We start from the raw sequence: 57,671 nt of genomic DNA, 5'->3' as shown, positions 1-57,671 counted from the left end.
GAAATAACGCTTGATCGCGATGCCAGTGTAGAACTTGTTAGCCGCTCTTACAGCGCATTTGCTGACAGCGATTTTACTTCGCTCGTAGAGCGTATCATTTTTAGTGTCGGAGAAAGTCGTAAAACAATTTACATTAATACTATTGAAGATAGTATTTCAGAACCTTCCGAGGAGTTTTCAATTAGCCTACGCCACGGAGATATTGTCGCTCCAAGTGAAAATTCAATCACTATTACTATCACTGAAAATATAGGTGAACTAAGTTATCAGTTTGCAGTAGCAAGCTTATCTATTCAACAAGGACAGAGTGTTATGTTAGAAATCACTCGTAATGGTGACTTATCAGAGGCTTCAGAAGTAAGACTAAACCACCAACTTGGCTGGTTACAAATTGATAATGAAACACTACTTTTTACCGAAGGTCAAAGTACTTTATCGGTAAATTTATCAATAAGCCCGTTAACCTCAAACAGTACTGGTAACATATATTTATCTTCACTTGATGACTCAAAAACTTATGACACTATAACGATTAATGCTGTTGTACCTGCCAAAGAAAAATCGTCTGGTGGAACATTTTTCCACTTATTATTTCTAATATTTACTATAAAATTTTATAGCAGACTAAACCATTTCGTTCTGGTTTTGAAAAATATTGAATATATCAATAATTTGAAAAAGAATATTTTATCATGCTATAAGAAATTAAACACACAGTCCTAAAACTGAATTTTTGACATTATTTATAATCAAACAATTAACATTAAATTATCATCAAGATTTAAAAAAGAGAAAGGAGTCAGGTTAGTTGCTTCATAACTATAATCGGAACATCAATAAAATCAACCAATAATACATATATTGACACGACCCACTTGAAGTTATGAACTGATTTCAACTTTAACCTTGTATGAAGTTCCTCCATTCAACAAAAACTAATGACTACCTTCTAATATATACCCAAGCCACTTCAAGGTGTGAGGTTCAGGACTGCTGAGAAATTCATGATCTAGGCGCATCTTTGCATTAATGGTTACTCCCTTAAAAAAAGATGGACCGGCAATATGCTCCTGCATTGCTCTAGTACCTACATCCATGCAGGCAACAACGAGCATGATTTGCTCAGAAGTCCCTGTAAGGTTGGTTTATAAATACTTTATGCAGCGTTATTGATTTTGAAAAGGGAATAACCATGTTCTTCAATCAATGCCTTGCCTAAAGCATTTCTAATTCCAACTGAATCCTGCATCTTGAAGTGGTTTGGGTATATTAACCTAATCAATTGTCTAATTAGGTCAATATTAAAACATATCAGCTCAAGTATAAGCTACTATTTTATTGCAGTCGGCAAGTTAAATCGTTTATATCTTCACGATAAAATAATGCTTGTTCACAGGTTTTTCTATGTGCATGAGTTAATGTCAGACCATTAGTCCAGCTACCTTGCTTTAGCGCTAACCTAAACTCATTACATATTGATTGAGGTAAGTTTAACGAGACTTGTTCAAACATATATTAAGCTACCTTTGATTCATCTGTTATTTCAGAAATATCGGCTTCAATGTTTGGTAAAGGGTTACGCGATCCAACAGCTTCCTCAATTGAATTAAAGCCATCTTGCTTTAATAAATTGACTAAACCTCGATTTATTTCACTAATATTTTGCGGACCATCAAAAATCATAGTAGTGATCATATGTAATAAACTTGCACCAGACGTAATTTTTTCATAAGCATCTTTAGCACTAAACACACCGCCAACCCCTATGATAGTTAATTTACCTCTAGTACGTCGATAAACATGGCGAATGACATTAGTAGATATACGCTGTAAAGGTAAACCACTCATAGCGCCTTTCCCCTCAGGTAATAAACCTAAATTAGATGGATATTCAGCTGCGATATGCTCTTGGTTACAACCCGGTTTTGCTAAATTAGTTAAAACAACTCCATCCATTTTATGTTCTATACAGCCATCAACAATCACATTAATTTCATCAAAAGATAAGTCCGCAGCTAATTTTACATATATAGGTTTCTTTGAAATAGTTCTTATTTTTTCATTTACCGCAATTAATAAGGCATCTAAATTATGTTTATCTACAAAAGGTTCGCCATCTTGCGTATTTGGACAACTAATATTGATTGTGAAATAGTCACCAATATCTTTAAATAAAGTTAAAGTTTTAATGTAATCACGTATTGATTCACTCAATACAAATTCAGGTGTTACATTAGATTTTGCTGCATTAATTCCTACACGTAATTTACCAAAATTTACACCATTGAGTCGTGATGATATTTTTTCAGCTCCCTGATTATTTAAACCATACCAAACCACTATCGCCTTCGACTTCACCATTCTAAATAAACGGCGACCAGGATTTCCAGGACACACTTCCCCCGTAAAAGAACCCAATTCTGCTAATCCAAAGCCTAAAGATGGATATATTTTAGTAAGCTCTCCATCTTTATCAAAACCAGCAGAGAGTCCAACCGGGTTTCTGTAACTGATACCATCCACAGTCGTATTCAATTTCTTATTTTTATAATTAAATAATAATGCAGTCAGCCATCTGCTTAATGGATTACTTCCTAATAAAACACCTATTTTTTTCAAACTATAATGGGCATTTTCTGGCTCCATTAAAAAAATAAGCGGACGCATAATTCGATATAATAAACTTAATAAAAAGTTACGTATTCCTACAACAAAATTCATTTCAATCTCCTAAAAGTAAACAATCATCACAATGTAATGATAATCGATCTCATTCGCATTAACAACGGTGTTTATCTATATTAAAATCAACAAACATAATGTATTAATTTTTTTCACACTAAATAGTGCCTATTTTTTGGTAAACTGAGCCAATAAAAATAAAAGTAATGATTACGCAAAGGAATTACAGGTGAAAATATCTACTCGAGAAAAGCTAAAATTTCAAGCTATGGAACTTTTTGCAACCCAAGGGTTTTCATCAACAACTGTAGGAGCAATAGAAAAAGCGGCAGGGTTAACAGCCCGTTCAGGAGGGTTTTATCGTCATTTCCCAACAAAAATATCTGTTCTAGAGGCGATTGTTGATGAAGCTGAAGTTGAAATACTGGCTGATTTTAAAAATAACTTATCTTTGCCTTTGGGTGATTTAAAAAAAGAATTGCTTACTATCGGTCGTATGATATTACATATAGGTGAGAAATACCGCCCATTACGTATTTTACTAAGATCTGAAGTCGGAACATTGCCAGAACTAAGAGATAAAATGAAAGTCATCAATACACGTTTAGCTGATGAACATTTGTTTCCTTGGATTTCATCTCAAATTAAAAATACGCCTTTTAGCCAGACCTGCCCTGATGAAATGATACAAATCGTATTTGGTAGCGTCTTTTATTACATGATTAGTTTAGATATAGGCGCTACACCTTACGGGATTGAGCAAAATAAATATTTAAAATCTTGGGCGGATGTTTGGACAACAAATTTATCTTAAATTAAATACGCTTAACGCAGCTTATTTAGCTTTATAAAAAAGCCCCGAAGGGCCCAGGGATCGGTTTGAAAATAGCTAATGAATTAGCATTATCTAAGGCCTAAAACAATATAATAAAAATTTAAGTAAGCACAGGGTTTGTTTTTCGAATTAATATACGATTATATTAAAATTCAAACTAGAGACTTTATAATGCTGTATATACCCAAACCACTTCAAGATGCAGGATTCAGTTGGAATTAGAAATGCTTTAGGCAAAGGCATTGATTGAAGAACATGGTTATTCCCTTTTCAAAATCAATAACGCTGCATAAAGTATTTATAAACCAACCTTACAGGGACTTCTGAGCAAATCATGCTCGTTGTTCCATCTTTTTTTAAGGGAGTAACCATTAATGCAAAGATACGCCTAGATCATGCATTGCTCAGCAGTCCTGAACCTCACATCTTGAAGTGGCTTGGGTATATCAATAAAATAGATTATCTCTTCTCATAAAATTAATCCGTTGTTTTATATAAACGATCTCCTGCATCACCTAAACCAGGTAATAAATGACCCTCATCATTTAAGTTTAGCTCTTTACTAATAGCAATAATTTTCACATCAGGGTGAAAGTGATGTAGCTTTTTAACCCCATCTTGCGATACTAAAACACAAATCATGGTAATTTTTCCTACGCCATACTGTTTTAGCCTATCTATACATGCAATTGCAGTATCTCCGGTTGCTAAAAGTGGATCAGCTAAAATCACTTTTTTTCCTGTTGAATTTTTTGGTAGTCTGAAATAATACTCAACTGTATTTTGAATAAATTTATCTCTATAAATACCAATGTGGCCAGCACTTGCAAACGGTAACATATTTAATAAACCATCAAGCATACCATTCCCTGCCCGCATAATTGATACAATAATGGGGGCACATGCCACTTCTTCGCCTTTCATCTTCTCTAATGGTGTTTCAATATCAACCGGTTTAAGTGCCAATTCTTTTGTAGATTCATAAGCCAACAACCCACTAATTTCATTCAAAAGCCTTCTAAATTCACAAGACTTTGTTTCTTTTTTTCTTAATAATGTAAGCTTATGCTGTAAAACGGGATGACTAATTATTGTTAATTTTTCCATTGTATTGTCCTATTCCTGTTTTATGTTTATTGATTAATGATTAATGATTAATGATCTAGTTTTAAAACACAGTACCATCACTGTGTAGTTTTAAAGGCGGTTCTCCTCTATGTCTTTTTTCTTGTGCTATTGTACGACCTGCCCACCAAGTCCCTCCTTCTAATACTTTTGCCAAAGGCAACTCTTCCTTCGACATATTTAACTTTTCACGAATGTTATCTGCTATTTTATCTAGCAGTACTATCGTTAATGCACGCCATTCGATTATCAAATCACTATTCGCTAAATGAGATTTAGTTAAGTTATTTTTATCTTTTAATTCAATTAATTGCTTATCTATTAACAGGCCTCCATTGCGGTATTCAGCTAAACCAGTCAGGTTTTCAACACCATTTACTTCAATTTCAGCTTCTAAAATAGGCTCTATGAGTGAATACGTTAACCATTGTGATAATTTATGAAAAGGGACTAAACATGATAGCGGATCAGTCGATTTTAATAATGAATATTGCCATACATCTCCCATATTCATATTGTTAATTGATATTCGACCAGGCCATATATCACTAAATCCATTCAACACTGCATTTAATATATCCTCAGCTTGAATATTCTGACCATAATTATCAATCAAAAAATCTAAAATATTACCAGGTCTATGATCTTTAAAAATATCATCTTTATTAACTAATGCCTTCCCTAATTCACATATTAAGCTGACACGACCCTCTAAACCTTCTAAAGGGTTATGTTGGGATACTTGAAATCCCAGCTCTAGCTTTTCGCGATTAAAAAACATTAAAGATTTAGCATCAACTTGGAGAGGATTTAATTTATCACTGGAAAATACGCCAGCCATATACATATCAAAACTTGCTATAGCTAGTCCTTCTGAACGTTTAAAAGTTTGACCGCTTTTTTTATCTAAATAGCACCAAGTATCACCCGCTCCAGCATCTAATAAAACGGATACCAAAACTAAATCAAGCTTGGCTCTTGCTTTATCATATAGTGATAAATTCGTTAATTTTCTATCTAATTCTTTTAACCTATCTATATTTCCGGCTTGAAAATGACTCCAGCGGGAATGGAAAGGAATGTCTAAATTAGGATAATTATTATTAATAACAACCAATACATAATCAGCGACTTCATCTAAGCGTTCTAAATTAATTTTAAATTGACCTGTGCCTGATAGACTCAGTTGAAAAACTTGCTGACTACGTTCCCTAATGGCTTTTGGTGATAACAAGTATCTTACATCTTCGGCTTTAACGCCCATATCAATCATGATAAATTCCGCCCTTTAATATTATCAAGTTCGTCATCTGTTAAGGCTTCATCATCAGTAAAATAACCGGCCGCTTTTTTAGCTTCTATTTCTACTTGAGCATCATCGGGCACTAAGTTTTTTGGGATCGAGACTCGATTTAAAACCTTAATACCCGATTTAACAATCGCGTTATATTTCATATTGCTCATGGACACTAAATGATCTATTTTTTTGATACCAAACCAATGCAAAACATCTGGCATAAATTCTTGAAAACGTGCATCTTGAATACCGGCTACACACTCGGTACGTTCAAAATAAGTTGCTGCACTGTCTCCTCCTTTTTGTCTTTTTCTTGCGTTATAAACAAGTAACTTAGTTACCTCGCCTAATGCTCTCCCCTCTTTTCTAAAATAAACAATTAAACCAACACCACCTTCTTGTGCTGTTTTTACGGCCTCTTCGATGCCATGCATTAAATAAGGTCTGCATGTACAAATATCTGAACCAAAAACATCCGAACCATTACATTCATCATGTACTCTGCAGGTCAATTCTTTTGAATCATCAGCTAGGCTATTTATATCGCCAAAAATATATGCTGTTGTACTACCTATCGGGGGTAACAAAATTTTAAGATCGGGTCGAGTAACGAGTTCCGGAAACATCCCGCCAGTTTCTTGAAATAAAATTTTTCTCAGTTCCCCCTCTTCAATACCAAACCGCTTTGCTATACCAGGTAAATACCAAACAGGCTCTATGGCTACTTTTGTTACAAATACATCTTTATTTTCTTTTAAAATTTCTCCATCAGGTTTTAACCTGCCTTTATCAACTGCATCATATATTTCAGGTAAAGTAAGATGTGCTTGAGTAACAGCTATTGATGGTTGAATATTGATACCTTGTTTTAAATCTTTACTAAATACTTCATCAACATTTGCTCCCCATGGATCTAAAGATATAATTTTTTCAGCATCAGACCAGGCTATTTTAGGCGTGACATTAACGGTTGGGCTGGTATTAGTAAGGTCGGGAATATGGTCTTGCGGAAATGTACCTGCGGCTATAGATAACGCGCGATATACAGTATAACTACCGCTATGGGAGCCAATTGCATTACGGTTTTCCTTAGTTGAAATGGTCGCTATTACGGGGCCTCGTTCACTTGGCAGTTGAGCGCCCCATTTTACAGGAGTCGACTCTTTAAACGCCTGATTTGAATGAGAAGTTAAAATAACATGATGCGATCTTGAATATGCCTTCATTAAACAACCTCTTAATATTTCACTTATTATGTGACTTTAGGAAACAAAGCTTACTTATCTTCAAAAAAACAATTACTTTATGTACCAAAATATCTATCACCAAAGTCTCCACAACCTGGAACAATATATTTATTATCATCTAAAATAGGATCGACTACTTCGGTATGTATATGTATTTCAGGGAATTCATTATGTAGCCTTTCAGCAGCTTCTAAAGCACAAAATATTGATATAATTTCAATATCTTTAAGATTATACCCTTGTTTTTTCATCATGCTTAAGCTGTAACACATAGTGCCTGCAGTGGCTATCATAGGCTCTAAAATAACAAATTTTGCATCGGGCGAAATTTCAGGTGGCACTTTAAATAAGTAAGGCTCTGGTTGTGCGGTTGCTTCATTTCTTTTGACGCCAATCGAGCATAATTTAGAGTTTTCTATTTTAGACATAAATACAGGAAGTAAGCTTAAACCTGCTCTAAAAATAGGCGTTAAAATTACTTCATGATTTTGAAGATGAGGGATCATTGCATCGGCAATCAATTCAAATAAATTATTAGCTGTTTTTCTAAACTCTTGATAGGGTAACTCTCTATCTCTAAGCCTAGTAAGATAAAAATGACGTTCACTTATTTCAGCATTTTTAGAACGTGAAAAACAGGTTACGTTAGGTGGTAAAGTAAAGTTATTGTCTTGTTCAAGCATATTGAGTCCTAAAAATCTAACTACTCCAATAAGAACTTAGAATGCAAATAAAACACTTAGGCTTAAAAATTAAAGTAATTAGTATCTAAATCAAATAAAGTATTCTTATTCAAAGACTAATAGACAGATGAGGTTTCAACAAGATTTTCAGAAATATAATTGAGGAGAATAAAAAGTAGCACTAAAAAAAGCTAAGAGAGTTAGAGTCACTTTGCCAAAAATAGCATAACCCCATCCATCATTTCTTTTTGAAGGAAAATCTAAAAATCAATTGTCTCTGGCATTAATGAAAAATTGTGAACTTGTGGAGATAGATGTATTTACAAAATTTAACGCAATTAAAATATCGCCCATATTCGTTTTAAAAGTGATCATAATTCATTTTCTGTACAACCAAGATGGTGCTATTTAAATAGACAAAGTAACGATTACATAATTCATTATGCAATTTTTGTTATATTTTTAATTTCATGATCAATGCAAATAACCATTTGCTTTTCAGTTAATGGCTTACTAAAAAAATATCCTTGATATTTATGGCAATATAAACTTTTCAATACATTAAGTTGTGCTTGTGTTTCAACTCCTTCTACAGTGATAGAAAGGTTAAACGATTCAGCAATTGCACAAATCGCTTTAACTAATTGTAATGCTCCATTATCTGTTTCAATATTTTCAATAAAGGAACGATCTATTTTAATGCCATCTATTGGCAAGTTTTTTATGCGACTAAGTGAGCTATAACCTGTACCAAAGTCATCAATATATATTCCAATGCCCAAATTATGTATATCATTTAACTGTGCTATTAATACTTCTTCTTTTGCGATCATAGCTGATTCTGTTAATTCAATTCTAATTTGGCGTCGATTTAAGTTCGATTGATTTACACGTTTGGTTAGCCAGTCCATAAAACTGTTTTGCTGTAATTGCAGAGGTGAAACATTGATATTAATAAATAAATTATGAGATTTATCACCTAATTTCTCCATAAATTTCAACGCACGATCAAAAACCCATAGTCCTAAAATAGACATCTTCCCGCATTCTTCAGCAATAGGAATAAATTCTTCAGGGCTAATTCTCCCTAGTTCTTTACTATCCCATCTAAGTAATGCCTCAAAGCCAATTAAACGCAGTCCTTGCTTACAATAAAGCGGTTGTAAATTAATTGAAAGCTCTGAATCTGGAATTAAGTCATGTAATAATGTTTCAATCTGAAGTCTGCGATTTATTTGCTGAGATAATTTTGAAGAAAAAATATAATAATCATTTTTCCCTTGCTGTTTTGCTTCATACATCGCAATATCTGCATCGTGTATTAATTTTTTTGCATCATAGTCTACACATGGAGAGGTAAACTTTCGCACGCCAATACTACCACTCACAGACAAGCAATGTTGTTTATACTTAAAAGGCTTTCGGATTTCTTCAAGTATATTAACCAATAAACAAATTAAGTTATCGCTCAAGTGGTTTTGTCGAATTAATACTGCAAATTCATCGCCGCCTAATCTAGCGATATCAGCAAATGAACCAAGCATATTTTGCATTCTAGATGAAAACTCAATCAATACTTTATCGCCAGCAATATGACCTAAAGTATCATTAATCAACTTAAATCGGTCTAAATCAATATAAAGTAAAACAAAACTACTTTGGGTGTTAAATCTTAATTTATCAATTAACTCTAAAAATGCTTGTCGGTTTAATAAGTTGGTTAAACTATCGTACTGTGCTCTATATTTTAGCTGTTCATTAAATAACTTTACTTGTGTAATATCAACTAATCGACCTTCATAGCTCGATACACCTTCATTTTCAACCCAATTTCCACTTTGCCTTACCCAGATACTTTTTCCATTTTGTTTTTTAGCTAACCATTCAAATTCCTGATGATTAATTTTATTTTCAACATCCTTTTGCCAGTTTATAATTTGTTCTTCACTATAAATAAAATCACTAAAAATAAAGTTTTTATTATCTGAACTTGGGTTCAATAATAAAGAGATAAATGCAGGATTACAGGTATTTATTCTGGTATCCTCATCTAAAACGAACAGTCCTTCATGTGAGTTTACAAATAGTTTTTTATATTGATTTTCTGATTTAATTTGCTTTTTTAGTGCTTGACTTTTTAATAAAGACTCTTTTTTAAGCTCTCTATTAGAATCGATTAAACTTGCAGTTCTTTGTATAACTATTCGATTAATTTCCTTATTGCGCCCCTTTAAAGTGAATATTTGAAATAATATTAAAGCACCGCAGATCCAAGACACCACTACCAAAGAAATAATCACGCATAAACGAACTGGGATTATCGCAGGAGTTAAAATTTCAGGGTTATATAACTCAATAGTTAACTCATGACTAAAAAAATGACTGGGAGTTATCACACTCGGTTCTATATAATCCAGTTCAAATGCATTTTTCCAATCCGTAGAAAAAATAACATCACCTTGATTTAAAATCCGTATATGTTCGCCTGTTTCAATATATAGGTTGTGGTAAATGTTCTCTAACAAACTAGATAATATTAACCTTAGCCCTAATGCTGAATGCACCTTACCACCAATTTTTTGAATTAAGACTAGACTCCATTGGTTATTATTTTGAGGCCAATTAAGTGCCACAACACCATGTTCTAAAGATAATTTTTTCAATTCACTTTCATTAAGTGCTATCACTTCGCCAATAATGTGACCATAATCGGAAACTGGGGCCGCTCTAACAACACCAAGTAAATTATCTTTAAGCTCATTAGGTAAATACAATCTAAAATCAAATTGCCCTTGCTGTATTTGTTGTTTTTGTATTTCTTCAATTTGATCCTGTTTAAATAAAACATACTGCTCTAAGCCAACCTCTATTTCTATTCCCTGCAATTGATATTGGGCCACTTTATAAAAACTCTTAGCACTAATATTCATACTTGATTGAAAATAGGCATCAAATGAATAAAGTAGGTTTTCAAGTTGTCTTAATTTATTTTGAAAAACTTGATTATATGATGCGATCTGTATGTTTAAATCTTGCGTAGACTGGGCTTCATAATGTTTTTCTAAACGGTAACCAGTAAAAGACATCACGATCACAAATATCGCATAACTCAATAAATGAATTCTTAATCCTCTTAATTTTAAGTTTAATTGCTTCATGCTCTAGACTTCTTAAAATTTACCAGTACCATAGTTACAAATGATAATAGTTTTTATTTATGTTTATGAAAAGTAATTTATTAGTATTTATTGCATTGTTTGCATCAAGCGTTGAAGTTTTAGCCAAATCTTTAGAACAATTAAACATTTATTCTTTTCGAAAACTTGAATTGATAGCACCTATCGTTTCATCATTCGAAAAAGAATCGGGAATAAAAGTTAATTTAGTACATGGTAAATCAAAATATTTATTAAAAAGGTTAGAAAATGATGGTGAAAAAAGTCAGGCCGATTTACTGCTAACATCTGACTTAAGCCAGTTAGCTAACAAAAAACACTTACTGCAATCATTTTCAAAATTTGAGAATTTAGAACATGTAAATAAAAATTTGGTAGATGATGAGCAATATTGGGTCAGTATTTCAATAAGAGCTCGTACCATTTTTAGTTCCGTAAACACGACTTTAGCTGTTCCTGAATTTTATAGTGATTTTAATAAAAAACGATACCAAGGACAATTTTGTATTAGGGATTTATCTCATAGTTATAATAAAGAGTTATTTGCTTCTTTATTATCGATAGGTGAAAAAGAAGATACTTATTGGCTACAAAATCCAAATAAGCTTTTAGTTAAGCGTCCAACTGGCAACGATAGAGATCAGCTTCGCGCTTTAGCTGAAGGAAAATGCCAATTTGCCATAGCCAACCATTATTATTTAGATATGTTAGCCAACTCAGAAAACAAAAAAGATCAGTTAATCGCTTCAAAGCTTAAACGTCATTGGCTAAAAACTCATAAAGGCACAACATTAATATCAACAACTACGGCTGCCATCACTAAATATGCACCAAACAAAAGTAATGCCCTTGTCTTTATGAATTATTTATTAGAAGACGATACACAAAAGATATATGCATCGCAGTTATTTGAATTCCCTGTGTATACAAAAAACAAACAAGATCAAACAACATTAGAAAATAACAATTTTAAAATGATTCCGGATGTAAAAGCAGTTAAAGCTAGTTTAAGTTTTTTAGTTAATCCCTCAATGCTATAAAGCATAATTTGAATAATTAACGACTTCACCTATTTCAACAAACATTGCCATAAAACCCATTAAGCGCATTGTATTACTTAGTGATAATATGGCATTTTTAATTTTAATAAAAGTTATGATTAATATCTTGAAAAATGACGACTCAAATTAAGTTGACGTGTGTGAAATGAACCCTATTTTGATTAAATTTAAGTATTCTGGGAAAATAATACTTCTCTTTTACCTTCAACTCCTTGATTAAATTCTAATTCAACTATTTTTAGACCTGTTGCAGTACTTAATGATTTAACCATTTCTCGATTAAAGTGACTATTATTGTTATCTGTTATATATGAATCTAAATCAACCCAACGGGCATCAGCAATTTCATCTATATCTTGAATTTCAATCTCATAGGTTAACGCTTCTAAGCGACAAATAAAATAAAGATTAGACTTACCAAATCGATAAGGATGTTTATTGGCAAAACCAACCACTTGTTGAAACTTTGCTGTTATACCTGTTTCTTCAAGTACTTCACGCTCTATTGCGATATGTATATCTTCATTGAGTTCAATATGACCACCTGGAAGCTTATAACCTGTACCAGTCGTTATTTTTTCCCGAATTACCAACACTTCATTATTTTCATTAATCACTAAAGCACCCGCTCCAATTGAGTGTGTAGGCACAAAAGGCGCATAAGCATCATTAACTAATCGTAAAATCAAAGTTACTTCTTGCTCAAGACAATTATGAAAAACAAAACCCAGCTCAGTGGCAATTGGTACAATGTTACTTCGCTCTATCGGTAAGGTTAACCAAATAAGGCGTTTATTCTGGGATATTGCATGAGCAATAGTCAGATCTAATGCAACTTGAAATAAGGTTTGTGTTGCAGGTAGATTATATTTATCAATAATAATGCCATTAAAGGCATCGGCTTTATACCCAAGCCACTTCAAGATGTGAGATTCAGGACTGCTGAGCAATTCATAATCTAGGCGCATCTTTGCATTAATGGTTACTCCCTTAAAAAAAGATGGAACAACGAGCATGATTTGCTCAGAAGTCCCTGTAAGGTTGGTTTATAAATACTTTACGCAGTGTTATTGATTTTGAAAAGGGAATAACCATGTTCTTCAATCAATGCCTTGCCTAAAGCATTTCTAATTCCAACTGAATCCTGCATCTTGAAGTGGTTTGGGTATATATACTAACAAATTAAATACCCATTTGTGATTAAACTTTTTATCATTATAAATTTGAAGAAAATCATAACACAATAAAAAATAAATCAGACAATATTAGCAAGCCAAATCACTTATCACCTAAAAAAGCCAAATATCACCGATATTGACCATTAAGCACAAATACACAAAACAATACTAAAAAGTCTATTATTATTCATCTCAAGCGAACTTAGCAGCATACAACTTTAAAACTAAACAATATATTAAGGATAAAATAAATGAACACTTTAAACTCATCAGAACTTTATAGCACTACAATTTTAGGCGTTTTTGTTATAGGTGGTTTAGCTTTAAATGGTATGGTTTCAGCTGTAGCTGTAGGTTCATTAATTGCTGCAGCAACGCTTGCCGCTACTTATATTTTTACAAATAAATAAGATATTAAAGGCTCAACCCAACTTGCCAACAAAAACCACAGCCAACCCTCTGTGGTTTTTTTATATCCACAAGAAACTCAATATATATACCCGTAGTACTTGGAAATGCAGGTTTCAGAGCTTGGGTAGGAGTCGAGTACAAGGCATGATATGTAATTCATAGTTATTCCCTGATGATGAATCATAACGCCGTAATCGTTTTCTACCCAAACTCCCTTAGGGGCAAGACGATAAGCGCTCAACTGCGTTGTTATAATATATTTTTTGAGAATGACTTAAGACACATCTTATGCCTCGCATTTGACACGCTTCTCGACTTGCTGAAATCACGCATTTCCATGTAGGGTGGGGATTTATCCAAACTACTTCAAGATACGAGTTTCAGTTGGAATAAAAAAGATGTAGGCAGGTATTAATAACAAAAAATGATCTACCTTTTGACTAACCTTAACTTCATTTACAATTATTTACAAAAAAAACATGGTTTTTTTGTAAATAGCATAACTTTAGATTCTTTGAATCTAGATTTATCTAAAAGTAAAAATAAAATCAAAAAAAACATCTCGTAGTTAAAGTGCTAAATAAATACATTCTATTGATTTTATTTCTATTTTTAAAAACTTCCTTTTTATGAAAAATTTAAAAATGATCAAAAAACGACTCTTTATTTTAATTATTTGTTAACGCGGTGTAACAATAAATAATCTGTATTTATTGAATTATTTCCTATCTAAATTTACTCGCTCATAAAAAACACAATTGACATCCCTCATTAAGGAACGTAGTTTGATTGGAATAAAGACTCTAAATAAAAATTTTAGAGAAAAATAAAAATCATAATACTTTATTTCAATTGAACATTTTTAGGGGAGCGGTATATGCTTTTTTCATTAGCTGATTTATTTAATAAAACAATAAGTGATCATTGGCGAGGACAAATAAACTTTTACCCGAGCAATGCCAATTTCGATTCCATTTTTTTACAACAGTTCTCCAATCAACAAAAACAATTAACAAATATTAAATTTGGAGAGCGGGTGTTAGTGACAGATGAACCAACTCCCGAAACAATTGCGAGTATTTTGTGGTTATGGTCACAAGGTGCTGTTGTTGTTCCTATAAGATTTAACATGAAACACATTGCAATCTTAGATATTGCCAAAGATTGTGATTCGCACTTACTTTTTAGAAATGGACAATCAGAGTTAATTGAAATAAACCATCCTGCTGATAAAAGTGAACACAACCACAAAATATTTGAACTTAATTCTAAAAGAAAAGTTTGTGGCTCTGATCTTGCCTTGATCATTTATACCTCTGGTAGTACAGGTAAACCCAAAGGCATTATGCTCAGTCATGCAAATGTGATCACTGCCATAAATTCAATTGGTACGTATCTTGAGCTTAACGTAAAAGAGCATATTTTATGTTTATCTCCGCTTTCATTTGATTATGGCTTATACCAATTACTATTTAGTCTTAAATTCGATTGCCAATTAACAGTTTTTCAAGATGAATTTCATCCAATAAAAGTCATAAAAGCACTAAATCAAAACAACATCTCATTACTACCAGTTGTGCCCGCTATGGCAAGTTCATTATGCAAAGTGATTCAAGTATTTAAAAGTGAATTACCCCAACTTACAAAAATTACCAATACCGGTGGTCATTTAGCTGAAGATACCATACGAAATTTATCCAATTTATTACCGCATACCAATATATACGCTATGTACGGTTTAACTGAATGTAAACGCGCTCTATATTTACCACCAAGCGATAGCATCAGAAAGCTTGGTTCTGTCGGTATTCCAATACCCGGATTAGAGGCCAAAATATTTAATAAAGTTAATAACATGTATTTTAAGGAAGTAAACCAAGGCGAAATCGGAGAGTTATTCATTCGAAGCAGTACTTTAATGCAAGGTTATTATGGTGATGCTAATGCAGGTGCAAGCATTCACACCGGTAAATATAGAGATGATAACTGGTTAGCAACCGGTGATTTATTTAGCCAAGATGATGAAGGATACTTTTACTTTAAAGGTCGTAATAAAGATTTAATAAAACAAGCTGGATATTGTTTATATCCAGCAGAATTAGAGGCACAAATAGAGCAATTTGAGCATGTACATTTAACAGCAATTATTCCTCACACTGATAAGTTAGGCGATGAGATTGCTTGCCTATATATACAATTAAACGATAACTCCCCCGCACAACAAACCCAATTTAAAACTTGGTTGAAATCATCAATTGATGCCTGTTACTGCCCCCGCGAAATTCGTTTTATTGAAAGCATGGCTTTAACTGCAAATAGCAAAGTGGATAAGCAGCATCTTATTTCACATTTATCTGAAATTTAAAGCTAACCATATTGTATAGGAGTTAAAAATGAAAGCAGTTACCAATTTACTCAATGAAAATCACCATCAAATTGAAACCCCATGTTACCTATATAGCGTTAGCCAAGTAGCCGAAAATTTTTCCCAGCTAAAATCAGCACTTGGCACTGAGTTAATTTACTCTATGAAAGCCAATAATAATATTGATTTGTTAATGCGCTGTGCTCATCACTTAACGGGCGGGATTGAAATCGCATCTATTGGCGAATTAAATTTAGTTGCTGGTGGCACCAGTGAAAAATACATTAATAATCCCTCGGCAGACAAAAAGTTTTTGCGCGCCGCTGTTGCATCACGCTCAACCATCATCATAGATAATTTAACTCAGTTAACATCATTAATTGAATTTGTAGGTAAGCGTCCATTAAAGCCGATTTTGTTACGATTAAATTCATGCGTTTTAAAACAGTTTAATCCTGAAATAAAAAAAATAAGAGCCGATCAATTTGGTATGGATTGGGATACAGCTTGCCAAGCAATTGATATCTGTAAATCACACAATACCCCCTTAGCAGGCTTTCATTTATTTAATGGTTCATATCAATTTACTAGCAATGCAGTTGAAACTGCAATGGCGGCAAAGTCAATTATTCAAGCGATTGAAACGCGCTATCAGCAAGCTTTAAGTTTTGTAAATTTAGGCGGTGGATTTAGTGAGAATTGGCAGCAGAGTAATTTTGATTTTTCAGCATATAGAGAAGTATTGGCAAGTTTTCAAAAGCATATCTCTTTAGCCCACGAAACAGGTCGCGGACTCATGGCATCTGCAGGATATTTTGCTACCCGAGTACGCTATTTAAAGAATATAGAACAACAGCAATACGCGATATGTGATGGTGGCATAAATCAAAACTTCTTATTAGCGCAAACAGAGAACAGTTTTAGAAAGTTCAAAACTCCAATGATTTGGAGCTCAAAACCACATACACAGCAGCAAAGTTGCATTTATGTTGGTAGCTCTTGTAGTAAAGATGATGTGATTGGTAAACAAGATCAGCATCACATTACACCAAAAGTAGGTGATATCTGTATTTATGATAACTGTGGTGCATATAACGCCAGCTATACCCTCTCTCCTTTCTTAAAACTGCCTAGTGCTAAAACTTACATTATTGAATAAGGCTAATTATGAGCGATTTAAAAATAATTTTTTCCAGCTTCATTACAGATCATTTGAATAGCCATCAAGCTTTACCAATAAAGTTTGAAAAAATTATCGAAAATGCTGTTTTTAACATATTAGATTCTGAGATTTTAATTGAAGATAATTTTTCAGCTAAACCTGTTTTAACTAAGCCAAAAGTCAGCCAAGCATTGCCAAAATTTGAGCAAACGTATGTGATTGACCAATTAACAGAACAAGTTAAATCAACCGGATTTGGACCTCACTTTCATCAAATTATTGGCCTCTTTGGTTCAATTATGTTGCAAATGACCGCAAACCAAGAGCAACAACAACAAGTGAATGAGTGGCTTGAACAAGGTCATTTTGGTCATTTTTTAATGACAGATTCCGGTGGCCCATCATTAAATAACTGGCAAACAAGTTTAAATACAACAGAAAATCAATGGCAACTTACCATAGATAAAAAATGGGGTATTGAGGCACATCAACTTGGTTTTTTAATGTTAGTTGTACGCCAACCGGGTAAACCATTTCCTTTAACCTTTTTAGTTGAACCCGAACAAGCAAAAACACTCAGTCAATCTAAGGTAGGCGCTAGTTATTTAGATAACGCAGTACAGTTAGGCAATGTAAAAGGCAAATTAAATATCAGTGCATCACAGCAACTAAAACTTGGAGGGCTCAGTAGCGTAAACCGATTCTTGACCTTAGTTCGTCCGCGCTTTGTTAAAGCCTTAATGAACCATTTGTTATGGTTAGCTGACAATAAACGCTTAACTTTAGACTCTCAATTAAATGAAAACATTAAATACTTGCAAGATGTTGCAGATAGTTGTTTAGCCCAAAATCAATTTTCTATACATTCAGTTGATCAAGTACTGGCTTTAAAATTTGCTTCAAATGAATTGCTATTAAATACAGTATCACAAGGAAAAGTAGCCAGTTTTGAAGATCAAAGAGACCTGTTAGGTTTTACCAAAATGGAAGGTAGCTCTTACCGATGTTTTCTTGAAATTTATGCAAAACAAAAAAGGTTTAGACAATGAGCGAATTAACTGTTAGAACGATCGCTTTTCAACCTTTAAAGCAACGCTTATTTAATCAAATACAAAGCAGTGAAATATCCTTTGAATGGTTAACACATTTATTAGCTGAGCAAACAAAAACGATAACAGCAACACTCACAGCTGATGAACAAATTAAAATTAAACGTCATTTTTTATGTTCAACCATGATAGATCTGCCTTTTACAACGGGAGACATTAGCTGGCCTAAAGTGGCCAATATGCTAAAAAAACAGGGCAATAATCAAGCGGATACTTTTATCAATGCCTATGAATGTGCCTCATGGGGGTTTTCATTAAGACATTACTTGCAACATGATAAACAAGATTCCCCTCGTTTGTTATTAGTCAGCATTATAGACGCGAATATTTTTGATCTTGAGTTTTGGCGCTATAACGAAAATTGGCATGAATCAGGTTTTGGCATTACCAGTATTTTACTTGAAATTGATGGTACCATAACCGACCAACTGATCACCCAATGTGCTAATACACATAATTCCATGGCTGAGTTTGCCACAGTCGTCAGACGTCACGCTACCAACAAAGAAAATATAACTTTGGCAATGCCATTTTTCCCTGAACATATTCAACAGATGTTCGACAAATTATTAGTTAAGCAAACGTGTCTTCCTGATTTACATCAAGATTGGGGCCATTGCTTTGGTGCTGATCCTTGGTTATCAATTTTAAGTCATTGTATGAAAAAACCTGTGATTGAAGATCAACAATATCTTGCATGTTCGCTCGCGCTAAATGGGTACTTTTCCATGGCGCAGGTCAAAGTGACCCCTCAAACTCAATTTATATTACAAGAGGTAACAGGCCATGAGTAATATAATTAAACATACCTATTTAGGACAACTGTTAAGTGTACCTTTTACAAATAAACCATCCGCCGCATTAGCAAGGTGTATGCCTTTATCAAATGAAAATGACTTTACAGTATTTGCTAATTTACCTTGCTCTAATGCACCTATTTTGATCAACTTTATTGAACATTATCACATTTTAAACGCATTAGTTTTACTCGCAAATGAACTGTGGCAACAAGAGCTCACTATTTTAATCCGTATTTCAATGCCAGGTGGCATGCGACTACCCGCATCATTGCTTGCGCATAATGTTTTATTAATGCAAGACATCAAACCTGAAGTTGAAAAATTATCGGGAACAGTTACGCATTTACTCACAATTGATGACCACTTTATTCGTTATCAGTTAGAGCAAGGTCACAATGAAATTTCAATTAACTTACATAGCTTAGACAAAAATCAACAAGTCAATTTTTCAAAATTTATAGCTAAGCTTGAACACTTTAATATTGGTGCTAAGTAATGCGCTGTAATGATCAAATGATCTTGTCTCAGTTTTGGGCTGAAAAGGTTGATTCTGTGACTCATGGATTAACACAGCTGCATGAAAAACTCGCTACATTGACTGAAAAGCCTGAGCAAGTGATTTTTGTCAGTGCAGGGGAAGTAAAGCCTTTATTAAACCCTGATATTTTAGCTTTTTGTGAAGACATAACTCGTAACTTTCAATGTAAAACCGACTTCATTAGTGCTGCATGTACCAGTTTACACGCCAGTATTTTTCACTTTAATAGTAGTCTTTCAAATAATTGTTTAGTAATTTTATTAGAATTAGATCAAAAATTACAACAAGGGTGTTTAAATGCACTCGGTGTTGGTAATTCAGAAAATCAAGATGGTTTAACCGTAAATGATTGTATTGGCTTTTGCTTTTTAGAAAAAAGAGCTGCTCTAATTCAAGAGATAGTCATTGAACAATGCCAAATATTCTCGCAACCTACGGGTATACCAGGTATGCCAAAATTACTAAATCAATTAGTAACACATATTGAAAATGTACAGTCTGATGGATTCTTTGTATCTTTCGATATTAGCTCTGTTTGGGGAGGAAAACTAAAAGCAGCATTAAAAAATCGATTGAAAAAATCAGAAAAAACAACATGTTGGCTATCGAGCATTGAAACGGATCACCGTCATTATTTAAGCTTAAAACCCATATTAGAATTAAACAATTATCGCCACCAGCTAAACAAAAAACCACTTACACTCTTTACATTAGGAGGCGGTGGCCGTGTTGGAAGCCTCAGGTTATCTATCAATACATGCAATAAAAGTCAAATTGATGATGCCTCATTTAATGAGTTTTGTTTAACAACAGATCGCGCTTTATATCAGCAATCGATTAATGTTAAACCACATTCATTACAGGCTTATCATGCGATTGTTAAAGCCACTTTAAAATATCCTCAGCTACAGTATCGCGGCATAAACAATCACTACTTTCGCTGGCCCCTAAATTCAATAAACCAAGCTGGAGTTAAATCATGAATCACTTAACAACACTAAATCAAAATTATGATGTTTTAATCATTGGCGCTGGTTGGGCCGGACTCACTTTAGCAAGACAGCTAAAGCTAGAAAATCCAGATTTAAACATTTTACAACTTGAAGCAAGTACTCAGTTTAAAGCTAAAGTAGGTGAAGCGACAGTTGAAATAGCGGGTCATTACTTTATACATCGATTAGGTTTAGTGAATTATCTTTACCGAAATCATTTACCTAAAAATGGACTTCGCTTTTTCTTTGATTCCCAAAATCATGATTTAGATTTAGATAAAATGAGTGAACATGGCACCACTAGCATACCACCGCATCCTGCATTTCAATTAGACCGAGCGCGTTTTGAAAAAGACTTAGTCGAAATGAATCGAGTACAAGGTATCAACTTATTATTAGGCGCAAAAGTAACAAAACTGGCAGTAGATGAAAAAGGTGATCATACAGTTAATTTTAATTATCAAGGACAAAGCCATAAAGTAAAAACAAAATGGTTAATTGATGCCAGTGGCAGGGCCAGTTTATTAGCAAAACAGCAAAAATTACACCATCGAAATGACGTGCCAAAAAACAGTGCTGCTTGGGCGCGTTTTAGCAATGTAACTGAAATTGACTCTTTAGGTAGTAAAAAATGGCAAAAAATGGTCAATGGTCGATTTTTATCTACCATACACTTCACCGGGCCAGGTTATTGGATTTGGGTGATCCCACTCAGTGGTGGCTTTACTAGTATAGGCATTGACTGCGATAAAAATGTAATGGCTAACCCACCTTTAAAGCAAGCCCAATTTGTTGCGTTTTTAAAACAACACAAAGGATTATGGCAGTTACTTGAAAATGCAAATTTAGAAGATTTTGAAGCTTGGGGCCAGTTAGCTTATCGCGGTAAAAAATATATCAGCGAACAACGCTGGGCCACAACGGGTTTTGCAGCCATGTTTTTAGATCCTTTATTTAGTGGTGGTGGTGATATGATTGCACTGACAAATGATGCGATCAGCAAAACAATTTGTGATGACTTTGCTTTTAGTTCAGTTGAGCATGCAAATCAATCATTAATGAAAAAAGTGCCCATACTAAACCAACAAGCCCATGAATTTTATCAAGGTTTATATACCTATGTAAATAATAGCAATCCAATTTTAGATTGTGCTCAATTATGTTCACCTATTATTGCTTATAACACCGCAATATATTTTTTAGAAGCTGCTTGGGATTATATGGCAGGTAACTTCATTGATTTAGAATATTGGCAAAAGAAAGATTACATTCGTCGTGGTTACTTAGCGTTAGAAAAAGTGCTCAATAAACAAACTTTAGCTACCGCAAAAATCCTCAAGGAACAAGGTCGTTACTTTGACCGTAACCATGAAGGTTTTTTTGAATCAGGTGCTGAGCTATATAAATATTTTGTATTTAATATGGGCCAAGCGGGTAAAGATGGTTGGCGCATCGACTTACATACTAAGTTATGGGTTGATATATATCTTAAAGTAACTGAAAGCCGATTAAACTTGCCAAAATTTGCCAGTCGTAGACTTGTACAAGAATGTTTAAATTTACCCAAAATATTATCAATGGATACTTTTTCTCAAGAAAATTTACCTGAGTTGTTCGCATTGATAAATCAAAAGCTCACTGAAGAATTACAACTCCTCACGGAACATACCGTATTGGTTGAAATTAGTGAACAATCATTTTCAACAGGTATGGTAATGGTACAAGTTGTTGATTGTACTTTAAGTGAAGCTGATATGAAAAAGCTAAAACTACAAGCAAACAACATTTTCAACAGTGAACAAGAATATATCGCCATGCCATTTATGGTGCCGTATTTTTTACAGTTTTGCCGAAAAACTGATGAAAATATCATGTCTAACCCAATATTATCACTTGAGACATGCTAATGGATAAAATGACTTATTTAGCACGTGATGGTGCCCTACTCGCTTATGATAAATTCCTAATAGCAGACGCTAAGGCAACTATCGTATTTTTACATGGCAGTACTTATAACAGTCGTCGTTATGCCAATATTGCAAAGGTATTAAATCAACAACATTACTCTGCTTGCCTCATTAATTGGCGTGGGCATGGCGCATCTGAAGGGCGTTCAGGCACTGTTGACTATATAGGCCAGCTAGAAGATGACTTAGCCGACTTTATTGCACATTACCAACAAATAAATGAGCAACCAATTGTATTAGCAGGTCATTCAGCAGGCGCTGTTATTTGCTTAAGATATATAGATAAATATGGCTGTAATGATATTGATGGGGTGAGCTTTATTGCACCTGCAATCAATGGCCCTCTAGAAACCGTAAGATATAAACACGCCTCGGCAAAATGGCAATATCAAGTGAGTTATTTTAGAACGGCTAAACCGACTGTAGCACCTCCTGAACATGCACTGACTTATGCACCGAGCTTAAAAACAGTACCCTTTATCATAGCTAAATGTGTGCCTTTAATGCGACACAAACCTATTTTAAGTTTTCCGGCAAACGAACGTATGGCAAGACTTGAAGGCAGAGTATTACATTATAGTTATAACCTAATGCTCTCTTGCGATATTAATAATTATCCTCGTGCTTTTAATAAAATCTCAGTACCCGTATTATTACTGTGTGGGCAAAACGATGAAGTTGTTCACCCAAACCTACTCGAAACAATTTTTCACTGGCATCTACGCCCAACATTAAATAAAAAAATGGTTGAGCTTAAAAAAGTAAATCATATTCAAGTTGTCACAGCATCTGCAAATATCTTACCTGATTGGTTAAATAGCATATTCGAACAATCAAGTAATTTAGTTTCAAATACAGATGGAGCATTAGCATGATTAATCTAAATGAATTTAGCTTTAATGGCCAAATCACAAATCGTAATAATGTGACTTCTCAATTAAAACTGCCTGAGAATGTATCTGATTTTGAATTAATTCAATCTGCTTACTTAAAATGGCAGCTAGCACTCAATTTATATTTAGCAGGCGACTATGTAATTGTTTTACCTTTAGAAAAAAACCAACAGGTCTTTTTATGTTTATCTGCTTTTTCGAGCCATCAATTATTTTATAAAAATGATGCAACCACACTGAGTATTAGCAAAACATTATCCGACTTTAGTCATCAAGCAAAGGTTGACCCTTTCGCTGTGAGTCAATTATTACATTGGCGTAATATCTGCTCACCCAATACCTTATTTAAAGATGTTTTTGCGCTTAACAATGGCCAAAGTGCAATATGGCAACATGAATCAAATCCAGAACTGATTTCACAAAAACAATTAACTTTATCTCAAAAATTAAATGCAGCTCAAAGCGAGACTCCAGAACATAAAGTTGGCAATATCACCAATAATGAATTGAGTTTTTTTAATATCTTTAATCAATTACCCCAGTTAAGCCAATTAATGACTCAACCAGTTTCGGCCTTGTGGCAAATTGAATTTCTATTATTAGTACAAATAAGTCACGATCATCAATTAATATGCGATCACAAACCCCAGCTTGAATTAGTACAAAACAAATCAAAAAATAGTTTCAATCACAATATATTCAGACGACGTTTAAACACACAAAACAGCCCATTAACAAAGCTTAAAAAATACTTATTTAAGCAATATAAACTTGAGATCGCATCTGGTGCTTTTGAATCAACTCCCAATTTTGAAGTTTGGATGTATCTCACTTTTGAATTACCCAATAAATGGGCACAACAAAGGTTAATTGCCCAAACTTATAACAAAGACATTCAGTTTAACTATTGCGATAGCAATAAGCTAAAACAGCTGTTAATTGAGCAAAGTAACCCAACTAAAACGACACAACCGCACAGCCAATTTTTTAGCTTTAACGATGAAAGCATCGTTAATATTTTTGATGCAATGCAAAGGTTAATGCACCATGGCTTTGACCCAGTGACCAATAAACTGTTTCATATTGTGCCCCCTATTTCAGCCAAATTACTTAAAAAACATAATAAAAATCCAACTCAAGTAGAAGAGTTTTGCTGCTTATCCTTAACCTTAGATCACTTAGCAAGGCATGCTAATTGGTCCGTAGATTAATTTAAAACAACATAATAGAGAGTAAATATGTCAGATAAATCACAATTAACTTCATTACAAACTGAAGTAGCCCAAATGCTAAATAAAGAACAAATTGATGCAGATACACCTTTAGGTGAATTAGGCATTGATTCATTAAATGTTGTTGAAGTTATTTTAATCTGTGAGCAGGTATATACCGATGTCAGTGATCCAGAAGCGCTTATTTTTGATGAATTTACAACATTACGTGATATGGATGCTCAGCTGTTAGAAGCATCAGATAATTTCGTATAACAAGAATAGGAGTTTAAAATGAAAAAAATCTTCAGCTTTATAATCACAAGTTTAGTTATTGGTAACATTATCTCTTGGGTAATGGGATCTTGGCCAATAGACTTTAAACGCCAAGCTTATAATGAGCAGCAATTCGCTAGCATCAAGTCATTAAAACAAGAATTAGTTAATAATGCTGAAGATATTTCATTACTGGTGGAATTAGGCTCAACCTATTCAATGCATAATGACATTGACTTAGCCGATAACTATTTAGCTCAAGCACATAATATTGCGCCAAATGATGCTTTAGTGATGGCATGGTATAACGCCAACTCAGCAAAAGTATCGGGGGCATCACTTGATTTCACTATGGGTTTTTACAAACTTTATACTTTAAATAAAGTATTAGGCAACATCAGTAAAGCGGTAGATTTAGCACCAAACGATCTGACTATAAGATTAATTCGTTTAGCTACTTTTGCCAATATTGGAAAAATAAACCCAAATTTTGATTTGGTATTTAATGATGAAGCTTGGTTCAATACATTATTAAAACGCGCACCCAAAGAGATCCCTGAGCAAGTAAAAGGGCAATTTTATATCGCAATGGCACAAGCATACTTTTTCAAAGCTGATACTTCATCAGCACAACAAGTACAAAATTACCTGAACTTGTATCAAGCTGTAAAAACTAAAGCACCATTAGATTTAACCCAATATCAAAATCTTGAAATACAGTTCTCTGAGCAAAATAGAGGTGAATTATGGTAGTTGTAGCGCTTAAAAATATTAACCGACATTTTATGCTCGGAAAAAACAAAGTGCATGCCTTAAAAGATATTAATTTAACCATTAGTAAAGGTGAGTTCTTAGTATTAAAAGGCGCAAGCGGTAGTGGTAAAAGTACGCTGTTAAACATTATTGGTGCAATGGATGAAGCAAACTCTGGTGACGTTCTCATTGCAAATAAAAGCTTAAATAAACTATCTGATGCTAAAAAATCACAGATCAGAAAGCAACATATTGGATTTATATTTCAATCATTCAATTTATTGCCTGTATTAACCGCACTTGAAAATGTGCAATACCCTTTGTCGTTACAAGGGGTTAAAAATACAAAAAATAAAGCTATTGCAGCATTAACTCGGGTTGGTTTAGCAGAGTTTATGCACCACAAACCTAACCAACTATCTGGTGGTCAAATGCAACGCGTTGCGATTGCCCGTGCCTTAGTAACTGAGCCTGATATTATATTAGCCGATGAGCCCACAGCTAATTTAGATTCAAATACAGCCGCTTCCATTATGGAACTAATGAAACAACTTAATAAGCAGGGGATCACCTTTATTTTTGCAACACATCATGATTTTGTTCTTTCGCAAGCGTCTCGCATTATTGAATTAAAAGATGGTGCCATTAGTAACGACAAACAAAAGGCTGCAGCATGAAACTAATACCACACACTCTATTGTTAAGCCTCTTAATAACTGGCTGCTCGGAATCTAATTCTGTGAATGAAATAATCGAGCAACCTATTATAAACCTAGTGAAAACTAGCAACACCGATGTGCAATATATATCACCGACTTTTATTGGCAGTAGTGTAAATGAACAAAAAAAATTACTGACACAATTATCAGCACAAGCTCAGTTATCAGATGAACAGCGACGACAAAAATCATTAATTGAATTAGCGCTGTTTTCGAACGACAAAAATCAATCACTATCAAAGTTAGAAGCGATCAGTAATAACCTTGATGCATTATCAAGCGACATGCCAAATGACGTTGAGATCATGGCAGCCTACGGCAGTGCTTTGAGTTATCAAGCTGTTTTTCTTCAACATAACCTTGGGAAAATGAATTTTGTATCGCGCAAAGGCATGCGACTAATGGACCGAGCGATAAAGCAAGCGCCCAATAACTTAGGTGTCAGATTATTACGGGGTGTCAGTTATGCTAATATGCCTCGCTTTTTAAATCGCGCTAAGTTTGCAATAACTGATTTATCACTTATTAAGCAACAGAGTAAATCTGAGACAAATAGTGACTTTTTAGCCTTTGTAAATTATTACTTAGCAATGGCATTAGCTAAAAATGAGCAACCACAGCAAGCAAAAGCAATTTGGCAATCGCTAAAAAATACGGCATCTCCCGCTTGGCAAACCAAAGCAATCGCGCGTTTAGAGGAAGCTGAATAATGGGGTTTAGGTATAAAATTGCATTACTCAATGTATTACGCAATCGCCGCAGAAGCATTATTACTTTACTATCAATTCAAGTAGCAGTGATAAGTTTAGTGCTGTTTGGTGGCTTTGTTGCCTCTATGTACGACGGCATGCGAGAGAATATGATCCGCTCACAACTGGGACATATTCAAATATATAAACAAGGTTTTAATCAATATGGTCATATTGAACCTGAAAAATACTTATTAACCCAGCAAGACGTTAAAAAAATAACCGAGTTAGTTGAATCTCAATCAGGTGTTGAACTTATTACGCCAAGACTCAATTTTTCTGGTTTATTAACCAATTCAAATCAATCAATCGCAGTTGTAGGCAATGGTATAAATCCGGATAAAGAATCTTTATTAAGCTCTGCCATTACCATCACCCAAGGTGAAGACTTATTTAGCCAAGATATTGATGGTGCTTTATTGGGCCAAGGCTTATTTAATGCACTTAATACCAAGGTGGGTGATTACCTTACTTTACTCGGTTCAACCACTGATGGCGCAGTAAATGCTGTAGATATTAAAGTGATAGGTGCTATTAATACAGGAATAAGAGATGTTGATAATCGCCTTATTCGCATCAACTTAACTCATGCGCAAGATTTACAGTTCACCCAAGGTGTCAGTCGTTTAGTTGTTTTACTTTCAGATACCGAGCAAACACAAATAGTGCTTGAACAATTAACGCAATTATTTAAGCAAAATGGGCTCATTGTTGAAACAAAAACATGGTTTGAACTTGCTGATTATTATCATGAAGTCATAAAGTTGTTTGATGGTGTTTTTGGTTTTATTCAAGTAATTGTTTTATTTATTGCCGCATTAAGTATTGCTAATACCATGATGATGGCAGTTATGGAGCGTACACCAGAAATCGGCTCTATTCGTGCGTTAGGTGCAACTAGATACGAAGTTATGATGCTGTTTATTACCGAAGCGTGTTACCTCGGATTAATCGGTAGTGTTTTAGGTATTTTATTGGCTATTTTACTCGCCAATGGCATAACCACGGCACAATTTATTATGCCAACACCACCTGGCAGCAGCCAAAGTTATCCAATCCGTATCTTTGTTTCTTGGCCAATATTATGGAAAACAGCAATAGCGGGTACTTTAGTGGCTATTCTTGCCAGTATATATCCTGCATTTAAAGCATCTCGCTTGCAAATAAACCAAGCCATGCGTGCTGCTTAAAAGGAATAATAATGAAAAAACAGTTACTCAAATATACCCTTTTATTTATGTTATTCATAAATACTTTTATTGTTAACAGTGAACAAATTAACGATAAAATATCAGAGATTACACCTAAAAATGCAACACAGCTCGTGAGTATTATTGACTCATACAGAGGCCTAAACACCGCAGGCTTTAGCTTTGATATAACCAATGTAAGCTATAAAGAAAACAGAGATAGCCGTACTAACCAACTATCAGTTGATGTGAAGCAGGATAACTCTTTAGTAAAGTTTCAGTCTCCGGCCAGACAACAAGGTCGCATATTATTAAAAAAACACAGTGATATGTGGCTATATATTCCAGGCACACGCAAGGTTATTAGAATTTCACCCGCGCAAAGACTATTAGGTGAAACCAGTAATGCCGATGTAACAGGCAGTAATTTCAGTCGAGATTATTCGGGCGAAATAATGCCTCAAGATAATCCTGAGCAAATAAAACTCATTCTGAGTGCTAAAGAAAATAATATGAGTTATCAAAAGGTCATATTCTGGTTGCAGAACCAAGCCCCTTTTAAACCGATTAAAAGTGAATATTATGCCCGTTCAGGTAAATTACTTAAAACGGCGCAATATAAAGCTTTTAAAGAGTTTAATGGTGAACTAAAAGTACACAAAATGCTGCTCTCAGATCCATTAATTGCCGGCAGCTATACTTGGATGTTATTTGATAACTATCGCAGTAGCCAGTTACCTGATGCGTTATTTAACAAAGAAGCGATTGTAAGCCTATGAACAAAAATAGTTTATCCTTTTGTTATTACTTCATTACTGTAAGTACTTTAAGCGCTCAAACATGGGCGCAAACCTATATTCCTGACGACCCTTTTACAGATAGTCAAAAAACAGCACCAAAGCAATATGAGCATAAAACAGTAATACAAACTTATGTTCAAAATAACAAAACCAATGATAAACAAAGCTTTAACCCAGGATTAATTGAGTTTAACCAAAACAAACAACTCGCAGTGATTGATTGGCAAGTTAAAACGCAATGGCAAAGTAACTTTCAAGCCAGAGCACGTACCATAGCGCAATACCAGCATACTGATAGTCTAAGTGAAACTGATACCACAGTATTAGAGGCCTATATTAATTGGACCAGTGATGATTATGCATTGCAATGGCAATTCGGACGTATAAAAACTCAATGGAGTACCGGTTTTAATTGGAATTTAACTAATTTACTAAAACCCTATAGAGACCGACCTTACATTGATTTAGACGACATTAATCAACAAAAAGGTTGGGATATGGCGACTATAAAATACAGTAAAAACAATTGGTTTTATCATTTAGTGGTTGCAGACTATGTGACAACTGAAGATAAAAATCATAAACAACAATATATTGCCCGTTTAGGTTTTCAAGGTAGCCATGATTTTTCGATGTTATTTCATAAACAACCCAATCAAAATCTCAATTACGCTGCCAGTTACAATAAATTAATAAATGATGATATCACCGTACGCTTTGAATGGAGTTTATTGCATCAAAGAGAGCAACAAGCACAGGTATTACTTGATGATACAGGGCTAATTCAAGATAAGTCAGAACAAAGACAAAAATACTTAGTAGGTGCAGGATACACATTAACTTCGGGTCATAATTTCAGATTAGAATACTTAAATACCAAACACGGTTTTACCCGTGATGAATGGACTGAAATATCAAATAAAAGTACAACTGCTTATCAAGCAGTGATTAATAACCAAGCAAATACACAAGATTATAATTATTTATCGGCAGCATTAAATAGCTTAAATCAGGGGCAGCTTAGGCAGAACTACTTATATTTAATGTTTGCCACCCCACTTTCAAATTCACTTTGGCAATATAGACAAAGCATGCAGCTTAATCTAGATGATAACAGCCAATTACATCGACTGGAGTTACTTAAATCATGGAATAACCACCTTACCAGTCGATTGCAATTTGAATTATTCAATGGCTGTAGTAATTGCGAATATGGTCTAAACCCTAATCAACACAGTATACGACTGGTATTTAACTGGGCATTTTAAAACAATAATAAAGAGTTAAACATGACATCAAATAATGCTTATCGCGTTGATTTACGCGACCACATGTTTTTATTGTGGCAACAATTTAAAGTGCAAGACAACATTCTTGACTCAGAGATCTATCCTGAATTTGATCAAAGTTTTTGTAACCACTTAATAGATCACGCCCACAAATTTTGTTATCAAAAATTAGGCCCATTATATCAATCATCTGACAGAGATGGCTGTAAGCTAATGCCTGACGGTAAAATACAACTACCGCAAGGATTTGAAGCATTGTGGGATGATTTTATATCTGCCCAATGGGGTCGTTTAGGTGCACCCGAACAATATAATGGTTTAGGTGCGCCCTACATTTTAGCGCAAGTGATTAATGAATTATTTATGGGTGCCAACCCGGCATTTATGATTTATTCAGGCTTTTGCAGCCCAGCCTTATATTTAATTGATAAATTTGGTACCCAACAACTTAAAGATTTATTTTGTCAAAAACTTGCAGCTAATGAATGGGGAGCCTGTTTATGCATGACCGAACCCGATGCTGGCAGCGATGTCGGCAATTGTCGTACAAAAGCCATAAAACAAACTGATGGTCGCTACCAAATAACCGGAGAAAAAATATTCATCTCCGCTGGCATGCACCAATTAACTGAAAATATCACTTATATTGTGCTTGCCCGCGTTGAAGGTGCACGTTCTGGTACGGTTGGTTTATCATGTTTTGTGGTGCCAAAATTAGACTTTGATCAACAAGATAATGGCGTAAAGTGCTTACGATTAGAAAACAAAATGGGCCTCAATGGCTGTGCCACTAGCCACTTAACTTTTGGTGCTGACTCACCTTGTTATGGTTATTTATTAGGAGAACGTGAAAACGTGGGTTTGCGCCAATTAATGACCATGATGAACCTAGCCCGAATCGCGACAGGTATATATGCGTTAGGCATGGCATCAAGTGCATATTTAAATGCTGCTGAATATGCCAAAGAGCGCATTCAAGGTACCGATTTTAAACAGTCTTTTAATCCAAAAGCGAAACGAGTGCCGATTATTGCTCACGTTGATGTAAAACGTATGCTGCTTGAAATGAAAAGTAAGGTTGAAGGTTGCCGTGCACTGATAGTAAAGCTGTGTTTTCATCAAAGCATGACCACCAATATCGAAATTAAACGTCAAAATGACCTGATCACCGCTGAACAAAGTGAAGCCCAATTATATCAGCACCAATCATTAGTAAACTTACTGACACCCATTGTTAAAGCCTATACCTCAGATCAAGCATTTCGAATTACCGAACTGGCTATTCAAGTTTATGGCGGCCATGGGTATGTTAAAGATCATCCTGTTGAACAATACGCCAGAGATATTAAAGTGCTCTCTTTATGGGAAGGCACTAACTTTGTGCAATCGGCCGATTTATTCAGAGATAAACTCGCTATGGGTCGCCACTCAAAATTATTAGCTTTATTTGAGCAAAACGTAATGACATTTATCGAACAAAACAAACATGACTCTAAGTTTGAGAAATCAATAATCATGTTAGAAAAAGCACTAACAAGTTTAACGCAAACTCATCAATTAATGGGCAGCTGGATAAAAGTACAAAAAATGGAACTGAGCTTTGCCGTAGCAACCCGTTTTTTACAAATGATGGCAGAAGTCACCGTATCTTGGTTATTAATTGATGGCGCTATTGTTGCCAATAGAGAAATGGAAACAATAGTAGCCATGAAAACTGATACAAACCAAAGTGAATTAGACTTCTACCAAGGAAAAATCACCTCGGCACAGTTTTATATTAATAATATTTTGCCAAATGTATTTAGCACAGCAGACATCATCGCCCTAGCAGATGAAAGTGCGGTAGATGCAGATATCACAACATTTTTACCTTAAACGTTTTATGACATTAGTGGAGTTAACCTTCACTAATGTCATTTTTTAAACTGATTTTTCATCCACTTACCTCTCATTGCCTTACATCAATCATCTTCACAATGAAGTTACAATGTTTTCAATATCCTTTTAAGTTACGTTATTTAAAAGCAATTAAATTTGTTTTTACATCCCCATAGAGCTTTGCTCTAAACGATTATAAAAAGGAAAGTATAATGAAAAATAGGCCTAAGTTAGAACGTGCACCTGGATGGGTCGGTGGATTTGAACAATCAAGCCCTGTATTTGCCTACCCAGATCCTGATCTAACATCATTACCGATGCCTGATAACATGTTCAATATTGATAGACTCCAACGTCAGCAAGCAGTTAAGTGGCCTGAGTTTAGTTGGGAAACACAAATGGGCAACGCCGATCCTAAACGCTGTTATCAAATGTTTGCACCTGACATTTCAAGACTTGGCTACACAGATACAGGCAGAGTATATTCAATTATATGCCCTCAACAAGGTGTAACCTCTCCTACTTTAGGAACTTTGAATGTAGAAGTGACAGTTACTGGCACCAGAGGTTGGGTTAACGAAGACAATCGCGAACTCGCAGCAGAGATGGGCGTTGTTGGTAAAGTATGGTTCAGCCCAAGTGCTAAACAAAACTTCATCGTTAAAAAGTTATGGGAAAAATTTGAAAATAGCGGCCGTCCTTTCCCTTCAAAAAAATCGCAAGCCATCACTATCACAACAAGTTTAGTTAAAGAGCCAGAGCAACCTATATTTCCGCTAGTCAAAGGGCAAAGCAAAGATTTTGATATTCCTGATTTTGCTAAGCATGAAGACGAAGCATGGTCTGTTGGCCACTTAAAAGTACAAATTGGCTCGATTATCAAAACTGGTTATCCCGAGGTCGATAAATTTAATCAACTTATTATGGATATTTTCAACTTGGGATCTGGCAACATGTTACAAAAGGAAAATGTACTTTCATGGAATGTATGGTTCACAGCCCCTCAGCTGGTAGATCAAGAAGAATGGGCTAGACACGCTTGGCTATGGCGCGAATCAATCGATGCAGATCATGGTTCACCTGAAGGTGAAGGCACAAGTGCAAAATACTTTGATGGCACACCTTTTAAACCAGACTTTGATGCAATAAAAAAACAAGAAGAAAGTAAAATTTTTGATTTATTGAAGCAAGAAGAAGGCAAAGAGAAAGATGCCATACTGTCATTTATTAAAAATAAAATTTAGTAATACCAATACGAGTAAGTTAGTGATCAAATTTTAATAAGGATAAATTTTCAACTACAAGGCGCTTGATTGAGCAATAGCAAGCTATTAGGATTGAAAGCAACGATGTTACTGGAATCTTTAGTTCATTTAAATTGAGTAATTATTTATTCGTATTAGCATAATTAGACGAATGAATTAAATCAAGTCGTAATCTTGATTAGACTACGATTTGGTTAGTTCTACAATACGAATTGCATTGAGTTTATTCCCTATACTTTTATTTAAATTAATTTTTAATTGACTACATTCTGAGTACCGGCGTTATGATTGATCATCAGGAAATAATCTATGAATTACAAATCATGCCTTGTACTCGCATCCTACCCAAGCTCTGAGCCTGCATTTACAAGTAACACGGATATATATTAAAGAGTATCTGACTACTCGACTCAAGCAACACAAATTCCATACCTAGGCAAAATATCGTCGATAATAGCAAGTCGGTGTTTTTTGGCGGCATCGTGGAAATATTTCCAGTTTGAGTTCATAAAATCAGGTGTTAAGATATACTCATCATCTCCTATCGCGCGAGTGGTGCCTAAAGCTTGGTGTTTCCATGATCCTTCTCCCTTTGGAATATAAGTAGCAACGCCTGTCCCTAAACCAAAAAAATCATCTGCGATGGCACTTAACCAACCTTGATGTCTTTGTTCACAGTTGGCGTTTTCAAATTGGCGAAAACAGGCAGAGATTGCTTCTCTAAGCGGGTTACTTAAACCATGGACTTCGGCTGCTGTGTCGTGTGCTATAAAGCGCTGATACACTTTACAAAGTTCATCAGCTGCGCTAACAAAATCCACAGGATTATTTCTTTTTACAACTTCACCTAGGCCATTAACATAGCTCCACGATTCATAAGGTAACGCAGAGTTTGACAGTGCTTGGACATGGCCTTGAGATAACGTACATCCTTGTGACAAATCACTAAAAAATCCCGATATCTCTGCAATCAAACTTTCAATAGGATGATCGTTCATACTTTTAAGATCATTAGCATCATTTATGTGGTGTTTCACACCCGCAAACCCTTGATGGCCCCATGTATCTACAAAAACATGAGATGTAATACCTAAACGGTGCAATGCATGAGGTCGGTGCTTATCGTTAATACATTCTGCGACCATGTCATGGGCAATATAAGAACCAGGTGTACATACTAGCTTTTGAATAAAACTGCCTTTGGGATTTTGTCCTGCAGGTAGCCCACCATTGCCTGGTAAAAAGTGAAAAGGCAACCACACCTGCATATTTTTTAGTTCTTCTACATTTTTATAGTCTAGCCTGCCGTGAGCTGTTGAAGCTCTTTCGTATGAAGCACCATTGGTAAATTTAATATGACCCGAATTGATTGCATCGTCAACATATTGACTGGCATACGCGATTATATTTGCATCATTGGCATTAAAGCCTGCGGCTCTAGCAACAACCCATGTAGTCGCATAATGAAAATCTATTTGCATGGTGAAAATCCTAATCTTTTAGAAAGCTTATTGGGTTGCTATTAAACATATATGTGGCTTTAAGTATCGCTATGGTTATACCAATTCAAATAAATACATGATCATTTAATTAATACAATTGGTATTATTACCCTTTTAGTTAAGTGAAAACACTCAAAAAAAGAATAATCTCAATCGATCTGTCAGCCTTGGTTCAAATATTTCACAATTAGCAGCAAAAGAACATTACACGGTATTACAATCGGTTTGATATTGATAATATTACTGAATTTTTAAATCTCGATTTTATACTAAAAATGACATTTAGTTACAAAAAATCAATGTACTCCCTTATTTAAAACAAGATTTAAAACAAGCCAATAAAGTTTTCAAATAACTGTTTTAAAAGAGTTATTTAAATAAACTAAAATTGAGAAACACACGTTAAAGATAAGTTTAAAGTAGGCTGTAATTGATTGTCATGGTTTGAGGTAAGCCAAACCTTTAAATTCCTGTTCGATTTGAAAGTGAACTCACTGGGAGTATCACAGTAATTGAACAGGACAAATAATGAACACCTATTTAAAGGTTTTATCTTTATCAATCGCTTTAACTGGCAGTGTGTATTTACCTAGTGTAAATGCAGCTAATTCAACAGAGATGTTAATTACAATTGCAGAATCTAATCCTGTATTAGTGGAACAATTAAATGACATTGCTCTTAATGATGCCGCATTATTAAATCAGTTATTAAAAATGGCTGATTCAAAACCTGATCAACTTGAACGATTATTAAATTTAGCAGAATCAGATCCAGAAACTTTTGAGCGATTAATCATTATTTATAATGCTGAAGCCACTCTAGAAGAAGGTGGCGTCTTGACTCAGGGCATAATTGATGATGATGGTGGAATAATTCAAACTTAGTAAATTTACTCAAACTTATCAATGAAACTATAATTATGTAGCTTCAATTGACGCATCGAGATGTATTTTCAAATTTTTCCATTAACTGTTTAAATTGATGGCTTGTGCATAATGAATCAAACCAAGGAAGGTTAAACCAAGCAACACCTACATTATTATTTAAAGCAGTTTTAACATGATAAATAGCTGAAGATTTCTCTTTCAACAAACTATAAATTAACGCTGAAGTATACGAAACTTCACCATTTTTTGGCACAAGTTCCTGAGCTTTTTTTAATGTATCAATTGCCAATCCTTCTTTATTCAACTGGGCGTATGCTTGTGCTAATCCAAGTAAGTATTTAACCTCATTTTCATTTTCTAAAATAGAAATAACTTTTTGATAATAAGCGTTTGCTAAATTATTATTTCCAGATATCTTTTCACTATCAGCTAGGTTTAATAACTTAAAAGGATGTTTTGGATTGCGTTCTAAAGCTTTTCTTGCTAGTTCTAGGGATTTTTCATATTGCTTATTTAATGCATAAGCTAAACTTAAATTTGTTAAATCTTTTCCACTATTTAACTTAGTTACTATTTCTTCATATGCAGAAATTGCTAAAGTTAACTTTCCTTGAAGTTGCCAAATATTTGCCTGTAACCGTTTGGCTTGTATGTTAGTTGGAACAATTTTAAGCATTTGATTTAAGGCGCTTTCAGCTTTGAGTAAATCACCCATACGCCAATAACTGAATGCAATATTATTTAATAATGTCGTGCTCGGTCGAAGTATAAAAGCGCCAGAATATGATTCTACTGCATTCTTATAGTCTCCTAAAACAAAAAACATATAGGCTTTAAGCTCTAATAAAATTAAATCATTAGCTCCTCTATTTTCAGCTTCAATAATTTGCTGTTTCGCTAATTCCATTTTACCTTTGTATGAAACTAACCAGAAACGCTCTATCGCTTCATAAACACTGTAACGATATGCAGGTGGAGATCTTTGTAAAATCAACTCAAATTGATTTAAATAAAATGTGTCGTGTGAATCTTTAAATAATTTTGAAGCGGTTTCACGATACAAACCATAAGCCGCATATAAATAGGGTGAACGTGTTAATAAATCTTCTAATTTTGACAAACTCTCTGTACTATAATTACCTTCCCCTCTAATCTCATTGAAAAGCGCTATGTAATCACGATAATCATCTTCATTAATCGGTCGCTGTACTAAACCGGCTTGATTTACTGCTGAATGCTCAGGAAACAACGAAGCAAACTGGCTTTGGCTAGTACTATAAATAGCATTAAATTTTTCTATGGGTACAACCCAATTTTTCTCTGATTTTACCGATAATGTTTCACTATTATTAGGATTCGAAACTAAACGTGAAAAGCTCACTTTACAACGGTTATTATCACATTCAAGTGTTGTTGAAATAATGTCTGACGCGCCTACTGCTCGCTTTAGTTTTTTCATATTATCGGGATATGCTTTGCCAATGGCGTTAACTTCTCGTTGCGATACTAAATACATATTTTTGGTATTTATCACACTTTGGCGTAGTGCATCTTCAATGGCTGAAATAACTAAATCTTGCTGCATAGCAGCCATTGATGGGCTATCAGCTAATGTAGGCTTTAAGATAACAACTTGCTTTGTTTGTGGTACTTGTTGTGAGTAGAAAAAAATAAAAAATGTGACCAAAAAACATAAAAAAAACAGACTCAAGATACGATAAAAACCTTTCGACTCTCGCTTTATCTGAGCTTGAGCTGACACGTTATTTGGTAATTCTTTATTAGGTAATAATACGGTTACTTGTTCACTGAGTTCCATTTGAATTAAAGCTTTTTTAATATGCTTTAATCGGTTTTCTATTACTGTTGCGGTTAGCGTGCGTTGCTCAATAGGTTTAACTAACATTTCCATTAATAAGTCAGTTAACACAGTTGGTGCATTAAGCATTAAATTTTTAGCATGCTCAGGCGTGTATTCACATATTCTATCGGCAGCCTCACAATCAATTCCATTATTAGCAAAAGGATGACTACCGACAATAAGTTGATAAGCAATAATACCTAATGAAAATATGTCACTACGATAATCAACCTTTTGCTGTTTAATTTGTTCAGGTGACATAAAAAGCAAACAGCCGTAATGTTTTAATTCATCATGTTTAGTTGATTCATCTTCTAATTTTTTTATCACTTTGTTATGGTTTTCATTCGATGCCAAACACGCTATACCAAAGTCTGTAATTTTCAACTCACCTTGGTTATTAATTAATATATTGCTCGGTTTCAAATCACAATGAATAACACCATTTTTATGGGCCGCAGCAAGCCCTGCTGACAATTGACTTAACAGCGCTAGTTTTTGTATTAATGTGCAATGTGTTTCATTTTGAAATTGCGTAAGCGTTTTGCTTTTGAAATACTCCATGACTAAAGAGATTTGATTTTTTTCATCATGAATATTATAAATTTGAATAATATTTGAATGGTTAATACGTGCTAATAAACGTGCTTCTTGTAATGCATTATTAACTATTTCGCTTTTGGCTTGACTGCTTGTTTGGTAAGTTAATTCTTTAATTGCAACATGGCGTTGTAAATGGTTATCTTTGGCTAAGTAAACTTTACCCATGCCGCCTTCGCCCAATAGTTTTTCGCGGGTGTATTGGGGTAGTTTGTTATCCATGTAATACCGTAAGTGCTACTTTATCTTGACCACGATTAACAATCAGTTCTCGGCCTTTATAAATACGATAATAAGTACCCGAAAAACGTATGTTTTTACCTTTTCTTTCAATTAATATATCACCATCACAAGCGCCACCAAGCATTTCTCTAAACTGCTTTTTAGCACGGCAAACATGGGTATTAAAAAGCGTAATTTCACAGCCTAACTCTTTTGCTAGCATTTCAGGCAATCGCCAACCTTGATCATATTCATCGATGCCTTTTTTAGCATCATCATCACGGTGCCTAGCCAAACTTAACGTTAAATAATGATGCGCTTTATTAGATAAACATAATTTTTTATCATCCACTATGATGTTTAACTCTGTATTTTCTTCATCTTGACTTAGATTAAAACGATATTTAATTTGATGCGCTAACAATTTAGGTTTTACGAGTTTAATGGTATTTTCACTCAAATTATTTAATTTAAGTTGCCAATCACGGTTAGCAAAATGAAGTCTCTCTAGATTTGCAACTGGGTAAGCTCTGCCCTCAACATCATTTATAAACTCTTTATACCACTGATTTTTACTTTGAACATAAAACAACGCTATTTCAGGTTGCTGCTCGCTAGGGAGTAAGTTGTTATCAGATAACATTATTGCGTTTTCACTTATGATAATGCCTGATTGGTCAACAGCAAGTAACATATTTTTTGGCGGACTGAGTTCTTGCACAATGAAACCGTAATAACCCTGCTGTGCGAAGGATATTTCGTCACCAATTCGAATTTTATGTTGTTGCTCTTTTATTAACTTTTCATTGTTAATCCAAGTGCCATTACTGCTAATATCTCGAATAATCCAGTGTTCATCCGTCCATTGTATAATAGCATGCATTCGTGATATTTCAGGTGCTCTGATCACACTATCTACATTTGTATCCGAACGTCCAATACAATGATAGGCACTTAAATAGCTTAACTTTTGTTGATTATTAAGCTCTAGAATAGTTGCCACGTTAAAATCCTTACTAACACACTATCGTCTTGCAGTGAAATGCAATACTAAAAGGCTAATTGTATATAAATGCAAGTTACTCTACTAGTAAATACGACAAAGAGTCTGTCTTGCTATAGTAGTAAAGTTGGATCAAGACTATTTTTTGAATCTAAAAATCATGCTGCTGAATATATAATGATATAAAAAATGCAGCATTTACATTATACCCCCCGTTACTTAAAAAAATCTTTTAAAACTAAGACTCCAATTCACAATTAAATTCAATGACATAATGAAAAAATTATTTTCGAAAAAAAACAATTACCGATAAAGCAACCGCGAATGTAAATAAATACGATTTAGATTTCAACTGTAATCACGTAAGGATGTAGTAAATGAAGTTATCATTAGTGGCCAGTGCAATAAATGCTGCCTTAATATTTTCAACCACGGTCAGTGCAAATACTGATACTCAACATACAGTAGATGAAGAGCCTCAAATTGAAAAAATCATTGTAACCGGTCAAAAAATTGCCAGGACTTTGCAAGAAACAACAACAAGTGTTGCTGTTATCAGCAGTAAGCAATTTGAACAACAAAATATATCTAGTTTTTCAGATGCACTTACCTTTACTGCAAATGCCTATGCAACACCAACAAATGACTTTAGTATTCGAGGTATAAATGGGAAAAATGTGTCTGGTGGTAATAGCTACCTAGCCAGTGTTTATGTTGATGGCGCTGTATTATCCAGAGAAATGATCAGTGGTGGCGGTTTTTCAACTTGGGATGCACAACAAGTTGAAATTTTACGCGGTCCACAATCTACACTACAAGGTAGAAATGCTTTAGCGGGTGCTGTAATTTTAAACACAAAAAAGCCAACTGATGAGTGGCAAGGTATATACAAAATAAAAAGCGGTGAATATGGTGAAAAAGAAGTTGCTGTTGGTGGAGGGTTAATAGAAGATCAACTGACTTTTCGTATTAGTGGTGAACATAAAGAGATTGACGGCTTTAATACCAATATTACACGAAATGAATCGAGTGATTTTAATGAAGATGACCTTATTCGAGTAAAGTTTTTACTGACACCTGATGCAATTCCTGATCTTGAAATGCAATTAAGCTATACCCATGCCAAAAACACGCGAGGTACTTTCGGTATTTTTGAGCCTGATTCTGGTAGCCCATATAACCAACGTTTTACCAATAACAATGATAAACAAGAGCAGTTTTTTGATGCCGATCTCTTAACATTAGCTACAGAATATCAATTAAACGACAAATGGAGTATGACGGCAGTTACTGCACATTCAGACGTCGACTCTGGGTATGACTGGGACGGTGATAACGGCCCTGAAGATAAAGGGACCCGCCTTTATAATGCTGATATTGAAACAATCAGCCAAGAGATCCGCTTTAATTTTGACTATGAAAATTTACAAGGGATTGTCGGTGGCTATTATTCAAATGAAAAAATGCAGGTACTACCCAGCTAGCTCTATTAAATAGTCATTTAATGCCCGATCCCGCGAGTTACCAAGGTACTCCGTATCAGGGTATTATTCCTTTAGTCACAGGTATCAATGACTTTATTCACAGCTCAATACAAAATGCGAGTAAAAACAAACCATTAGTTGATGCTGATTTTAATACAGTATTACCTAAAATAGGCGTTAGCTACCATTGGTCAGAAGATTTAACCACGAGCTTTACTTTTCAACAAGGCTATCGTTCTGGAGGTGTAGGTACAAATGATTCCAATGGAAAATCATTTCAGTACGATCCAGAATATACCGATAATTATGAACTATCGTTACGTTCTAGTTGGTTAGATGGGGCTTTAATTGCGAATGCCAATGTTTTTTATGTTGATTGGACAGATCAACAAGTTATAGCACAATTATCAACAAATACTTTTGATACAGAAACAGGTAATGCAGCTAAATCAACTTTAAAAGGGTTTGAATTAGAAATGAATTATCAGCTAAGTCATCAACTTAAACTCTATTCAGCACTAGGATTAGCAAAAAGTGAGTTTACTGACTATATCTTACCAATCCCAGGAGCTGACGATATTGACCTTTCAGGTCGCAGTTTTGCTGACTCACCTAAATGGACAGCTACTTTAGGTGGAACCTATGTTGCTGACAATGGTTTTTTTGCCGACATAAATGCAAATTATGCCAGTGAGTCACCTGCAGAAGTTAACCCATACGCTCAAGGTATTTCTGAAAATGATCCCGATTTTGATCAAAATAATGACAATCGTACTTTAGTAAATATGCAACTAGGTTATGAATGGAAAAATATAGGTGTTTACCTTATCGCACGCAATATTTTAGATGAAGAATATATAGCACAAAGAAGCACTCGATATATTACTTTAGGTAAACCTAGACAAATTGGCTTAAGTGTTAGAGGTAGCTTTTAATTAACGATATCAGTTAACTATAAAGTAACTTAATATAAAGACGCTATATTGCGTCTTTTTTTATGATGACTGATTAAATTATGCTCTTTACTCAGACAACCACACTTTTAAATAGCGCTATTATTACGAAACCTAAAACTACTTATGGCATATTTTATGTTTCGATAATTCGAAAAAAATATATCTGTATGACTAAAACGGCGTACCAAAAAGTCCATTAAACTGTGTAGGAAAATCAAACATATTGATAGCTTGATTGTCTAAACGAATTTTTAATATTGCTTTTAAATCTTTTACTGTACGGCAGTTTGCTATGCGATCACTTATTTCATTACATTCAAACTTAAGCGCTGTTATTTGATTTTCCATATTAGCAGTTATAATTGCTTTACTTCGGCCATTAAATTGTTGCCAAACTAATGTTTCAGGCGTTCTACTTTGTTTTAAATCACTAAGCTCTTGATTTAATTGTGCCAGCTTAGCTTGTAATAAAGGTGTTAAGTTTTCCATTGTTTTACTATCAAACTCAATATCATCATTAAAATGCTGTAAATAAAGCTGTAATAGCGTGAAGCCATCTTTATTTTTTCGAGCTATAGAAAGTTGCTGCATTAGCTCGTGTTTGTGTGCTTTTTTGATAGCATCGAGCTCTTTATCTGGATGTAATTTAGAAGCTAAACGCTTATACATTTTATTTAATTGGCTGCCTTTAAATAACCGATCTAACTCTTGTTGTTGCTGTTTAACTTTTTCATCATATTGTGAAAAATATTCATTTTTTTGTTTAAATAAATCATCAAAAAAACTACTTTCATCGTCATCATCTGAAAAATTATTTTGATAAAAATCATCATCATCAGGTGTTTCATTATCACTAAATTCAGCTTCTAATTTATCAATATGCTTTTGTAATTGATTTGGATCAGCGGCAATTTCACGTAGTTCTGCATCAGTAAGTTCAATTGCACCATCAAACGACGTTTCAATTATGCCACGTAAATCATCTAAAGCATCGTCACTTAATTTTGAAACTTTGTGTGTATTGATATCATTTATTTTTTTCTCTAAAACGTGTTCTAATTCTGCGACATTTAAATCGCCAGTAAAAGGGCTATTATTTAAATAATGTAAATCTTCATAGATCCAATCTAACAATTCATTACGCTCATAATCAGCTAACGTTTTACGACTAACAAACTGTGTAAAGTGCTCAATTTGTAATGCGATGTTATAGGCTTGTTTATGCTCTATGGGTTCAACTTTTTGTTGGAATTCGCTAAAAATTTTATCCCGTTTTTTTTCAAAATTAAGGTTTCGCTTTTGATGTTTTTCTATTTTTGTCCATAGGGTTTGTAATTCATTTTGTTCTGAAGCTTTGGATTTTTTTTCTTTTAGCATACTTAGAAAGTGGCTTTTACTCATTGAAAGTGCCTTCATATATCTTATTTTTTAGAACTGATATTGATATTAAATCGAATTAAAAAAATAATCGAATTAAATATTTTAAACATTATTAGCGTTTAATCAGAAACCGTATCCCAGCTTTATTGTAAAACATTACCATCTAGCATATATTGGTAGGTGACACCTCATTAATGACAATAAAATTGCGAGTTAAATGACACCATAAAACACTGTCAACTTCAGTTAAAAGTTTTCATTTATTTAATTACTTTGCCAAGCTTGCTTTAAAAATTTCTAAGCTGTCTGTAAGGCAGTGAACACAAAGTTTATCAATGCGAATAAAAGAGAAAAGGAGTCAAACCAGCTCTCGAGATACCATAAATATCAGCCACTACGCTTCTAAGGGACCATGGCATACATAAACCATATTTTAATTTTTCCGCATTTAAACATAGTAACCAAAGTATTATGAAGCAAGTCATTTAACCCCTTTTACTTTATTTTTCGTCTCCTGTTTCGATACCCTTAAGTAAAATATAAATTTTATTTTTTCTTTCTAAAGTCATAGGCAGATCCTCGCTATTTTATATAAACTAACTCTTAAAAATCAGGGTATTTAAAAGCAATGCCTTCGAGAGGATCTATTCCTGAGATCCCAAGACTAGGTTTTGTTTGGCTAATTTTTGGCACTCCGGTACTCTTATCGAGAAAAACATGAATATCCCAAAAACGGCCATGATATAATCCAAATGGTCCATAAGGTTGGATCGGGGAACCTGCAGAAGCGCCAACCCATGGCTCTGAGGGAGGTGTTTCAAAAAAGCTCCAATCAGAAAATGGATGTACTCCTTGTTCATGAAAAAACCAGTCTTTACGAGAGAGGCATAACCCAGGTACGACAGGTCTATTTAATGGTTTGTACGCACTAGAATAGGCCCAACCTACCAAAGTCATGGGATAGTCAAAGTGAAAAGGATCGGTTGTATCTGTGGCTGAATTTGGTTTATAGATTAATAAGGTCGGGCTCCCACTATAACGTATGGTGCCAAGAGCACCTGAAGGTTTTGCGATTGCGACACCCAAATCTGCAAAACTTACCGCTTGATGTGTTGGAATATGGTAACCACGGAAAAAAGAAAGCAGCATGCGCTCAAAGTCATTATTCAGGGTTTTAAATCCCCCAACCATAGCCAAAACCCGCTTTTGATCTAGGATTAGAGATTGTCGCCGTTTTATTTTTGAAGTGCAATTAGATGAGCCGGCTGGAAGGTAAGGAGGCACATAGTTGAAACTTTGACTTATTGAATTTTTATTTTTTAGATCAAGTTGTGTCCCATGCGCGTTAACGTATGCTGAGGTTATTGTTAACGTTAATGCTGAAATAAAAATTAATTAAAACAATTTTATTGCCTGATAGAAAAAATCGAAAATAGATTTAAATAAGATTAGCAGGCAAGGTTAATATAAATAGAATCAAAAAAGAAAAAAGACAAAAAGAGGTCAAGTATTATGAAGTAAGTGATTTGACCCCTTTTCTCTATGGGAGCTTAAGTACCTCTTATTTTAAATATCGATTTTCGTGAACTAAGGATTTATAATTTTTTTCATTTATACCAACTCTATTATTACGAGTAAGTTAATGAGCAAGTTTTTATAATGATAAATTTTCAAGAACAAGGCGCTTGATTGAGTAAGCTGGCTATTAGGATTGAAAGCAACGAGGATATTGGAATATTTAGTTCATTTTGCGCTAAGTTGATGTTTATTTGAATCAATGAGCTGTCGAATAAACAAAAATTTTGAATGTGGAATAATAGTAAATTTATAAATAAATTAAGTGGCGAGAGTGACCGTCGACACCAATGCGTAATAAACTAATTTAATTCAACTTAATTAAAAGTTAAAACTAAAAATGTTACATGTAATGTTACTAAAGTAAAATATCACTCTAATAATTCTCTCTTTTGGTAAGAATTTATTGAACCAGTATACACTTAGCATATCTCAATATTTGGGAATAGATTACACGGAGGCAACTAATTACTTTGTATAATTTTACTGCCTTGATTTTATCCAATAACTTTCAGTTAATGACGACATTTTAATGCACCATTATTAGTACAATAAATCGGGCAAACAAGCTTCGTGCTTTCGTTGAATTTTTGCTATATCTTTCGTTATTATTTCATTACCCGTTAAAATTGCTGCCATCATGACAAGCCATTTGAGGTTTTGATAAGTTGTATTAGTAGTGGTACGGGATAACCAAAAGCATGCCTTTGATGGGTGTGAACGCCACCATGAACAAATGAATTAAGCTCTTTCCAGGAGATATCTCTAAAGTTATTTAGCATTGTTATAGCTCGAGCTGGCACTTTACCTTCGATTGCTTTGAGCATTTCACTATTATTTGGTTTTTGCTCTGCACTATGCGATAGCTCTCGTAGATTTTTAGTGGTATTTGCTATCTTTGCATCACTAGCAGCATAAAATAACCAAACAGCCCGAGTTAGAGACTCAAACTCTAGCCTGAGCACTCCTATGGCCGTTGTATAGTTACCAGATACCATTAATTGCCTAGTACTGTCATTATATGGACCATAATCAAATATTTGATGTACCTCGGCTGTAAAATCTGCTTATTTTTTAAGTCAGTCTTCCATGAATTTAATCCTAAATATTAAAATTTAATACCTTCAAGTTTTTTAAATTATTTGTATTAAAAAACTCCGTTTGCTGCCAAAACGACAGCACTTTTAACACATGTTGTTTATTAAAATCCATCTTATGCTTTCTGTTACCTTTATTTATTCATCATTTATTTTAACCATGGCTGCTTTGACTTGCGCTATGTGTTCTATAGAAACCAAACATACACATTAACCAACTAGCTATAAACACGCTAGCTTTGTCTTAATCTTCTTGTTTGAACGGTAATTACCGCCAACGGCCCTAAATCAACATATTCATATCAAAACTTGAAATAGTAACTTGATGAGAGCCGTGCTCGTGGATATTTACAACGGCTTCAAGTAAATTACCTTGTGTATAATGGATCATCAGAAATATTACACTAAATTTTTAAATTGATTTTTCAGAATGAATTTTAAGAAGCCATAGTCTTTCAAATTTTTGTCCGCGATTTCAGCGCGCATTTTAGGTATGTTTTTATTCATAAATGCATCAATAAAGACATCAAATTTCACAAAGTGGCTATGTAGTAGATTAATTCGTAACGTTTTAACATTGGCATTACTATGCGCATTTAGTTCACACTCCCCCAAACTGAAAAGTTTAATTGTTGTTAGCGCTTTTTCATAACGGTAGCCCTGCTCATGCTTCGGCGACAGCTCTAACACTTTACGTCCACTTAAGTCGTGCCGAACAACGAGTTCGAAAAGATCAAAGAGGTCATCATTTATAGGATTAACAATGAGTGGTTGTTCATTACTAATCTCGGCAGGATTTGTAGCACGAACAGGATTATCTCCAAACAACGGAAACTCGCACCCTTTATAAATGTTATTGCACTCAGAACACATTAAAATATAATTTTCATGGGTCAGCGCTAAAAATGTATAATATTTTTGAGGACGATAGTGATCAACCGTACTTTCAATGATGCACTGTTTGGTTTTCCCTCTACTTGGTCGAGATAACAACTCACCAACTTTTAAAGAACATTCGCAAATGGGACACTTATGATTAGTGACACTAAGGTGAACCTCTTGAAATTTAGCCCATTTATTACTATTGTTAAAATTAACTAACGCTGCAGGATAATCCGCATGGTCGTACAAAACCGACATATCAATCATTAAATATGTCCCCAAACTCACTTAAAAACTGCTCCATTTCAGCATCGGTTGCTTTCTCATATTCTTCAAGCCCAACATTTCTATTTTCTTTTAAAAAGGTTAAAAATTCGAAGTATTTTTTGTTGTAAACAATATCGCCAGCTAAGCTGTTTTCTAATAAGCTAGCTATTCTTGCTAGTTCTAATTTCTCATCATCGGTTAGATTACCTTCATCTAATTTTAATTCAGTGAATCTTTTAATATCATTTTGCATTTGACTACCAATGAGGGATGATAGGTTAAAATGTTCAAGCAGAATCGAAGATATATCTAGATATTTAGTGCCCGTAGCACTATTTTTAACATGTTCATTATTTGCTTCTATGATACCAATTTCATCCTGCTCTCTATTTAATAAAATCAGCGGGTTATGGGTCGCTATTATAATTTGCACATTTGGGTTTAATTCTTTTATTTTATCAATAAAAGTGGCCTGCCATTCAACATGTAAGGATGTTTCAGGCTCGTCCATTAATAATATAAATGATTCATCTCTCTGTAGAACAACCGTTAAGAATATAATTAATAATTGTTTTTCACCGGATGACAGCTCGGTAACCTTAATATGCTTTGGTATATCATTGTTAATTAATTGCACCATCATAGGTGCAGTTTCATGGTTAATATCTAAAGATTTATTAGTGCCAGAAAAGAATTCATTAATGATTTTTGAAAAAGAGACAAGTGGGCCGTTAATATCACTGGTGACTAAATTAATGTCTGTTGTTAATGTCTGCAAGTGTGTAATTTCATGTGTATAACCTAACGCTAAATCGCTAATAATTTTATCTCTAAGCTTTATTTTATTACCGATATTTTTATTAACTTCTTGTGTTAACCCTCGCTGGAGATCGCCAAACTTAGCCATTAATTTAAGCAGTTGATTATCAAGTTCAAAAAATTCTTTCTGCTCAATGTCTAATTTATTATCAAAGGTATTCACCATTACTAAGTTAATGTTAGTTTGTGACTTACCTTGAGTAATGACTGATTGTTGTGTCTCACCATTATCAAAGGTTTTTAGAATTGTTAACTCAACATAAGGAGAGTTAAATCTCTCTAACGTTTCGTTATCATTATGAATACAGGCATCAATAAGCTTTAAAATGGTTGATTTTCCGCAACCATTTTTACCAATGAGTATGCTAACATCATCTCCTAGTGACCATTCAACATTATTAACACCAAATATTTTTTTAATAGACACATGGGTAATTTCTGTCTTTATCGCTGTTTTAAGCTCAAGCGCACCGGATTTTAGTAACAATGCTTTGATATCGTTCTTAAATACATTAAATGCTTCTTCATTGCTTCTTTTTGGCAAAAACATATTTAAGATCTGGCCAAAAATAAAGTCCTTACGTTCTTGATTTGAGCCTCTGCCATTTTTATCATAGGCTTGTTTCCACAAATATTGCTTATCAACAATAAAATTAATGTTTATATAATCAATTAGTTGTTTGGAAAAATCTTGTTTTATAATATTCTGACTATCTAAAACTTCCGACGAAAGATCATCTTTTTGTAAAAAAAGATTAATTTCACGCATAACAAACATCAAAATCCAACTGACTGGTTTTAAATGTTTATATTCAACGCCAAAATCTAAAAGACGTCGCGACAGGGCTTTTATCACAGCCCAATGTTCATTTTCAATTCTACCTTGCACAACGTCTATTAGTGCATCACTGTTGAAGCTAGAGAACAATAAGTCAAAGTCATATTCCAGCGGCGTTAAATTCTTTTCTTCTGCTTCAAAGATACTTTTAAGCAAGTTTTGGATTGATTTCTTAGACTCATAATTAATATTTTTATCAAGCGCACTTAATTTATAGGTGTCTTTATTTTCAACGGAGAAAATGATTTGTTCTTTTTTAAGGGCATTTCTTAAATTATTAAGATTACGCCTAAAATAGGCAGCTTGATCGACTTGCTCTAGCTTGTCTGTTTTTGAAAAAACCAGTCTAAATTTATTTTGATAACCATTTAAAAACAGCCCTTCTATCGCACCATGTCCACCGGCAGCAAAAGGGGAATTGGCGTCATCAACCAAGACAATATTATTACAGTAATTAAAGTAATCGTAATGGCGTGCTGATAAGGTATCAACCTTTTCACCCAAAGAATGTCCTATGCCTTCACCATCAAGCAATAAAAATTCTAAAGTTGGCTCTAACCATTCGGCTAACAAGTTGCCTTCTATGCGAACATATTCTGCCAATATCGAAATAGATCCCGAATCATGACTTAATAGTTTTTGGGTTTTAATGAGAAACTCTTCTTTATCCTCAATATTTTCGATAACAATCGGATCATCACTAAATAACTTATGTTCGTTACCACACGCTTGGCGAAAGTTGCCCTCTATTTCGTCAAGAATATTATCTACAATGTTTTTTATGGTGCCGATAATTGTGGGATTAGTAAGTAATGTTTCATCATTAATATTTTTATAGTTAATAGACGGCAATACTGTATTGATAATTTGTTCAGCAATTTTAACAAATGTTACATTGGTGACCATTTGATTAAGTTTAAATCTTGCATCAGGTGATTGCTCTAACTCAAAAACAACATCATCAACGACACTATTATCTTGTTTCGCTTTTAAAATAGCCCCTTGAATTAACTCTTCTATTTCAAACTTTACATCTTTTTCTTTTTTGAGGATGATAGTGGTTTTAAATGCTTTGTTTTTTCCGATTAAATACTCAGTTGGCGCAATAGTCGTTCTGTTCTGTGACGTAACAGGAAATTTATACTTTTTAGAACCAATGATGTGTTGTACTAGTGATGTTTTACCTGCACCAGTACAGCCAATCAAATAGATTTTTTTAACTTCAGGTGGCGTTCCTAAAATGTCTTGTATTTGTTTAAACGTTCTCATGACGACCTTTCTTAATATGTTCTAATTAATATGTTATTCATTGTCTATGTTAGCTATTCTCAAATGAGCAATAAGCTAATTATTTCATTTACTTTATCAAAATCACCTGTGTCATGCCAAATAGGTTTTATATTACAAACCATTAGTTTCTGTTTTAATGCATTGTATTCTTCAGTTGATTCAGGTTTTTCAATAATAGCGAAATGATCTGCCACTTTATTAGCACCTTCCTGTTCAACTATTAATTCAAATGTTTTAACTGTACGGTCTGTAATCAAACTACAACCGATAAATAAAAATGAATGACTACGATATAAGCGACTTAATAGCTGTGGTAATGGATAATCCATATTCACCATCTGCTGATCACTTTCACTATATGAAACGCGATACTCAGATTTAGTAAATACTCTATGTTCCGGCTTGTCGATATTGCCATGAAGTTTTAATAAGTAATGATCACCTCGAGTCATTGCTTTAATAAAAGTATGCGGATTATTTAAACCAACCTCTTTTTCAGTGAATGACAATGACTGACTGCTATAACAGTCTTCAATTACACGATCAAAATTTGTCGTAATAACACATGCTTTAAATACGTCTGGTAATAACCAGACGTATGACAATTCAGGATCAGCATGATCAAAATCTTGTTGAAAATAAAATTCAAACTCACCAATTCCAGGTTCCTTTGTTACTAGTTCAAGTAAATCTTCATATTTATACTCTGCTAGATATTTATTTACAATAGAGTCTTCAATACCCACTTCTTTCGCTTTAGTTACAAGGTAATTCCGCCAGCTCATACAACCTGCGCTAATAGATGCTCCCGCACCAATAAAAGGGGTGATTTTATTAGCACGTTGCGCTTTTAATAATTCATTAAAATTTTGTTTATTCCGAGGGAACTGACTGGTATTAAGCACTTCCTCTAGACGATTCAAACGTATACGTTCACTCTCCTGATTATAAAGATGTGGGTCGCCATGAAATAAAGCCAAGCTTGATTTAGCTAAAGCGACGGGAGCATCATCACCTTTTTGAAAGTAAACTGAAAACCCAGACTCATCATCATCTAATATTTCATTCTCAGATTTAAAATCATGATATTTTTCTAACGCATCTAATAATGGTTTTATTTCTTCTTTAATTTTTATTGCATTAGCCATTATTTAATCCTTAATTAATAGCATTTTCTACCACAGCATCGACGAGGTGCAGTTGCGTGGTTTGGGAGTCAGTTAGGCGGGCTTTGAGTTGCTTACACAAAGCCATCAGTTCATCGACTTTAGCAACGATACGCTGTTGTTCGTTTGACGAGCAAAGTGGGAATGGCATCATTTCTAGTTGCTTTGTAGATATATGAGGAACACCGTTACTTCTACCAGGATCAATTGAATTCATAAATAGATCCGACTCTAACCATCTTGATAAGAAAGCAGGTGTAACTATATCGGCTAAACTATGGAATTTTGCCACTCGTTGAAGTAATAAGCATGGCAAGTCAGTTGTTTGTATAACGGCATACTTTAAGCCAGTATTGATAATTGGACGATCTAAGGAAATAACAATATCACCTGCCTCTAACTCAAACCGACTATACTCATCAGCCATTGTTTTAGGTATACATGCTGTTTCAAGCCACTTGGTTTCACCATGAGCAATGTTAATATTTCTTAATAATTTAGTTCCTTGCTCTTGAAACCATTCGCTTTTGAATGCAAAACCATTAAGAAATCTATAAACATCTCCCAACCTTACCCAATCCCAATTGCGAGGTAGTCCAAACGGCTTTTCCTCATCTGTGATCTCAGGCAACTGTTTTTGTTTTTTTATCTTCTTATCCGCGATAAGTTGGGCTTTTTCTTTGGCTATTTTTTCAAGTAATACACTTGCTGATTCATCGTTAGAATTTTGTGGTACGAGCTTGCCCATGACCGCTAGTTGTAAGATGGTTTGTTTTAGTTGCTCAATGCTGTGTTCGGTGGTGAACAGTACGTCAAAGTGCTCAACGATACGTTGCCAGCTTGCTTGAAAGTCATTTACGCCTTTACTTTCTGTAGCAGAGCCTTCAGCGCTTTTTGAGGGAGAAAGCAATAAAGAGCCAAGCAGCACTTCAACCAAAGTTTGCTGTGCAGACAGGCTTTGTTCGGTTTGTTGCTCTAATTGGTCACACAAGGCCATCAGTTCATCAACTTTAGCGACGATGCGATGTTGTTCGGCTAATGGTGGTATTGTTACAACAACTAAATTTGCTTCATTTCTATTTAAACCAGGCTTAATACCTTTACCAAGTGTATCTAAACCAAAGGTATGGAACTGTAAAAAAGCAAAATTTAAATTAATTACTGATGGCGGTACAACGCTGTATGCAACATCAGTCACCCAACAGCCGTTTTCATTACATAAGTTTAGCGCACCAGCAGATCCCTTTCTACCAATAACAATACAAGGTTTTTGCACTGATGGATGATTATGCGAACCCACGACACCATTAGAGCCGTACACATTGTATTCACCAGAGTTTGAACGTTTGGGTTTAGGCAAGTTATCACCATATTCCAGAACATATACGTTACCAAAGCGGGTTTTCTCCCAACCATAAGGCAGTTCAAACAATTCTTCTTCATCAGTTATTTCAGGTAATACTTTAGTTTTCTTGATCTTTTTATCAGCAATTAGCTGCGCTTTTTCTTCAGCAATCCTTTCAAGCAATACACTAGCAGGTTCATCACTGGCATCTTGCGGTACTAACTTACCGCGCACGGCTAGCTCTAAAATAAGCTCACGTAGCTTTTTAATACCACTTAGCTCTATCTTTTTACTTGAACCACGACCTGTGGCATTGCGCTTTTTAATGGCACTTGTCCAAACATCAATGTTGTCGGTGATCAATTGTTGAGCATCTACCATTACTTAACTGCTCCATCATTTTCGTCACCACCAGTAAGTGCCGCAGATAAAATACCTTTAAGCTGCTCGCGTAGTGCTTGAATATCGTCTTGCTGCTTGGCGTAATCGTTTAAAAGCTCTTGTGGGTCATGACTGATAACTTCACCCACATGTGGGTTTTTAATATCAAGGTTAAAGTTACGGGCAATAATTTCGTCAATACTGACTTGCCAAGCTTGTTCGGTTTCAACACGTGATGCAAAGCCATCGGTCTCATCGCCCCACCAGTCAATTTCTGTTTGAAACTCTTCAAACTTCATTGGTTTAGTTTTGTTGTAGTTTTTAACACCCTCTGGATACGGATGCTCGTAATACCACACTTTTTGTGTTGGTTTACCCTTAGTGAAGAATAATATATTAGTTTTAATACTGGTATACGGGGCAAATACGCCATTAGGTAAACGCACAATAGTGTGTAAGTTACATTCTTCGGTTAATAGCTTTTTAATTTTGGTTTTAACACCTTCACCAAATAAAGTACCATCGGGCAATACTACTGCCGCACGGCCGCCGTTATTTTGGCCATCAGTTGGTGACGCTAGTACTTCAATAATTAACTGTAAAAATAAATCCGCGGTTTCACGGGTACGGGTTTCCGCCGGGTAGTTTTTTTCAATACCGTCTTCTTCGGTGCCACCAAATGGCGGGTTAGTAACAATCACATCGTATTGTTCGTCCCAACTTGAAAGCGGTTTATTTAAGGTATTACCATGTTTAATTTGTGTTGGTACTTCAATGCCGTGTAATAGCATATTAGTGGTGCATAGTAGGTGCGGCAATTGCTTTTTTTCGACCCCATGAATTTGCTTTTGCAATATAGGTAAGTCAGTGGTGTTGTCTTTTACATGGTTATTTTTTACATGATCAAAACTACAAGCTAAAAAACCACCGGTACCACAAGCGGGGTCGATGATGCTTTCACCCAATTTTGGATCAATACGGTTTACCATAAAACGCGTTACTGCACGTGGGGTATAAAATTCACCGGCATTTCCGGCACTTTGTAGGTCTTTTAATATTTGCTCATATAAATCACCAAATAAATGGCGTTCGTCTGAGTCAGTAAAATCAATTTCGTTTAGCTTGTTGATCACTTGACGCAGGAGTGTGCCGTTTTTCATGTAGTTAAAGGCATCGCTAAAGGCTTCTTTCACCACAAAACCACGCGGATTTAAGTCTATTGGGGCAATTAGGTTTTTAAGTTGTGGAAATAACTGGTCGTTGATAAAAATTAATAATTCTTCGCCTGTGATACCTTGGTTATTTTCAGCCCAACTGCGCCATAAAAATTGCTCAGGGATCGGTGTTTTATAATCATCAGCTTGTTCAAATTCGAGTTCCTCTTCTTGGGCATCAAATATTTTTAAAAATAATAACCAAGACATTTGCCCTAAGCGCTGAGCATCGCCGTCAACACCGGCATCTTTGCGCATAATATCTTGAATTGATTTGATCACTGAACTAACTGACATGGACTTCTCTTTTATCGCTAATAAACCGAGTTAATGGTGGTTTTATTCGCTTGTTGTTTATTAGATTTTGATTAAATTATTTGATACCAAACTATGTATTATTTAGCTTATGGGTATCAAACTATTATGTATGTTTATTACTGGTGAAACTCTATTTTCAAACAAGTCTTAAACAGTATTAGATTAAGCAGTTTGGCTATTTTCGATATACAATTTTTGTTCAAGTTCACTTATCGCTGCATTGTATTTTTTGGGCCCACCAAAGGCTTTTTTTGCAATTTCGAGCGGGCGACCAAATGGTACTATAGCGTTGGCTTTTAAGGCATCTTTGCCTTCTATCGCTTGTACACCGTCATCGGCATAACCGTCGAGTAAGGCATTTAATACCTTTTGCGCTACTTCTGAATACTTAGTAAAGTAATTTCGTTTTTTAACATTTTCGGCACGTTCTTTACGGGTTAATGGCGGTTGGTCATAAACCACATGGCAGATCAGGTCGAACGGATCAAGATCTTTGCTTACATCTTGCTCTAATGCTTGCCAAATCACGCCTTCATTGGCTAATTCGTCAATAATGGCCTGTTTGCGGTCGGCATTTTGCCATTTTCGGGTGAAATCATCTAGTGATGAAAACTGTTTTTTAATGGTATTGCGGGTGTAGTCTTTAAATGATTCGGTGACCAATTTTCCATCGGTATCGTAATATTGTACCCGTTCAGCTATTTTTTTAACGGTAACACCGGATACCTGAAATTTAATAAAGCGTTTTTCGTCTTCACCCCAGTCTTGATCTGATTTTTGTGTTGTATCGTATTCAGAGCCTGGTTGCTGTGGCTCATTTAATTGATCTTGCTCGTTGCCCTGTTCATCAGGGTTCTGATCTTGCTCGTTATCAGCAGCATTAAATTCATCTTCAAATGAATCATCATCTTCATCGATTATTTTATCTGCTTTAGTGATCATGATTTTTTCAGGTACGCCGTCAAAGCGGTCATCGGCAAATAGTTCGGTAGCTTTTTTAAAGTCTAAAATAGTGAACCACAGTTTATTATATCTATCGTCGATACGTGTACCACGACCTATGACTTGTTTGAACTTGGTCATAGATTGAATGTTTTGATCCAATACTACTAATTTACAGGTTTTAGCGTCAACGCCAGTAGTCATTAGCTCTGAAGTGGTGGCAATAACAGGATAGGCTTTTTTAGGATTACAAAAATTTTCTAACTGAGCTTTGCCTATTTCATCGTCACCGGTGATTTTCATCACGTATTTGTCGTTTTTGGCAACCTGTTCGGGGTTTAGGTTGATCAGAGCACGGCGCATACGTTCGGCATGGTCAATGTCGTTACAAAATACGATGGTTTTTGCCATAGGATCGGTACGCTTTAAATAGCTGGTAATGGTTTGTGCCACCAACTCTGTACGTTCTTCGATTACTAAGGTACGGTCGAAATCCTTTTGGTTATAAATTCGGTCGTCTATCACTTCACCATTTTTATCAATTTGCCCTTTGGTGGGTCGCCAGCCTTGTAAATCTACGTCTAAATCTACCCGCACTACCTTGTAAGGTGCTAAGAAACCATCTTCTATGCCTTCCTTAAGTGAATAGGTATAAACTGATTCACCAAAGTAATCGATATTTGATACTTCATCGGTTTCTTTTGGTGTTGCTGTTAAGCCTATTTGGGTTGCTGAATCAAAGTATTCAAGAATTTCCCGCCATGCACTGTCTTCATTTGCACTACCACGGTGGCATTCGTCAATTATTATTAAGTCAAAAAAGTCTCGGTCAACTTGTTTAAAAGCTTTTTGGTGCTCTTCGGGGCCTGTTAATGCTTGATATAAAGCTAAATGAATTTCGTAAGCGGGATCTACCGTTCGCTTAGTCACTTTGGTCATCGCTGGTCCAAAAGGTAAAAAGTCATTTGTTTTTGATTGATCAACTAAGATGTTTCGGTCTGCTAAAAATAGAATGCGTTTCTTTTGACGTGATTTCCATAATCGCCAAATAATTTGAAAGGCGGTATAGGTTTTACCTGTGCCAGTTGCCATTACTAATAATATACGTTTTTGATCATTTGAAATGGCTTCAATACTTTTATTAATGGCTTGTAATTGATAATAGCGTGGCGCTTTGCCACTACCATCATCATGGTAATCTTGGGTAATTAAAGGGAGCTGTGTTTCGGCAAAGCCACGATAAGTACAATATTTTTGCCATAATTGTTCAGGTGTTGGAAAATCAGATAACTGTATTTGCGATTCAAGCATTTCCGGGTTGGTTTTATCATGAAATATAAAGCCATCTCCGTTTGTAGCAAATATAAAAGGTACTTCTAGCAAGCGAGCATAATCTAACCCTTGCTGCATTCCTTTAGCAATATCATGTTTATTGGCTTTGGCTTCAATCACCGCAAGGGGCATATTAGGTTTGTGATAAAGTACAATATCAGCCGATTTAACCGTTTTGCGTACACCTAGTTGACCACGCACTATCACTTTACCATCACGAAGTTTCACTTCCTGACGAATTTGAGTCATAGAATCCCAACCGGCATCTTGTACCGCTGGCATGATGTATTTAGTGATTATATCGGTTTCGCTGAGCTGCTTTTTATCCATGATGTGACCTTGAGAACTACCCTATTCCATTATGCAACATATAAGGTGCAGTAATTGTTACCTTTTGTCAATATATTATACAATTTGTAAGTGGGTTTAGTGATTGAAATCAAAGATAAATATTACTAAATTATAAGTTGTTTGATATAAATAATCTTAAACCACAATTGAACATCACGAATTTTTCAATATATGCCTCAGGAGAATTAGGAATATTTATAATATGGAGAGCATTGCTGGTTTAAAACCTTCAGAAGCGAAAAAATCATCTGTAAACTTTAAGAGCTCTTAGATGGGCTTTCTATCAGGGTGGGATCGCGCATTTCTG

The 57,671-nt window shown here is 34.6% G+C and carries 47 protein-coding genes (1 of these 47 running past the window's edge); 26 read left to right on the top strand and 21 right to left on the bottom strand.

Features of this window, described 5'->3' with window-relative positions:
• On the top strand, nucleotides 1-723 hold the final stretch of the coding sequence (locus CJF42_RS10070) for a Calx-beta domain-containing protein (protein ID WP_095366567.1). 882 nt of this gene lie to the left of the window's left edge; only the last 723 of its 1,605 coding nucleotides appear in the window; its start codon lies beyond the left edge, outside the window; it ends in the stop codon at nucleotides 721-723.
• Nucleotides 724-935: 212 nt separating this feature from the next.
• Here the strand turns inward: CJF42_RS10070 and CJF42_RS27400 are convergent, their stop codons facing one another.
• From CJF42_RS27400 to CJF42_RS10055, 3 genes are all read right to left on the bottom strand, one after another.
• The gene (locus CJF42_RS27400; RefSeq protein ID WP_170940559.1) at nucleotides 936-1,115 is read right to left on the bottom strand and encodes a hypothetical protein; all 180 of its coding nucleotides are present in this window, start codon (nucleotides 1,113-1,115) and stop codon (nucleotides 936-938) included.
• A 220-nt stretch (nucleotides 1,116-1,335) separates the two neighbouring features.
• The gene (locus CJF42_RS10060; RefSeq protein WP_095366566.1) at nucleotides 1,336-1,512 is read right to left on the bottom strand and encodes a DUF1315 domain-containing protein; all 177 of its coding nucleotides are present in this window, start codon (nucleotides 1,510-1,512) and stop codon (nucleotides 1,336-1,338) included.
• 3 nt (nucleotides 1,513-1,515) lie between these two features.
• Nucleotides 1,516-2,721, bottom strand: coding sequence for a quinone-dependent dihydroorotate dehydrogenase (locus tag CJF42_RS10055; protein WP_095366565.1), 1,206 nt, complete (start codon nucleotides 2,719-2,721; stop codon nucleotides 1,516-1,518).
• 190 nt (nucleotides 2,722-2,911) lie between these two features.
• Between CJF42_RS10055 and CJF42_RS10050 the strand changes: the two genes are divergently transcribed.
• Both CJF42_RS10050 and CJF42_RS27395 read left to right on the top strand, forming a co-directional pair.
• Nucleotides 2,912-3,496, top strand: a complete 585-nt coding sequence (locus CJF42_RS10050; RefSeq protein WP_095366564.1) for a TetR/AcrR family transcriptional regulator — start codon at nucleotides 2,912-2,914, stop codon at nucleotides 3,494-3,496.
• A gap of 355 nt (nucleotides 3,497-3,851) precedes the next feature.
• Nucleotides 3,852-3,992: a hypothetical protein gene (locus CJF42_RS27395; protein ID WP_170940558.1), complete on the top strand. Its 141-nt coding sequence runs from the start codon at nucleotides 3,852-3,854 to the stop codon at nucleotides 3,990-3,992.
• Between the two features lie 2 nt (nucleotides 3,993-3,994).
• On the opposite strand, the gene upp (CJF42_RS10045) is transcribed toward CJF42_RS27395, so the two are convergent.
• The 5 genes from upp (CJF42_RS10045) to CJF42_RS10025 form a co-directional block, all read right to left on the bottom strand.
• Nucleotides 3,995-4,624, bottom strand: coding sequence for a uracil phosphoribosyltransferase (upp, locus tag CJF42_RS10045; protein ID WP_095366563.1), 630 nt, complete (start codon nucleotides 4,622-4,624; stop codon nucleotides 3,995-3,997).
• A gap of 61 nt (nucleotides 4,625-4,685) precedes the next feature.
• Nucleotides 4,686-5,915, bottom strand: coding sequence for a DUF1688 family protein (locus CJF42_RS10040; RefSeq protein ID WP_095366562.1), 1,230 nt, complete (start codon nucleotides 5,913-5,915; stop codon nucleotides 4,686-4,688).
• A complete protein-coding gene (locus CJF42_RS10035; protein WP_095366561.1) occupies nucleotides 5,912-7,165 on the bottom strand; it encodes a GTP cyclohydrolase II in 1,254 nt (417 codons plus the stop codon). Before CJF42_RS10035 ends, CJF42_RS10040 begins: the two co-directional genes overlap by 4 nt.
• A 77-nt stretch (nucleotides 7,166-7,242) precedes the next feature.
• Nucleotides 7,243-7,869, bottom strand: coding sequence for a uracil phosphoribosyltransferase (gene upp, locus CJF42_RS10030; protein ID WP_095366560.1), 627 nt, complete (start codon nucleotides 7,867-7,869; stop codon nucleotides 7,243-7,245).
• 440 nt (nucleotides 7,870-8,309) lie between these two features.
• Complete coding sequence (locus CJF42_RS10025; RefSeq protein WP_095366559.1) at nucleotides 8,310-11,027, bottom strand: sensor domain-containing protein; 2,718 nt, start codon at nucleotides 11,025-11,027, stop codon at nucleotides 8,310-8,312.
• 65 nt (nucleotides 11,028-11,092) lie between these two features.
• On the opposite strand from CJF42_RS10025, the gene CJF42_RS10020 reads away from it, so the two are divergent.
• A complete protein-coding gene (locus tag CJF42_RS10020) occupies nucleotides 11,093-12,085 on the top strand; it encodes an extracellular solute-binding protein (protein ID WP_170940557.1) in 993 nt (330 codons plus the stop codon).
• A 188-nt stretch (nucleotides 12,086-12,273) separates the two neighbouring features.
• On the opposite strand, the gene CJF42_RS10015 is transcribed toward CJF42_RS10020, so the two are convergent.
• On the bottom strand, nucleotides 12,274-13,122 hold the full coding sequence (locus CJF42_RS10015) for an NUDIX domain-containing protein (RefSeq protein WP_095366557.1): 849 nt from the start codon (nucleotides 13,120-13,122) through the stop codon (nucleotides 12,274-12,276).
• A gap of 413 nt (nucleotides 13,123-13,535) precedes the next feature.
• On the opposite strand from CJF42_RS10015, the gene CJF42_RS27390 reads away from it, so the two are divergent.
• The 19 genes from CJF42_RS27390 to CJF42_RS09925 all read left to right on the top strand — a co-directional run bounded on the left by CJF42_RS27390 (nucleotide 13,536) and on the right by CJF42_RS09925 (nucleotide 33,630).
• Complete coding sequence (locus CJF42_RS27390) at nucleotides 13,536-13,694, top strand: hypothetical protein (protein ID WP_170940556.1); 159 nt, start codon at nucleotides 13,536-13,538, stop codon at nucleotides 13,692-13,694.
• Between the two features lie 878 nt (nucleotides 13,695-14,572).
• The gene (locus CJF42_RS10010; RefSeq protein ID WP_095366556.1) at nucleotides 14,573-16,060 is read left to right on the top strand and encodes a class I adenylate-forming enzyme family protein; all 1,488 of its coding nucleotides are present in this window, start codon (nucleotides 14,573-14,575) and stop codon (nucleotides 16,058-16,060) included.
• A 28-nt stretch (nucleotides 16,061-16,088) separates the two neighbouring features.
• Nucleotides 16,089-17,219: a type III PLP-dependent enzyme domain-containing protein gene (locus tag CJF42_RS10005; RefSeq protein WP_095366555.1), complete on the top strand. Its 1,131-nt coding sequence runs from the start codon at nucleotides 16,089-16,091 to the stop codon at nucleotides 17,217-17,219.
• 8 nt (nucleotides 17,220-17,227) lie between these two features.
• A complete protein-coding gene (locus tag CJF42_RS10000) occupies nucleotides 17,228-18,271 on the top strand; it encodes a hypothetical protein (protein ID WP_095366554.1) in 1,044 nt (347 codons plus the stop codon).
• Nucleotides 18,268-19,125, top strand: a complete 858-nt coding sequence (locus CJF42_RS09995) for a hypothetical protein (RefSeq protein WP_095366553.1) — start codon at nucleotides 18,268-18,270, stop codon at nucleotides 19,123-19,125. Before CJF42_RS10000 ends, CJF42_RS09995 begins: the two co-directional genes overlap by 4 nt.
• Nucleotides 19,118-19,627 (top strand): hypothetical protein, encoded by a 510-nt coding sequence (locus tag CJF42_RS09990; RefSeq protein ID WP_095366552.1) that lies wholly within the window; start codon nucleotides 19,118-19,120, stop codon nucleotides 19,625-19,627. Before CJF42_RS09995 ends, CJF42_RS09990 begins: the two co-directional genes overlap by 8 nt.
• Nucleotides 19,627-20,652 (top strand): hypothetical protein, encoded by a 1,026-nt coding sequence (locus CJF42_RS09985; protein WP_095366551.1) that lies wholly within the window; start codon nucleotides 19,627-19,629, stop codon nucleotides 20,650-20,652. Before CJF42_RS09990 ends, CJF42_RS09985 begins: the two co-directional genes overlap by 1 nt.
• Nucleotides 20,649-22,568 (top strand): NAD(P)/FAD-dependent oxidoreductase, encoded by a 1,920-nt coding sequence (locus tag CJF42_RS09980; protein ID WP_095366550.1) that lies wholly within the window; start codon nucleotides 20,649-20,651, stop codon nucleotides 22,566-22,568. Before CJF42_RS09985 ends, CJF42_RS09980 begins: the two co-directional genes overlap by 4 nt.
• Nucleotides 22,568-23,503 carry an alpha/beta fold hydrolase gene (locus tag CJF42_RS09975; RefSeq protein ID WP_170940555.1) on the top strand — a complete coding sequence of 312 codons (936 nt, stop codon included), beginning with the start codon at nucleotides 22,568-22,570 and terminating at the stop codon, nucleotides 23,501-23,503. The genes CJF42_RS09980 and CJF42_RS09975 overlap by 1 nt, the downstream gene beginning before the upstream one ends.
• Entirely contained in the window at nucleotides 23,500-24,732 is a 1,233-nt protein-coding gene (locus tag CJF42_RS09970; protein WP_095366548.1) for an asparagine synthetase B family protein, read from the top strand. Before CJF42_RS09975 ends, CJF42_RS09970 begins: the two co-directional genes overlap by 4 nt.
• 27 nt (nucleotides 24,733-24,759) lie before the next feature.
• Nucleotides 24,760-25,008: an acyl carrier protein gene (locus CJF42_RS09965; RefSeq protein ID WP_095366547.1), complete on the top strand. Its 249-nt coding sequence runs from the start codon at nucleotides 24,760-24,762 to the stop codon at nucleotides 25,006-25,008.
• Between the two features lie 18 nt (nucleotides 25,009-25,026).
• The gene (locus CJF42_RS09960) at nucleotides 25,027-25,761 is read left to right on the top strand and encodes a hypothetical protein (RefSeq protein ID WP_095366546.1); all 735 of its coding nucleotides are present in this window, start codon (nucleotides 25,027-25,029) and stop codon (nucleotides 25,759-25,761) included.
• A complete protein-coding gene (locus CJF42_RS09955; protein ID WP_095366545.1) occupies nucleotides 25,755-26,438 on the top strand; it encodes an ABC transporter ATP-binding protein in 684 nt (227 codons plus the stop codon). The genes CJF42_RS09960 and CJF42_RS09955 overlap by 7 nt, the downstream gene beginning before the upstream one ends.
• 62 nt (nucleotides 26,439-26,500) lie before the next feature.
• Nucleotides 26,501-27,190 (top strand): hypothetical protein, encoded by a 690-nt coding sequence (locus tag CJF42_RS09950; protein WP_141235530.1) that lies wholly within the window; start codon nucleotides 26,501-26,503, stop codon nucleotides 27,188-27,190.
• Nucleotides 27,190-28,419, top strand: coding sequence for an ABC transporter permease (locus tag CJF42_RS09945; protein WP_095366543.1), 1,230 nt, complete (start codon nucleotides 27,190-27,192; stop codon nucleotides 28,417-28,419). Before CJF42_RS09950 ends, CJF42_RS09945 begins: the two co-directional genes overlap by 1 nt.
• Before the next feature lie 11 nt (nucleotides 28,420-28,430).
• Nucleotides 28,431-29,198, top strand: a complete 768-nt coding sequence (locus CJF42_RS09940) for an outer membrane lipoprotein-sorting protein (protein ID WP_095366542.1) — start codon at nucleotides 28,431-28,433, stop codon at nucleotides 29,196-29,198.
• Nucleotides 29,195-30,487 (top strand): hypothetical protein, encoded by a 1,293-nt coding sequence (locus CJF42_RS09935; protein ID WP_095366541.1) that lies wholly within the window; start codon nucleotides 29,195-29,197, stop codon nucleotides 30,485-30,487. Before CJF42_RS09940 ends, CJF42_RS09935 begins: the two co-directional genes overlap by 4 nt.
• A 21-nt stretch (nucleotides 30,488-30,508) precedes the next feature.
• Entirely contained in the window at nucleotides 30,509-32,383 is a 1,875-nt protein-coding gene (locus CJF42_RS09930; RefSeq protein WP_095366540.1) for an acyl-CoA dehydrogenase family protein, read from the top strand.
• 215 nt (nucleotides 32,384-32,598) lie between these two features.
• On the top strand, nucleotides 32,599-33,630 hold the full coding sequence (locus CJF42_RS09925) for a hypothetical protein (protein WP_095366539.1): 1,032 nt from the start codon (nucleotides 32,599-32,601) through the stop codon (nucleotides 33,628-33,630).
• A 431-nt stretch (nucleotides 33,631-34,061) separates the two neighbouring features.
• Here CJF42_RS09925 and CJF42_RS09920 read toward each other — a convergent pair whose 3' ends face one another.
• Nucleotides 34,062-35,132: a DUF6765 family protein gene (locus CJF42_RS09920; RefSeq protein ID WP_095366538.1), complete on the bottom strand. Its 1,071-nt coding sequence runs from the start codon at nucleotides 35,130-35,132 to the stop codon at nucleotides 34,062-34,064.
• A gap of 549 nt (nucleotides 35,133-35,681) precedes the next feature.
• On the opposite strand from CJF42_RS09920, the gene CJF42_RS09915 reads away from it, so the two are divergent.
• Nucleotides 35,682-36,038: a hypothetical protein gene (locus CJF42_RS09915; RefSeq protein ID WP_095366537.1), complete on the top strand. Its 357-nt coding sequence runs from the start codon at nucleotides 35,682-35,684 to the stop codon at nucleotides 36,036-36,038.
• A 43-nt stretch (nucleotides 36,039-36,081) separates the two neighbouring features.
• Here CJF42_RS09915 and CJF42_RS09910 read toward each other — a convergent pair whose 3' ends face one another.
• Complete coding sequence (locus tag CJF42_RS09910) at nucleotides 36,082-38,724, bottom strand: serine/threonine-protein kinase (RefSeq protein ID WP_095366536.1); 2,643 nt, start codon at nucleotides 38,722-38,724, stop codon at nucleotides 36,082-36,084.
• Complete coding sequence (locus CJF42_RS09905) at nucleotides 38,717-39,727, bottom strand: FHA domain-containing protein (protein WP_095366535.1); 1,011 nt, start codon at nucleotides 39,725-39,727, stop codon at nucleotides 38,717-38,719. Before CJF42_RS09905 ends, CJF42_RS09910 begins: the two co-directional genes overlap by 8 nt.
• 377 nt (nucleotides 39,728-40,104) lie before the next feature.
• Here CJF42_RS09905 and CJF42_RS09900 point away from each other — a divergent pair, with 377 nt between their 5' ends.
• A complete protein-coding gene (locus CJF42_RS09900; RefSeq protein WP_095366534.1) occupies nucleotides 40,105-41,211 on the top strand; it encodes a TonB-dependent receptor in 1,107 nt (368 codons plus the stop codon).
• A 20-nt stretch (nucleotides 41,212-41,231) separates the two neighbouring features.
• Complete coding sequence (locus CJF42_RS09895) at nucleotides 41,232-42,146, top strand: TonB-dependent receptor (RefSeq protein WP_095366533.1); 915 nt, start codon at nucleotides 41,232-41,234, stop codon at nucleotides 42,144-42,146.
• Nucleotides 42,147-42,338: 192 nt separating this feature from the next.
• Here CJF42_RS09895 and CJF42_RS09890 read toward each other — a convergent pair whose 3' ends face one another.
• The 9 genes from CJF42_RS09890 to hsdR form a co-directional block, all read right to left on the bottom strand.
• Nucleotides 42,339-43,568 carry a hypothetical protein gene (locus tag CJF42_RS09890; RefSeq protein ID WP_095366532.1) on the bottom strand — a complete coding sequence of 410 codons (1,230 nt, stop codon included), beginning with the start codon at nucleotides 43,566-43,568 and terminating at the stop codon, nucleotides 42,339-42,341.
• 582 nt (nucleotides 43,569-44,150) lie between these two features.
• Nucleotides 44,151-44,738: a hypothetical protein gene (locus CJF42_RS09885; RefSeq protein WP_095366531.1), complete on the bottom strand. Its 588-nt coding sequence runs from the start codon at nucleotides 44,736-44,738 to the stop codon at nucleotides 44,151-44,153.
• A 1,022-nt stretch (nucleotides 44,739-45,760) separates the two neighbouring features.
• Nucleotides 45,761-46,120: a DUF6988 family protein gene (locus tag CJF42_RS09880; protein WP_252097578.1), complete on the bottom strand. Its 360-nt coding sequence runs from the start codon at nucleotides 46,118-46,120 to the stop codon at nucleotides 45,761-45,763.
• A gap of 498 nt (nucleotides 46,121-46,618) precedes the next feature.
• Complete coding sequence (locus CJF42_RS09875) at nucleotides 46,619-47,368, bottom strand: hypothetical protein (RefSeq protein ID WP_095366530.1); 750 nt, start codon at nucleotides 47,366-47,368, stop codon at nucleotides 46,619-46,621.
• On the bottom strand, nucleotides 47,361-50,294 hold the full coding sequence (locus CJF42_RS09870) for an AAA family ATPase (RefSeq protein ID WP_095366529.1): 2,934 nt from the start codon (nucleotides 50,292-50,294) through the stop codon (nucleotides 47,361-47,363). Before CJF42_RS09870 ends, CJF42_RS09875 begins: the two co-directional genes overlap by 8 nt.
• A 59-nt stretch (nucleotides 50,295-50,353) precedes the next feature.
• Nucleotides 50,354-51,463, bottom strand: a complete 1,110-nt coding sequence (locus CJF42_RS09865; RefSeq protein ID WP_095366528.1) for an SIR2 family protein — start codon at nucleotides 51,461-51,463, stop codon at nucleotides 50,354-50,356.
• 10 nt (nucleotides 51,464-51,473) lie between these two features.
• On the bottom strand, nucleotides 51,474-53,207 hold the full coding sequence (locus tag CJF42_RS09860) for a restriction endonuclease subunit S (protein ID WP_095366527.1): 1,734 nt from the start codon (nucleotides 53,205-53,207) through the stop codon (nucleotides 51,474-51,476).
• A complete protein-coding gene (locus CJF42_RS09855) occupies nucleotides 53,207-54,718 on the bottom strand; it encodes an N-6 DNA methylase (RefSeq protein WP_095366526.1) in 1,512 nt (503 codons plus the stop codon). Before CJF42_RS09855 ends, CJF42_RS09860 begins: the two co-directional genes overlap by 1 nt.
• 183 nt (nucleotides 54,719-54,901) lie before the next feature.
• A complete protein-coding gene (hsdR, locus tag CJF42_RS09850; protein ID WP_095366525.1) occupies nucleotides 54,902-57,343 on the bottom strand; it encodes an EcoAI/FtnUII family type I restriction enzme subunit R in 2,442 nt (813 codons plus the stop codon).
• Nucleotides 57,344-57,671: the final 328 nt, after the last annotated feature.

This window comes from Pseudoalteromonas sp. NBT06-2, from assembly GCF_002276045.1.
GTDB lineage: Bacteria > Pseudomonadota > Gammaproteobacteria > Enterobacterales > Alteromonadaceae > Pseudoalteromonas.
This window is presented reverse-complemented; position numbering and strand designations above follow the sequence as displayed.

Excerpts from the sequence above, each read along its gene's own strand:
- CJF42_RS09890 (WP_095366532.1), bottom strand. The coding sequence starts at position 43,568 with ATGAGTAAAAGCCACTTTCTAAGTATGCTAAAAGAAAAAAAATCCAAA.
- CJF42_RS09880 (WP_252097578.1), bottom strand. The coding sequence starts at position 46,120 with ATGGTATCTGGTAACTATACAACGGCCATAGGAGTGCTCAGGCTAGAG.
- CJF42_RS10055 (WP_095366565.1), bottom strand. The coding sequence starts at position 2,721 with ATGAATTTTGTTGTAGGAATACGTAACTTTTTATTAAGTTTATTATAT.
- CJF42_RS09875 (WP_095366530.1), bottom strand. The coding sequence starts at position 47,368 with ATGATTGATATGTCGGTTTTGTACGACCATGCGGATTATCCTGCAGCG.
- CJF42_RS09990 (WP_095366552.1), top strand. The coding sequence starts at position 19,118 with ATGAGTAATATAATTAAACATACCTATTTAGGACAACTGTTAAGTGTA.
- upp (WP_095366563.1), bottom strand. The coding sequence starts at position 4,624 with ATGGAAAAATTAACAATAATTAGTCATCCCGTTTTACAGCATAAGCTT.
- CJF42_RS27390 (WP_170940556.1), top strand. The coding sequence starts at position 13,536 with ATGAACACTTTAAACTCATCAGAACTTTATAGCACTACAATTTTAGGC.
- hsdR (WP_095366525.1), bottom strand. The coding sequence starts at position 57,343 with ATGGATAAAAAGCAGCTCAGCGAAACCGATATAATCACTAAATACATC.
- CJF42_RS10015 (WP_095366557.1), bottom strand. The coding sequence starts at position 13,122 with ATGCTCGTTGTTCCATCTTTTTTTAAGGGAGTAACCATTAATGCAAAG.
- CJF42_RS09965 (WP_095366547.1), top strand. The coding sequence starts at position 24,760 with ATGTCAGATAAATCACAATTAACTTCATTACAAACTGAAGTAGCCCAA.
- CJF42_RS10005 (WP_095366555.1), top strand. The coding sequence starts at position 16,089 with ATGAAAGCAGTTACCAATTTACTCAATGAAAATCACCATCAAATTGAA.
- CJF42_RS09915 (WP_095366537.1), top strand. The coding sequence starts at position 35,682 with ATGAACACCTATTTAAAGGTTTTATCTTTATCAATCGCTTTAACTGGC.
- CJF42_RS09960 (WP_095366546.1), top strand. The coding sequence starts at position 25,027 with ATGAAAAAAATCTTCAGCTTTATAATCACAAGTTTAGTTATTGGTAAC.
- CJF42_RS09995 (WP_095366553.1), top strand. The coding sequence starts at position 18,268 with ATGAGCGAATTAACTGTTAGAACGATCGCTTTTCAACCTTTAAAGCAA.
- CJF42_RS10010 (WP_095366556.1), top strand. The coding sequence starts at position 14,573 with ATGCTTTTTTCATTAGCTGATTTATTTAATAAAACAATAAGTGATCAT.
- CJF42_RS09985 (WP_095366551.1), top strand. The coding sequence starts at position 19,627 with ATGCGCTGTAATGATCAAATGATCTTGTCTCAGTTTTGGGCTGAAAAG.
- CJF42_RS09920 (WP_095366538.1), bottom strand. The coding sequence starts at position 35,132 with ATGCAAATAGATTTTCATTATGCGACTACATGGGTTGTTGCTAGAGCC.
- CJF42_RS09945 (WP_095366543.1), top strand. The coding sequence starts at position 27,190 with ATGGGGTTTAGGTATAAAATTGCATTACTCAATGTATTACGCAATCGC.
- CJF42_RS10035 (WP_095366561.1), bottom strand. The coding sequence starts at position 7,165 with ATGAAGGCATATTCAAGATCGCATCATGTTATTTTAACTTCTCATTCA.
- CJF42_RS09865 (WP_095366528.1), bottom strand. The coding sequence starts at position 51,463 with ATGGCTAATGCAATAAAAATTAAAGAAGAAATAAAACCATTATTAGAT.
- CJF42_RS09930 (WP_095366540.1), top strand. The coding sequence starts at position 30,509 with ATGACATCAAATAATGCTTATCGCGTTGATTTACGCGACCACATGTTT.
- upp (WP_095366560.1), bottom strand. The coding sequence starts at position 7,869 with ATGCTTGAACAAGACAATAACTTTACTTTACCACCTAACGTAACCTGT.
- CJF42_RS10020 (WP_170940557.1), top strand. The coding sequence starts at position 11,093 with ATGAAAAGTAATTTATTAGTATTTATTGCATTGTTTGCATCAAGCGTT.
- CJF42_RS10025 (WP_095366559.1), bottom strand. The coding sequence starts at position 11,027 with ATGAAGCAATTAAACTTAAAATTAAGAGGATTAAGAATTCATTTATTG.
- CJF42_RS27395 (WP_170940558.1), top strand. The coding sequence starts at position 3,852 with ATGCTCGTTGTTCCATCTTTTTTTAAGGGAGTAACCATTAATGCAAAG.
- CJF42_RS09980 (WP_095366550.1), top strand. The coding sequence starts at position 20,649 with ATGAATCACTTAACAACACTAAATCAAAATTATGATGTTTTAATCATT.
- CJF42_RS09895 (WP_095366533.1), top strand. The coding sequence starts at position 41,232 with ATGCCCGATCCCGCGAGTTACCAAGGTACTCCGTATCAGGGTATTATT.
- CJF42_RS09935 (WP_095366541.1), top strand. The coding sequence starts at position 29,195 with ATGAACAAAAATAGTTTATCCTTTTGTTATTACTTCATTACTGTAAGT.
- CJF42_RS09885 (WP_095366531.1), bottom strand. The coding sequence starts at position 44,738 with ATGGTTGGGGGATTTAAAACCCTGAATAATGACTTTGAGCGCATGCTG.
- CJF42_RS27400 (WP_170940559.1), bottom strand. The coding sequence starts at position 1,115 with ATGCTCGTTGTTGCCTGCATGGATGTAGGTACTAGAGCAATGCAGGAG.
- CJF42_RS09970 (WP_095366548.1), top strand. The coding sequence starts at position 23,500 with ATGATTAATCTAAATGAATTTAGCTTTAATGGCCAAATCACAAATCGT.
- CJF42_RS09955 (WP_095366545.1), top strand. The coding sequence starts at position 25,755 with ATGGTAGTTGTAGCGCTTAAAAATATTAACCGACATTTTATGCTCGGA.
- CJF42_RS09860 (WP_095366527.1), bottom strand. The coding sequence starts at position 53,207 with ATGGTAGATGCTCAACAATTGATCACCGACAACATTGATGTTTGGACA.
- CJF42_RS09925 (WP_095366539.1), top strand. The coding sequence starts at position 32,599 with ATGAAAAATAGGCCTAAGTTAGAACGTGCACCTGGATGGGTCGGTGGA.
- CJF42_RS10000 (WP_095366554.1), top strand. The coding sequence starts at position 17,228 with ATGAGCGATTTAAAAATAATTTTTTCCAGCTTCATTACAGATCATTTG.
- CJF42_RS09975 (WP_170940555.1), top strand. The coding sequence starts at position 22,568 with ATGGATAAAATGACTTATTTAGCACGTGATGGTGCCCTACTCGCTTAT.
- CJF42_RS10040 (WP_095366562.1), bottom strand. The coding sequence starts at position 5,915 with ATGATTGATATGGGCGTTAAAGCCGAAGATGTAAGATACTTGTTATCA.
- CJF42_RS09870 (WP_095366529.1), bottom strand. The coding sequence starts at position 50,294 with ATGAGAACGTTTAAACAAATACAAGACATTTTAGGAACGCCACCTGAA.
- CJF42_RS10060 (WP_095366566.1), bottom strand. The coding sequence starts at position 1,512 with ATGTTTGAACAAGTCTCGTTAAACTTACCTCAATCAATATGTAATGAG.
- CJF42_RS09910 (WP_095366536.1), bottom strand. The coding sequence starts at position 38,724 with ATGGATAACAAACTACCCCAATACACCCGCGAAAAACTATTGGGCGAA.
- CJF42_RS09940 (WP_095366542.1), top strand. The coding sequence starts at position 28,431 with ATGAAAAAACAGTTACTCAAATATACCCTTTTATTTATGTTATTCATA.
- CJF42_RS09855 (WP_095366526.1), bottom strand. The coding sequence starts at position 54,718 with ATGTCAGTTAGTTCAGTGATCAAATCAATTCAAGATATTATGCGCAAA.
- CJF42_RS09900 (WP_095366534.1), top strand. The coding sequence starts at position 40,105 with ATGAAGTTATCATTAGTGGCCAGTGCAATAAATGCTGCCTTAATATTT.